Annotated in this window: 40 protein-coding genes (1 of these 40 running past the window's edge); 16 read left to right on the top strand and 24 right to left on the bottom strand. The window is 51.4% G+C overall.

Translation table 11 applies throughout. The features are described 5' to 3' along the window. Positions 1-2,953, bottom strand: the 5' portion of a protein-coding gene (locus NDI52_RS21235; RefSeq protein ID WP_190789385.1) for a PAS domain S-box protein. Its footprint begins 626 nt before the window's first position; only the first 2,953 of its 3,579 coding nucleotides appear in the window; its start codon is at positions 2,951-2,953; the stop codon falls past the left edge of the window. A 425-nt stretch (positions 2,954-3,378) separates the two neighbouring features. Between NDI52_RS21235 and NDI52_RS21230 the strand changes: the two genes are divergently transcribed. Beyond that, entirely contained in the window at positions 3,379-4,308 is a 930-nt protein-coding gene (locus NDI52_RS21230) for a retropepsin-like aspartic protease (RefSeq protein WP_190772075.1), read from the top strand. A 171-nt stretch (positions 4,309-4,479) separates the two neighbouring features. Continuing rightward, entirely contained in the window at positions 4,480-4,677 is a 198-nt protein-coding gene (locus tag NDI52_RS21225; RefSeq protein ID WP_190772074.1) for a hypothetical protein, read from the top strand. A 190-nt stretch (positions 4,678-4,867) separates the two neighbouring features. Here the strand turns inward: NDI52_RS21225 and NDI52_RS21220 are convergent, their stop codons facing one another. The 3 genes from NDI52_RS21220 to NDI52_RS21210 all read right to left on the bottom strand — a co-directional run bounded on the left by NDI52_RS21220 (position 4,868) and on the right by NDI52_RS21210 (position 6,869). Next, entirely contained in the window at positions 4,868-5,557 is a 690-nt protein-coding gene (locus tag NDI52_RS21220) for an SAM-dependent methyltransferase (RefSeq protein ID WP_190789386.1), read from the bottom strand. A gap of 246 nt (positions 5,558-5,803) precedes the next feature. Continuing rightward, on the bottom strand, positions 5,804-5,977 hold the full coding sequence (locus NDI52_RS21215; protein WP_348256515.1) for a hypothetical protein: 174 nt from the start codon (positions 5,975-5,977) through the stop codon (positions 5,804-5,806). A 499-nt stretch (positions 5,978-6,476) separates the two neighbouring features. After that, complete coding sequence (locus NDI52_RS21210; protein ID WP_190770065.1) at positions 6,477-6,869, bottom strand: nuclear transport factor 2 family protein; 393 nt, start codon at positions 6,867-6,869, stop codon at positions 6,477-6,479. A gap of 322 nt (positions 6,870-7,191) precedes the next feature. Here NDI52_RS21210 and NDI52_RS21205 point away from each other — a divergent pair, with 322 nt between their 5' ends. After that, the gene (locus NDI52_RS21205; protein WP_190770066.1) at positions 7,192-9,750 is read left to right on the top strand and encodes an HAD-IC family P-type ATPase; all 2,559 of its coding nucleotides are present in this window, start codon (positions 7,192-7,194) and stop codon (positions 9,748-9,750) included. Between the two features lie 195 nt (positions 9,751-9,945). Here NDI52_RS21205 and NDI52_RS21200 read toward each other — a convergent pair whose 3' ends face one another. After that, entirely contained in the window at positions 9,946-11,031 is a 1,086-nt protein-coding gene (locus NDI52_RS21200) for a hybrid sensor histidine kinase/response regulator (RefSeq protein WP_190770067.1), read from the bottom strand. Next, positions 11,028-16,775 carry a PAS domain S-box protein gene (locus tag NDI52_RS21195; protein ID WP_190770068.1) on the bottom strand — a complete coding sequence of 1,916 codons (5,748 nt, stop codon included), beginning with the start codon at positions 16,773-16,775 and terminating at the stop codon, positions 11,028-11,030. Before NDI52_RS21195 ends, NDI52_RS21200 begins: the two co-directional genes overlap by 4 nt. A 648-nt stretch (positions 16,776-17,423) precedes the next feature. Here NDI52_RS21195 and NDI52_RS21190 point away from each other — a divergent pair. Continuing rightward, entirely contained in the window at positions 17,424-18,323 is a 900-nt protein-coding gene (locus NDI52_RS21190) for an alpha/beta hydrolase (RefSeq protein WP_190770069.1), read from the top strand. A gap of 205 nt (positions 18,324-18,528) precedes the next feature. Here NDI52_RS21190 and NDI52_RS21185 read toward each other — a convergent pair whose 3' ends face one another. Continuing rightward, positions 18,529-20,733 (bottom strand): alkaline phosphatase PhoX, encoded by a 2,205-nt coding sequence (locus NDI52_RS21185; protein ID WP_190770070.1) that lies wholly within the window; start codon positions 20,731-20,733, stop codon positions 18,529-18,531. Between the two features lie 1,100 nt (positions 20,734-21,833). Here NDI52_RS21185 and NDI52_RS21180 point away from each other — a divergent pair. The 5 genes from NDI52_RS21180 (at position 21,834) to NDI52_RS21160 (ending at position 26,786) form a co-directional block, all read left to right on the top strand. Next, positions 21,834-23,537: an AarF/ABC1/UbiB kinase family protein gene (locus NDI52_RS21180; protein ID WP_347280035.1), complete on the top strand. Its 1,704-nt coding sequence runs from the start codon at positions 21,834-21,836 to the stop codon at positions 23,535-23,537. 427 nt (positions 23,538-23,964) lie between these two features. Then, entirely contained in the window at positions 23,965-24,807 is an 843-nt protein-coding gene (locus NDI52_RS21175; protein WP_190770071.1) for a YdcF family protein, read from the top strand. Between the two features lie 87 nt (positions 24,808-24,894). After that, entirely contained in the window at positions 24,895-25,251 is a 357-nt protein-coding gene (uraH, locus tag NDI52_RS21170; protein ID WP_190770072.1) for a hydroxyisourate hydrolase, read from the top strand. Between the two features lie 44 nt (positions 25,252-25,295). Further along, positions 25,296-25,976, top strand: a complete 681-nt coding sequence (locus tag NDI52_RS21165; protein WP_190770073.1) for a GntR family transcriptional regulator — start codon at positions 25,296-25,298, stop codon at positions 25,974-25,976. Between the two features lie 111 nt (positions 25,977-26,087). Further along, on the top strand, positions 26,088-26,786 hold the full coding sequence (locus NDI52_RS21160; RefSeq protein ID WP_190770074.1) for a TrkA family potassium uptake protein: 699 nt from the start codon (positions 26,088-26,090) through the stop codon (positions 26,784-26,786). A 253-nt stretch (positions 26,787-27,039) separates the two neighbouring features. Here NDI52_RS21160 and NDI52_RS21155 read toward each other — a convergent pair whose 3' ends face one another. The 4 genes from NDI52_RS21155 to NDI52_RS21140 all read right to left on the bottom strand — a co-directional run bounded on the left by NDI52_RS21155 (position 27,040) and on the right by NDI52_RS21140 (position 33,684). Beyond that, on the bottom strand, positions 27,040-28,686 hold the full coding sequence (locus NDI52_RS21155) for a sodium:proton antiporter (RefSeq protein WP_190770075.1): 1,647 nt from the start codon (positions 28,684-28,686) through the stop codon (positions 27,040-27,042). 278 nt (positions 28,687-28,964) lie between these two features. Continuing rightward, positions 28,965-30,302 carry a guanine deaminase gene (gene guaD, locus NDI52_RS21150; RefSeq protein WP_190770076.1) on the bottom strand — a complete coding sequence of 446 codons (1,338 nt, stop codon included), beginning with the start codon at positions 30,300-30,302 and terminating at the stop codon, positions 28,965-28,967. A 602-nt stretch (positions 30,303-30,904) separates the two neighbouring features. Continuing rightward, complete coding sequence (locus tag NDI52_RS21145; protein WP_190770077.1) at positions 30,905-32,326, bottom strand: NCS2 family permease; 1,422 nt, start codon at positions 32,324-32,326, stop codon at positions 30,905-30,907. Between the two features lie 275 nt (positions 32,327-32,601). Continuing rightward, positions 32,602-33,684, bottom strand: a complete 1,083-nt coding sequence (locus tag NDI52_RS21140) for an aromatic ring-hydroxylating dioxygenase subunit alpha (protein ID WP_190770078.1) — start codon at positions 33,682-33,684, stop codon at positions 32,602-32,604. Positions 33,685-33,942: 258 nt separating this feature from the next. Between NDI52_RS21140 and NDI52_RS21135 the strand changes: the two genes are divergently transcribed. Further along, complete coding sequence (locus tag NDI52_RS21135) at positions 33,943-34,152, top strand: hypothetical protein (RefSeq protein ID WP_190770086.1); 210 nt, start codon at positions 33,943-33,945, stop codon at positions 34,150-34,152. A gap of 40 nt (positions 34,153-34,192) precedes the next feature. Here NDI52_RS21135 and rpe read toward each other — a convergent pair whose 3' ends face one another. Further along, a complete protein-coding gene (gene rpe, locus NDI52_RS21130) occupies positions 34,193-34,894 on the bottom strand; it encodes a ribulose-phosphate 3-epimerase (RefSeq protein ID WP_190770079.1) in 702 nt (233 codons plus the stop codon). Positions 34,895-35,026: 132 nt separating this feature from the next. Between rpe and NDI52_RS21125 the strand changes: the two genes are divergently transcribed. Together NDI52_RS21125 and NDI52_RS21120 are read left to right on the top strand one after the other, a co-directional pair. Continuing rightward, complete coding sequence (locus tag NDI52_RS21125; RefSeq protein ID WP_190770080.1) at positions 35,027-36,637, top strand: S8 family serine peptidase; 1,611 nt, start codon at positions 35,027-35,029, stop codon at positions 36,635-36,637. A gap of 437 nt (positions 36,638-37,074) precedes the next feature. After that, a complete protein-coding gene (locus tag NDI52_RS21120) occupies positions 37,075-37,770 on the top strand; it encodes a PEP-CTERM sorting domain-containing protein (RefSeq protein WP_199307821.1) in 696 nt (231 codons plus the stop codon). Between the two features lie 331 nt (positions 37,771-38,101). Here the strand turns inward: NDI52_RS21120 and NDI52_RS21115 are convergent, their stop codons facing one another. Then, positions 38,102-39,682, bottom strand: coding sequence for a CPBP family glutamic-type intramembrane protease (locus NDI52_RS21115; protein WP_348256514.1), 1,581 nt, complete (start codon positions 39,680-39,682; stop codon positions 38,102-38,104). Between the two features lie 13 nt (positions 39,683-39,695). After that, positions 39,696-39,974: a hypothetical protein gene (locus NDI52_RS21110; RefSeq protein ID WP_190770081.1), complete on the bottom strand. Its 279-nt coding sequence runs from the start codon at positions 39,972-39,974 to the stop codon at positions 39,696-39,698. A gap of 30 nt (positions 39,975-40,004) precedes the next feature. Between NDI52_RS21110 and NDI52_RS21105 the strand changes: the two genes are divergently transcribed. Continuing rightward, positions 40,005-41,348, top strand: a complete 1,344-nt coding sequence (locus tag NDI52_RS21105; RefSeq protein WP_190770085.1) for a histidine phosphatase family protein — start codon at positions 40,005-40,007, stop codon at positions 41,346-41,348. A gap of 462 nt (positions 41,349-41,810) precedes the next feature. Here the strand turns inward: NDI52_RS21105 and NDI52_RS21100 are convergent, their stop codons facing one another. Beyond that, complete coding sequence (locus NDI52_RS21100) at positions 41,811-43,118, bottom strand: pitrilysin family protein (RefSeq protein WP_190773628.1); 1,308 nt, start codon at positions 43,116-43,118, stop codon at positions 41,811-41,813. Positions 43,119-43,376: 258 nt separating this feature from the next. On the opposite strand from NDI52_RS21100, the gene crtD reads away from it, so the two are divergent. Continuing rightward, complete coding sequence (crtD, locus tag NDI52_RS21095) at positions 43,377-44,885, top strand: C-3',4' desaturase CrtD (protein ID WP_190773675.1); 1,509 nt, start codon at positions 43,377-43,379, stop codon at positions 44,883-44,885. Positions 44,886-45,183: 298 nt separating this feature from the next. Here the strand turns inward: crtD and NDI52_RS21090 are convergent, their stop codons facing one another. The 3 genes from NDI52_RS21090 to NDI52_RS21080 all read right to left on the bottom strand — a co-directional run bounded on the left by NDI52_RS21090 (position 45,184) and on the right by NDI52_RS21080 (position 47,837). Then, on the bottom strand, positions 45,184-45,372 hold the full coding sequence (locus tag NDI52_RS21090) for a hypothetical protein (protein WP_190789428.1): 189 nt from the start codon (positions 45,370-45,372) through the stop codon (positions 45,184-45,186). Positions 45,373-46,034: 662 nt separating this feature from the next. Next, the gene (locus tag NDI52_RS21085) at positions 46,035-47,267 is read right to left on the bottom strand and encodes an MFS transporter (protein WP_190773629.1); all 1,233 of its coding nucleotides are present in this window, start codon (positions 47,265-47,267) and stop codon (positions 46,035-46,037) included. Between the two features lie 99 nt (positions 47,268-47,366). Further along, positions 47,367-47,837, bottom strand: coding sequence for a thioesterase family protein (locus NDI52_RS21080; RefSeq protein ID WP_190773630.1), 471 nt, complete (start codon positions 47,835-47,837; stop codon positions 47,367-47,369). A gap of 284 nt (positions 47,838-48,121) precedes the next feature. Here NDI52_RS21080 and NDI52_RS21075 point away from each other — a divergent pair, with 284 nt between their 5' ends. After that, positions 48,122-48,976, top strand: coding sequence for a universal stress protein (locus tag NDI52_RS21075; RefSeq protein WP_190773631.1), 855 nt, complete (start codon positions 48,122-48,124; stop codon positions 48,974-48,976). Positions 48,977-49,431: 455 nt separating this feature from the next. Then, on the top strand, positions 49,432-50,061 hold the full coding sequence (locus NDI52_RS21070) for a DedA family protein (protein WP_190773632.1): 630 nt from the start codon (positions 49,432-49,434) through the stop codon (positions 50,059-50,061). Positions 50,062-50,259: 198 nt separating this feature from the next. On the opposite strand, the gene NDI52_RS21065 is transcribed toward NDI52_RS21070, so the two are convergent. The 6 genes from NDI52_RS21065 to NDI52_RS21040 form a co-directional block, all read right to left on the bottom strand. Further along, a complete protein-coding gene (locus tag NDI52_RS21065) occupies positions 50,260-50,715 on the bottom strand; it encodes an SRPBCC family protein (protein WP_190773633.1) in 456 nt (151 codons plus the stop codon). Between the two features lie 125 nt (positions 50,716-50,840). Beyond that, positions 50,841-52,310 (bottom strand): 9,9'-di-cis-zeta-carotene desaturase, encoded by a 1,470-nt coding sequence (zds, locus tag NDI52_RS21060; protein ID WP_190773634.1) that lies wholly within the window; start codon positions 52,308-52,310, stop codon positions 50,841-50,843. Between the two features lie 260 nt (positions 52,311-52,570). Next, complete coding sequence (locus NDI52_RS21055; protein WP_190773635.1) at positions 52,571-53,869, bottom strand: adenylate/guanylate cyclase domain-containing protein; 1,299 nt, start codon at positions 53,867-53,869, stop codon at positions 52,571-52,573. Between the two features lie 193 nt (positions 53,870-54,062). Further along, positions 54,063-54,611, bottom strand: coding sequence for a cofactor assembly of complex C subunit B (locus tag NDI52_RS21050; protein ID WP_190773636.1), 549 nt, complete (start codon positions 54,609-54,611; stop codon positions 54,063-54,065). A 702-nt stretch (positions 54,612-55,313) separates the two neighbouring features. Next, positions 55,314-55,679, bottom strand: a complete 366-nt coding sequence (locus tag NDI52_RS21045; RefSeq protein ID WP_190773637.1) for a PadR family transcriptional regulator — start codon at positions 55,677-55,679, stop codon at positions 55,314-55,316. Between the two features lie 672 nt (positions 55,680-56,351). Then, complete coding sequence (locus NDI52_RS21040; RefSeq protein WP_190789429.1) at positions 56,352-57,008, bottom strand: response regulator transcription factor; 657 nt, start codon at positions 57,006-57,008, stop codon at positions 56,352-56,354. Between the last annotated feature and the right edge of the window lie 663 nt (positions 57,009-57,671).

The raw sequence follows: 57,671 nt of genomic DNA, 5'->3' as shown, positions 1-57,671 counted from the left end.
ACCGCACCAATCGCTCTGTGCTGGCAACCGCAATATCTAATAGGCGCTTGCTGGTGCTTGGATCGGTCGCCAGTAAACCGCTAGCCAACATTCCTAACGAACCGTGGATGGAGGTGAGCGGAGTGCGTAGTTCATGGCTCACCACTGAAATAAATTCATCCTTCATCCGTTCCACCACCTGGCGTTCGGTGATGTCCTTAAACGTGATGACACTACCCACAATTTCTTGCTCCTGGATGGGGGTGCTGACGTATTCCACTGGAACCGCCGTGCCATCTTTACACCAGAAAGTATCACGCTTGGCTTGTGCCGCTCCGTTGTACAAGAAGACATCAATGGTAGAGGGGCCATCCGAGTCTCTATTTGCGGATTCCTTGGCATTCTCCAGAATTACCTGGATGGATTGTCCAATCAGTTCATCGCGGGTGTAGCCCAACAGATTTGTCGCGGCTGGATTAATGAACGTGATGCGGCCTTCCAGGTCTAACCCACAAATTCCTTCTCCTACAGAATTGAGGATCAGCTCATTCTCATGGCTCAGGTTAGCGAGGGCTTCCTCCGCTTGTTTACGCAAGGTAATGTCCCGCAGGATGACTGTATAGACGACTTCCCCGCCCACCTCAAATTTGGAAATCGACGCCTCAGCCGGAAATTCTGTACCATCCTTGCGACGGCCATAAATTTCCCTCCGCTCACCCATGCGTCGCGCATTGTTATGGGCTTGGCCAAAATCCTTTACATGGCCCTGATGGACGGCGGCATAGCGCTGGGGCAACAACACAGATAGGGATTGATCGCGAACTTCCTGGGCTGTGTAGCCAAAGATCTTCTCGGCCCCCTGGTTAAACAGGGTAATCCGCTGGCACGCATCGACAGAAATAATGGCATCATCGGCGATGTCAAGAATCCCCGCAAACCGGGCCTGGGATACTCGCAGCGCTTCCTGTGCGCGCTTGCGTTCCTCCAGCTCCCGCCGCAGTCGCTCGTTGACCCCCACCAACTCGGCAGTACGCTCAGCCACCCGCACCTCCAGCTTGTCACGGGAGCGTTGTAAGGCCTCATCCATCTGCTTGCGGTCGGTCACATCCCGCGTGACCACGGCATACCCTCGGAGTGTTTGGTCAGGGTTCCACACGGATGTAATGACGACATCTCCCCAGAAACAGGTGCCATCCTGCCGTTGCCGCCATCCCAGGAATTCGCATCGCCCTTCGGTACGGGCGATCGCCAAATCCTGCTCCGGCTTCCCAGTGGCCACCTCTTCCGGCAAATACAGCCGCCCCAAAAATTGCCCCAGAATCACGGCTGGCGAATATCCTTTAATCCGTTCAGCTCCGCTATTCCAGCTAATGATATGCCCGGTCGCGTCGAGCATATAAATCCCATAGTCTTTGATCCCGTCTACCAGCTGATGAAACTCTTCCTCTGAGTGCCGTCCCTGAGTTTTGGGCTCCGCCACAGGAGCTTCGCTAAATCGCCGCAACAGCCGCACTCGTTCGAGGCGATGCAAGATGCGACTGACCAGTTCTGGGCCAACGATGGGCTTGCTGACAAAATCATCGGCTCCTGCTGCAAACACCTGATTCACGGTTTCGGCATCCTGGTGTGCCGTCAGAATCATAATGGGGAGTCCGCCCCAGCGATCGTGTTCGCGCACCTCCTGGCAAAGCTCAATGCCGTTGCGGTAGGGCATCTGAATATCCAAAATCAGGAGGCTGGGAGTAGCCGCTTCCAGCGTGTTCCAAAACTGGCGGGGATCTGGCAGGGTTGTGACATGGAGTCCCCAGGGTTCCAGGAGGGTTTTGACCGTCGCCAGCATAGCGGGGTCATCATCAACCACCATCAACCGTTCTTGGGGTGGGGTAGAAGGGGCCGGGTCGGGTGTAGGAGCGGGCTGGGATACTGGAGTGGCTGAGGCTTGAGGAGCGTCGATGTCGTTTTGAATCGAGCGCACCAGTTCTGCCATCTGTACGGCTTTTCTGGTGGATCCGGCGGTTTTGTCTTGTAGCCAATGCTCCAGGGTACGAGCGTGTTTGGATGCTTCCGGGAAGCCAAAGGTGCCAAGAGAGCCTGCGAGGGTATGGGCATCTTGAATGGCCTGTTGCCTGAGGGCCTCCTCCAGAGTGCCATTGAGGAGCGCAGTTACGGCCTGTTCGACGACGTGGACTTGGCCCTGTACCTGACCTTTGAACTTCTCCCAAAGTTGGGCGATCGCATTTAAGGTCTTCTGCTGCACCGCTTCTGAGGGCTTGTCCACCTCTGTGGAGGTTTCCGCTGTTTCCAACGGTTTTAAGCGATAACCAATGCCATAGACGGTCTCGACAAAGTCTGCTGGGGCTCCCTTTGCCTTAAGCTTTTGCCGCAGACCCTTAATATGGGTTCGAACGGCCTCCTCCCCTGGCATCTCCTCAAAGGACCAAATTTGCTCCAGAATGACTCCACAACTAAAGACCCGACGGCTGTTGCGCAGGAATAATTCTAATAGGGCATATTCTTTAGGGGTGAGGGTCAGCATCTGCGAACCAAAGCTCACCTCACAACTGCTGGGGTCGAGCCGTAGGGGGCCCCATTCCAGCACGGGTTGGCCCGCTACACTTCCCCGCCGCAGAAGTGCCCGAATTCGAGCCGATAATTCTTCTGGGTCAAAGGGTTTGACCACATAGTCGTCAGCCCCTGCATCCAACCCCTGAGCTTTATCGTGGCCCGTATCCCGTCCCGTTAGCATGAGGATCGGCATTTGGTGCCCATCGGCCCGGACTTTTCGACACAGCTCAATGCCATTTCCGTCAGGCATCACCACATCCAGCAATATCAGGTCAAACGGGAAGGCATCGAGCAGCTCTAATGCACTCACCCGATCGGGCGCAATCTCTACGGCGTAATTTTGACCCGTCAGTAAGGCTGCAATGGCTTGGGCGGTTGGGGTGTCGTCTTCTACGACCAGGATTCTCATTGTGATTTGGGGAGAAACACAGCTAGAGACAGATGAGCACTGACAGCATACAAGGGGTTCAGCCGAACCGACTGTTCTGTAAACAATGATTTCCGTTTAGGATTGCGCGATCGCAATCTTGGGAACTTGTCTCCATTCAGTGTAGGCATAGAGCGAGGGGTTTGGCAGGTTCAGTCCGGGGCAAGCGAATAGGAGGGGCAGGGGGCGGAAGGTAGAGGGAATGGCAAAAGATAGGCGGCGGCAGGCAAAAGAAGCGCCAAAAAAGGGAAAACTGTACTCAGGTCTCTGCGCGCTGCTCCTCTATCCTGTGCCCTTCTGCTCATGTTCCCGCTCGTGTTCAACGCCTCTATTTATTACGATAGAGAGAATGGTGCAATTCCCTGTTTGCTGTTTCGCTTTCATTCCCTTTATTCCCCAGCGTTTTCATGGATAGCAATGAGGATTTGCGTAAGGCACTTTTGCAGCGAGCTCAACAGGGTGATGCTCAGGCGATCGCCAGCCTGATGAACCAGTCCCTCCAAAAACGAGAGGTGACGGCGAAGGTTACGCGGATGGGCGATCGCCTTAAGATCCTGCTTGAAAGTGAGCAGGTCCCGGAAGCTGAGGCCCTAACCCAGTATTTGCAAACCAGCCTTACTAAATTGAGAGCGGTAGGTATCCGCTCTGTTCAGGTGATGGGTCGCCAGCGAGAGTCCGCTAAAATGGCCTGGAATCGTAGCTTTGAGCTGGAGGGGGCTGCTCCGTCTCCAACACCCACCGCAACACCGGGTGTCAGTTCGGCTGGGGTAATGTCAAGGGCAACCGCTTCCCATACGGTACCGATGCGCACGGTCGCAGCGAGGTCTCAGCCATCAGGTCAAATTCCCCAGTTTTTGTTAGGGGCGATCGTGGCCGTTATCCTCATTTTGATGGGAGCAAATATCCGCTCTATGGTCAGCCTGGTTACGGGTACCCCGAATTTTGTCGCCTCTTCCACCGGGTCGGATGGTCGTTATGAAGCGCCCATTGTCGATAGTCTCTACGGTATTCCTGTAATTAATGTCAACTTCAATGGTCAGACTTTCCCCATGATGGTTGATACCGGAGCCAGCGGTACTCTTGTGACTCAACCCATGGCGGCTGCCCTCCGAATCCGTCCTGTGGGCCAGGTAGAGTCTTCCACTGCCAATGGTACGGCTGTTTTCGATGTAGGCTATGTGCGTTCTATCGAAGTTGATGGGGCTACTGTCTACAATGTCCCTGTTGCCGTTGGCATGTCAGATCTAGAGATTGGGCTACTGGGTCATGATTTCTTTCAATACTTCGATGTAACTATTCGGCAGAATGTGGTGGAGTTTCACCCAAGAGCGAAGTAATATCGTGTCGTGCTAGGTGCTATTGCTGGTGCATCTTTGTTGAATGATGTGTTTCACAGCATACCCAACAAAGATGTACCAGCAAGACCAGACTTGTGTAGGGTCTGAATAGGTAACCCCTGATCCTTTGTCTTAAGCTGCCCTTACGTTTGCCCTCTGTCTGCTTTTTCTATGGAACTCCTTCTCCTTCTCGCGGCCCTGGTGATTGCTTTCCTGGTGTTTACCTGGTTGGTGAGAGTTGTCAAGGCGACACTTTCCCTGGTGGTTGCGATCGCCCTCTTAATCATCCTTCTCCGGGTCTTTGGTGTCAGCCCTGGTGAAATTTGGGAAACGCTCACCAACCTGTGGAGCAGAATCTTTGGCTCCTAATTTGAAGGAGCAGAAACGCTTGTGAAACCATCAGGCTGGGCAACTCGAGCAAGAACCTTCACGAATCTCCGAGCGCATCCGAGGCATAGGCGTAACTAGAATAGGTTGTCCTGCATGAATCATGGCGCACCGAAGCAGCGCAACGATTCATGCCCTCAAAACCCGATTCATGCAGGAGGTCCAATGAACACTACCCGGGATGCTTGGTAATTTTCAGCATTTCGTTGCCACCTCGTTGTAATTCATAGGCTACCTTTTGAACTTCACAGGAGTAGCCTTGTGTTTCTAGCTGCTCTATTACGAGCTTAAGATAGGGCGATGGTTCTCCCATTAACGTGAGGAGCGGAAAAATCCTCACGTCCTGGCAGACTCTTAGCATTTCGCAAACAGCATCTCGATGGAACGTTTCATCGAAATGATCGGAGTACAAAAACAGAAAGTGGGAACACAAGCCCAGTTCAAACTGGCTATCTTGATAATTTAACTGGGGCAGTTCGCCGACCGCGTAGCGGCCTTGCTGCTTCCCCTGTTCGTAGTCCTTGCAAAACAGCTCTGTAGTGGATTCTCGGCGTTGTCTTAATGCATCGGGAGAAGCATGGTAAGACCAGACCCAATCTTCTGGGGTTTGCTCAACTTGTCCAATAATATGATCGACAACTTCGTAAAACCGTTTCCTGATTTGTTCTGCCGTAAAGATATAGAGCGGATCAATAGATTGAATTTTGCATCCTAATGAAGTACCTTCCGCATTGAAACTTGCTGGTCCATCCGCAACACTGAGAATTGTTTTTTGTAGATCGATCGGAGTGAGATTAAACATTTTAATGTACTCATCCATCGATCTTCCAAAGGGAACAACCTGTTCTAGGTGCATGACCATCAACGTTACTCCTCAATATACTGTCCTATCTGATACCATGACTACTTCTTGTGGAGACAGTATTTGCGGGTGAGATGCCTCCATAGTGGGCATTTTATAAAAAAGATCTGAACCCATCTGGCATGACTATAGCAGTACCTATTGGCTTATATTATGTCGAGTTAAATGCCTATGATAAGAAGTGGCTCACCTGAGGATTACTGGGGGCGATCGCCAGGCTATGAAAATCCGTGCCCTCCATCGATACTAATTTCCAGGTTTGCCCTTTATCTTCGCTGATCCGGAAGCCCAGGTTTCTGCCTGTCGGGGGTGCCCGCTGGAGTAGAAGCGATCGCCCTCCGTTGGGTGTACCATAAGGCCCATCAGGTCATCGCGTCCTTCACCAACCCAGACCGACTGGCCCGTAAGCGAGCGGCACATTATCTCAGGATTTATGTTTAATGATGTCTGTTTATTCATCCATGAGGTTGTCTTTTAGATCTTCTTTGTTCTCTTTGAATGAAAAGGAATAGGTTTTATACCATGCCGGGTTAAATGCCGATGATAAAAGGTGGTGCGGCGCATTGCGCCGCACCACCTTTTATCATCGGCATTTAACCTTATTGTTATTAAATGTCATTGAAATATGCATTCTTGTGTTCCTATTAAATTTAGAATCATCTAGATCTGGAAGTTATTCTCTTGGAATTAATTGCAATTCATACATATTCCTAACGTTTCAATTTTAGGGTGGATACTTCTTCTGAAATCTTGAGTTTTGATGGTGCTTCGTGTCTTCAAAGCCGAAGGTTTCAGAAGAAACTGTTGGACGAATACAGTGGAGCACCTTTTATGAATTGATATTTTTTCGTGCGTTCTGCACACGAAAAACCATCCCTGAAAACAGATCCTAGGGATTTTGACATCATGGCTGCTACCATTATCGCTGGAACACGACGTTTAAGTATTCACGGTAAGAGCATACTTGGCCGTTCTTAATGTCGAAAGCGATCGCCGCCTGGTTCTCGTAAGGCTTGCCTAACATTAAGCCCTGGGAACGCACCTCAAATACAACAGTAGTGGCATTGCTGGTAATTTGTTGTACCGTCAAGGTCAAGCCTTCTGGGAAAACTTGAGAAACCATTTCGAAAAAAGCTTTGGCTTTATCCGCACCCACATTCAGCCCCTGAAATGGGCCAGCGGGAAACCAAAATGTAAAATCTTCACTCAGGCGGTTTAAAAAGGCTGACCATTCCCCTTGGGCTAACCCCTGACAAAAATCTTGAAAGGCATCCTGTGCAATTTGTAGGGTTTCTGCACTCGCTTCAGTCATTGTTATCGTTCCACCTATTCCCGTTAAGAAACACATACAAATTAAAACCCGAAATTCTGTTCAAAAGCCTGGCTCTGCTGTACTTCTTAAACCATTAGTTCGGACAGTTTTTCTGAAACCCTTGATTTCGCGTGCGCTTCGCGCACGCGAAATCAAGGGTTTCAGAAAAACTGCCCAGAGTATTGTTAAACAAAATTTGGGGTTTCAAGAAGTTTGTGCTCCTACAGGCTTTCTCAGACCCAACGAAAATGGGCAACGCTGTAAAGGGTGGGCGATCGCTATAGAATGCTGGAAACGCTTTGGCCGACTATACCGTACTGTAATGACCTCATCTGCATTCACTGCATCCACCGATCTTCGAGGCCTTTCTGAGCAGGAGGTAGCCACACGCCGCGCTGCCGGGCAGGGGAATGAACTACCCCTGCAAACGAGCCGCACCTATTCCAACATCTTGAAGGACAACCTGTTGACCTTCATCAACATGGTGTTGTTTGGAATTAGCGTGATCCTCATTTTATTGGGGCGAGCTGACGATGTCGGCGTGATTGCTTTTGTAATTTCGGCCAATGCGATCGCCAATATTGTTCAAGAAATCCGCGCTAAGCGCAAGCTGGATGCCCTCGCGCTGGTGAACCGCCCTAAAGTAACGGTGGTGCGGGATGGGACGGAGCAAACGGTGGATCCCAACGACCTGGTACTGGGAGATGTGCTGGTCGTCACACCTGGTACTCAGATCGTGGTGGATGGCACCGTTATCGGTGGCGGTGAAATCAATATGGATGAGTCTCTGTTGACTGGAGAATCCGATCTGATCGCCAAGCACCTGGGAGACGAGCTTTACTCAGGAAGCTTCTGCGTGAGTGGCTCCGCTCACTACCAGGCTGACAAGGTAGGCCTTGATAGCTATGCCAACCAGCTCACCGCTGGAGCCAAAAGTTTTCGCCGCGTCCTTACCCCTTTACAGCAGGAAATTAACCTGATTGTACGGGTGCTGCTGATCACCGCCATCTTTCTCTGGCTATTGGCTGGGATCTCGATGATGATGGGTTTGACGCCCTTCGCCCAGAGCGTGGAGAATGCTGCCGTTATTGCAGGCCTGGTGCCCAGTGGCCTGTTTTTGATGATTACCCTGGCCTATGCTATGGGATCCCTGCGCATGGCTGATCGTAATGCCTTAGTGCAGCAGGCCAATGCGGTAGAATCCCTCAGCCATATCAATATGATCTGTTTAGATAAAACCGGAACCTTGACGGCAAATCGGATTCAGTTACTCTCGGTGTTGCCTATTGGGATTTCTGAGGCTGAGTTGCGATCGCAACTGGGTCAGTACGCTGCCAGCGCCTCCTTTAGCAACGCGACGAATGAGGCGATCGCCCGTGCCTGCCCAGGCGAAAAACGCCCTGTGGATCAAGAGATTCCGTTTGCCTCCGCCTACAAATGGAGCGCCCAAACTTTCAAAAGCTTCTCAGATTCAGGTGTTTGTGTCCTGGGTGCCCCTGATATCCTCAAGACGGTCGTGCCCCTGGATGCAACAATAGAGCAAGCGATTCAGGATGGTGCTGCCCAGGGGCTACGGGTCCTGCTGTTTGCTAAAACCCACACTCTCATCTCTCTGCAAACCGCCCAGGTCGGCCTGCCGGCGCTACCATCCGATTTACGGCCCCTAGGACTCTTGTTTTTTGGGGATGAGTTGCGGCCCCGCGTCCATGAAACTTTAAGCCGCTTCCGTGAGGGAGGCATTCAGGTGAAAGTCATTTCAGGAGACAACCCCGCCACGGTCGCTGCCTTGGCGACGCAGGCCGGGCTTGGCACAGATCTCCCATCCATCTCTGGACCTGAATTAGCAGAGATGGACGAGGCCCAATTCACCCAGGCGGCGATGGAGTCCACCATTTTTGGCCGCATTACTCCCGACCAAAAAGCCCAGCTTGTGAAGGCATTTCAGGGTGAGGGGCAGTATGTTGCCATGATGGGGGATGGGGTCAACGATGTGCCCTCCCTGAAGCAGGCTAATCTGGGAATCGCTATGGAAAGCGGTAGCCAGATTACGCGGGGAGTCGCGGATATGGTGCTCCTGAACGATTCTTTTGAAGCCCTTCCCGATGCCTTTCTCGAAGGACAACGCATTCGCAATAGCATTCAGGACGTGACCAAAATCTCTCTTGTGCGAGTATCTGCGTTTGTCATTTTGATGCTGACCCTGGTTATGCCGGGGCTGATTTTTCCCCTGACCATCAAGCACAATGCCGTTCTGACCCTGCTAACGGAAGGTATTCCTACCCTGGGGGTAACGCTGTGGGCAAAACCCGGTAAAGAGTCGCATCGAGGGTTGGTGCGATCGCTCGCCACCTTTGTGCTGCCTGCTATGGCATTTCTGTCCCTGTTTAGTCTTCTGGTGTATATCGGCTACACGGTCAATCAAATTACGCCACTGCTGCGATTGCTCGATGGCAACACCCCTCTGCGCAACTTGGGCCAGGTCATTACCCAGGAACGCGTGATTGAAGCGCTGTTTGCGGCCCGCAGTGCTCTGGTCGCCTTTCTGGTGTTTTGCGGGCTGCTGCTGATTCTGCTGTTGAAGCCCCCTACGCGCTTTTGGGTGGGTGGTGCACCACTCAGTGGTGATTTGCGCTACCCCTTTATGGCGCTGGCGATGTTGATCATGTTTGGGGTGTTACTGGTGGTACCCGGTTTGCGATCTGCCTTTGATTTGACCGTGCTACAGCCTATCAACTATTTGACGTTATCGCTGCTGGCTTTCGTCTGGGCATTGCTTGTTCGCATGGCCTGGCGCAACTGCTGGCTAGAGCGCTTCCTCCAGATGAATCTGTCAGGTTCGCCAACCCCTCCGCGTCCCTTCTCCATGCGACGCCCGAATTAACTTGCATCGCTCCAGGGCTCACACATCTGAATGCTTTTCATACAGCGCTTTTCAATCGCTTAAAATCCGGTTGTTTTTGTGAGAGCCGCTCTGAGTTCGGCTCTCACAAAAACAACCGTGGCTGATTCAAGCGCAAAGCGCTGTAAGTGATGCAGGGGTGGTATGGCGCGTTTCACGCGCCATACCACCCCTGCATCATGCTGCTAATGCTGCCAGGGTAATTTCAAAAATGGCACCTTTAGGCTCATTATTGCGGACGCTAATTTTGCCTCCGTGGGCTTCTACTACCATTTTGCAGAAGGCCAGGCCCAAGCCAATTTGCGATACATCTGGCATCAGTGTGCCTACTTCATACTTCTCGAAAATCTTTTGCTGCAAGCCCTCAGGTACCCCCGGGCCAGCGTCGATGACTTGAATTTGACAATGCCCTGAAGATGGATAGTCTACCTTCACCATAATTTCGCCCTGGCGGGGAGAGAACTTGATGGCGTTGGAGATGAGATTATCCAAGGCCCGGTGCATAATGGCCGGATCCGCATACACCGTTTGTTGCGGCACGTTCGGCAGATGGCTGACAAGAGATTGTTTTTTCTGGGCTGCGATCGCCTCAAAATTTGAGACCGCTGACTGCACCAGCGCCACCATATCCACCTCTGTGCAGTTCAGGCAAATTTTTCCCGACTCCAGCAGCGCAATCTTGAGCAGGTCATCAATCAACCCCTGTAATGCTTGAGCTGAACCATGAATCTGTGAGAGCTTCGCTTGCTGCTTTTCGGGGGGATACCCGGCAGTTCTGAGAACATCCAGCCCAAAAAGAATACTGCTGAGCGGATTTCGCAAGTCGTGAACCACCATGTTGACCATGTCTTCCCGCAACTTCAAGAGGGTTTGCAGGTCGTCATACTGGTGTTTAATGCGTAGCATCGATTGAACCCGAGCCCGTAGTTCAATCGAGTTTACGGGCTTGCTGATAAAATCGTCTGCACCGGCCGCCAAACACCGCGCCAGGTCTGCCTTCGAGTTCAACGCCGTAACCATAATGATGGGGATGGCCTGCCATTTGGGTTTCGACTTAATGTGCTGGCACAGCTCAATGCCATTGATTCTAGGCATCATGACATCCAGCAAGATCAAGTCCGGGAGACAGGCATGGAGAGCGGCGATCGCCTCCTCTCCACCGGCTGCATAGTGTAATTCGTAATCCTGCTTGCTCAGGAGGGCCTCGATGACCATAAAGTTATCTGCTTCGTCATCGACCACTAAAATATAAGGCTGCTTCATAGGTCATCTCCATGAGGCACTAAAAGGTCAGCGATCGCCTCTACCAGTTGCTTTAGCTTGATGGGCTTGGTGATGTAGTCATTGGCCCCGGCCGCGAGATAGCGATCGCGATCGCCCTCCATTGCGAAAGCCGTCATTGTAATGATCGGCACACTGCTCAAACGAGGGGTCTGGCGAATTGCCGCTATGGCTTCCAGTCCGTCTAGCCCTGCCATTTGAATGTCCATCAGAATCAAATCGGGAGACTGGGCCTGAGCGAGGGCGATCGCCTCCTGACCACGTTTAGCCAGCAGAATCCGATAGCCCTTCGCTTGTAGATAACTTGAGATGGTACCAATATTGGCCTCATTATCTTCTGCTAATAGAATGAGTGGGCCTGCGTCTGGGACAAAGGTGGCTGCCATGGATTTCCGGCTTGTTGCGCTTTCGGACCCAGAAGCTGCCGATGGTACACAAGGCAGATCAATCGTGAAACAACTGCCCGCTCCGACCTCGCTGGTCAGGCGTACCTGCCCGCCATGGAGTTCAACAATCCGCTTGACCAGCGCCAACCCCAGCCCAGTTCCCTCGTACTTGCGGTTGAGTGCACTATCAATTTGTATGAACGGTCTAAAGAGCTTACCGATATTTTCTGGAGAAATTCCAATTCCGGTGTCAGTGACAGCTAACCGCAAAAATCTCTGAGATTGATCGCCCAAGGTTTTCCCCTCTTGCAGGCTCACCTCCAACGTAATCTGCCCTCCCTCAGGGGTAAATTTAACGGCATTGTTGAGCAAGTTGATCAAAACCTGCCGAATGCGGCGCTCATCAACCCATAGGTAAGGGAGGTCGGAGGGCAGATTGAGAAGCAAATCAATCTTCTTCTTTTCTGCCTGTTGCTTGAAGAATGCCATGCTGGCATTGCACAAAGGTGTGACGGCTGTTGGAATGCAGTCCAGCTCCATTTGCCCGGATTCAATTTTGGCAATATCTAAAATGTCGTTGATCAGCTCCAGCAGATGGTGACCACTGCGTTCGATGGTTTGAATTGCCCTGAGCTGTTGGGAATTGATTTCACCGAAAACGGCTTCAACCAATCCCTCGGTCATCCCTAAGATGGCGTTGAGTGGGGTGCGTAACTCATGGCTCATGGTGGCGAGAAATTCATCTTTTAAGCGCGTCGCTTGGGCCAGTTCCTCGTTAGTCCGTTGCAGTTCTGCCTCTGCTTGTTTGCGAGCCGTGATGTCTTGAAACATGCCCACAATGCCGACCACCTCGCCGGCCCAGTTTCGCAGTGGGGCTTTATGAGTTTCAAGCCACCGCTGTTCCCCATTGGGAAGGGTCAAGGTTTCTTCAATACCCAGTTTGGGCTCTTCCTCCTCCATGACCCAACGATCAGCTGCCTGGTAGGCTTCTGCTTCGAGCGGGGTTGGTGAAAAATCAAAATCTGTTTTGCCAATAATTTCGTCTGGAGACTGCAAGCCCAATGTTTTAGCGAGCTGTTGATTACAGCCTAAAAAGACAGACTGCTGATTCTTCCAAAGCAGGGGGAGCGGAACAGTATTGACGACTGTCTGAATGAACTGTTGAGACTCTTGCAATGCCTTCTCCGCTTGTTTGCGCGCGGTGATGTCTTGAATCAACGCCAGCACGTAGAGCTGTCCCTCGCTGCTGGAGAGGAGTGAGGTTGAAATGGCAATGGTGCGTCGCTGCCCGTCTTGCCGCTGAATGTCCCATTCCTCCGCGATCAGGAAGTCGTTTTCGTGCATGCGGGTCATGCGAGTCCTCGCCTGCTCTTGGGTTTCCATATCGGGGAACAGGATGTGCCATCCCAGGGTATTGATTTCCTCCTGGGTGTAGCCTGTGATCTGGAACATTTGCTGGTTCCAGACGGTAAAACGAAGATAGGGCAACTCCTCAAGAGCGTGGCAAACGCACAGCCCTTCTGCCATGTTTTCAACAATTTGCTGGCGGAAGGCGTTTTCCTGTTGAATGGTGACTTCGGCCAGTTTGCGATCGGTAATGTCGAAGCGAACGGCGAGGTATTGAAACGGCTGACCTTGGGCATCTAAAAATGGAACCAGAGTACTTTCCACCCAGTACAGGCTGCCATCCTTGGCACGATTGCAAATCTCGCCCTTCCAAATCTCGCCCTGGGCAATCGTACTCCATAGATCTCGGAAAAATTCTGGAGGATGGTAGCCCGAGTTGACCAGACTGTGGGTCTGGCCAATCAATTCCTCCTCGGAGTAGCCGGAGATGGCAGAGAAGCGATCGTTGACATAGGTAATCACTCCCTGGGCATCTGTGATGGCAACGATCGCCGCTTCATCCAGGGCCAATTTGAAATCAGATAACTCCTGAATCAACCGCTGCCGTTCCACTTCGGCTTGTTTGCGATCGCTAATGTTAATGTGGCAACCAATCATCCGGAGTGGGTTACCCTCAGCATCCCATTCAATGACTTGGCCCGAACAAATTACCCATACGGTTGAGCCATCCTTATGGCGGTAACGCACCTCGTTGTAATAGGGAATAACGCCTCGGCTTTGAACATGGTGCTTAAAACACTCCCGGGTTCCTGGCAAATCCTCGGGAAAAATTAGGGTCTCCCATATCCCAGGTAGGTTGGGTAGTTCCTCATCGGTATAGCCAAACATTCGCTTGAACCCGGGGCTGAGGTATTCTTGCTGGTTCACCAGATCAGAATCCCAATAGCCTGCTAGGACCACATCAAGAATTTGTTCAAGCAAATGGAGCTCTACGCGTGCCTTTTCGGCTTGCAATCGCTCTGCTTCTGCGCGTTTGCGATCGGTTATATCGCGAATAATAATCAGCACTTCCCGCTCATTGAGCGGGGCAACTCGAACTTCCTCGTGAATGGATTCACTACCCGTGTTGAATATCTGCTCGTAAACCTGTAAAGACCCGGTTTCAATAGCACGGTTAGCGTAGTAAAGCCGCTGCTCTGCTAGCTCCTGGGACAATACGTTGAAAATTTCAGGTTCTGTCGCTGACCAGTCCGGCTGTCTAACCCGCACCCCGCTGCCTCCTAGCATGCGGCTGTAACGCCCCTCGCAGTCCATCTGAATGAGGAGATCAGGGATGCTCTCAACAATAGTGCGATTGGTTTGTTCACTCTGCTGAAGGGCGGCTTCTGTGCGTTTGCGTTCGGTAATATCCCGAATCATAAATAGAGCTTCATCGTCGCCGCTTTTAATGACCCGCACCTCCTCGTGCTGGAGGTAATCGCCCAGTTGAATTTGCTGCTCATAAATTTGCAACTCACCGGTTTGTACAGCCTGATTCAAATAGTGCCACTGGCGTTCGGCCATCTCCGGAGGCAACAAATTCAGCATCGATTGGCCAATAGGGTTGACCCCCTTCTGAATAACATCCAATTGTTGGTATTGGGTCATGTATGCTCGATAGACGCCATCTATCCCCAACCGCATCATCAAGTCAGGAATTGCCTTTAAAATGGCGCTGCTCTGGGCTTCGCTTTGCTTCAAGGCCAGCTCGGCTTGTTTGCGATCGCTAATATCTCTAACCAACGCCAATACTTCGTTGTCGTTGTAAGGAACAATACGGACTTCTTCAACCTGGGTTCTCCCGTCAATGGAAAGGTCCTGTTCATATATCTGAACCGTCTTGGTTTTTAAGCCCCGCTGAACAGCCTCCATCCGTTTCTGGGCTGCTTCAGGTGGCAAGGTTTCAAAGACATGGGTGCCGACCATCTTGGGTAGATTACCCACAATATCGAAGTTAGGGGTGGCTACAAACTCCAGGTAAACTCCCGCCCCATTGATCCGCATAATCAAATCAGGCAATGCGTCGATCAACGCTCGGTGATGGGCCTCACTCTCCTGTAGAGCCTTTTCCCAACGCTTGCGTTCGGTGATATCGCGAATAATTTTTGAAATTCCTGTAATTCGACCTGCTTCATTTTTTAATGGTGAAACGGTAATGGAAACTTCCACCGGGTTCCCATCTTTGTGAATACGAACCGTTTCAAAATGCTCAATTCGCTCGCCCCGTTGGAGTCGTTCGCTGATGGATGGCTCCTCGTCTTGAGGCTTCAGCGGAAACAGCATAGAAATGGGTTGTCCCACGGCTTCCGCTCTGGTATACCCAAACAGACGTTCAGCTCCAGCGTTCCAGCTGGTAATTATGCCATCTAACGTCTTGGTGATAATGGCATCATCAGAAGATTCCACCACGGCTGCTAGCAAGCGCGCTGTCTCTTCATTTTGTTTGCGATCGCTAATATCCGTCAGGCTGCCCACGTACCCGGTGATATGCCCTGAGGTATCCTGTTCGGCTTCCATCTGCACCAGTACCCAACGCACGGTTCCATCAGGGTGCAGAAAGCGATACTCCATCAAGAATGAGCGGCTTTCCTGAAAGGCGCGAGCCGCTTCGGTGACTACCTTCTCGCGATCGTCTGGATGAATTCCTCGATGCCAGGAGAAATCGAGGGAACAGCCGGGAAGGAGGCCCGTAATCTCGCAGCAGCGTTGGTTGACATAGATGCAATTCCCTTCCGCATCGGTACGAAAAATACCCACCGGAACGCTGGCAGCCAGGGTCGCATAGCGCTGTTCGCTTTCTTGCAGGGAAAGGAGGGTCTTTTGTCTCTCCAGGGCAAGCTGCTCTAGGGCTGCTTCTGCCCGCCGCCGCTCCTCCAGTTCCTGGTTGACCCGCTGGTAAGCAGCGTGTAATTCTTGGGTGCGCTCCTCTACTTTTTGTTCCAGAGATGCGTTCAAGGTTTGCAGGGAGCGATCCAGTTCTGTTTGGTGGAGGGCGATCGCCAACTGCACAGATAGTTGTTGTAGAAAGCTGACATCACTTTCGTCCCAGCATCGTGGAGATGTGCACTGATGAACGATTAGCAACCCCCATAAGGGTTGATTAACTTTGGGTGGTCGCAGGATTGGCATCACCACAGCAGCCCGCACTTGCGCCTCTTGCAGCCGTTGAACATGCTCTCCCGATAGGTGGGTCAGATCAATATCTGCAACTGCGAAGAGACTGCCCTCCTGACAGGCTGCACTCAGGTCATCGGGAAAGGATAAATCAATGCGGGGCGTATCCAGGCATGAGGCCCAGGGAGTGGCAATCGCTTCTGCAACAATCTCCCCCTTGCCATCTGGGCTGAGCTCGTAAATGAGGATGCGATCGCTTTTCAAAAACTCGCGGGTGTCGTGGGCGATCGCGCTCAAAATCTCGGTGATGTCGTGATGTTGCCGAGTGCGGGAGGCGATATCAGCCAGCAATGCCTCCTGCCGTTGCGAGCGCAGCAGTTGCCGCATCAAAGTTGTATGCTCGCGTACCTGATTGATGCAGGTGTAGAGGGAAACGGATGTAATATCCCCTTTTACCAAATAATCAGCGGCTCCCAGCTTCATCGCTCTGACTGCCGTCCGCTCGTCGCCATGCCCCGTTAAGACAATAACGGGCGATCGCCGCTCTGATGGCTCCGCCCCAACCATCTCGAGAAACTGTAATCCATCCCCATCAGGCAACCGCACATCCAGTAACACTATGTCGGGATGGTGCGATCGCCATAGATCAAGCCCTACAGCCAGGGTGCCTGCTTGCAGAAAGTGGTAGGGAACGTCACTGGCAGCTTTTAGATACTGGATGTATGTCGCACGGGCGACCGCAGAATCATCCACCACAAGAATTGTAAACGGGGTCGCTGGCAAAGCCTGAAAAGCATTGACACTACCCTGAAAACTGTAACAAGGGCGTACGTTGGACATGATTGCGGGAGGAGAAGGTTAGCCAACCAGGAATCAGGGATGAGTTAGCCACTTATGTTTAATATGCCCACTGGCCTCATGAGATCACAAAGAGAGCAATACACTCTAGGAAACGGATGCATGGATGGCATCAGGGGTGGGTTTTAGCATGCCTTATCGTTGTTTTCCTCGTTGACGTAGCCCTGTCGTGTTAGTTAGGAAATCAAGAGCAGTGTTCCACGCGCTCCTGATTTCTCAACTAACACGGCACTGGCAATCAATCGGTAAACATCATTCAACTCAACTTCATAATGCTGTGCGAAGCTTCGCACAGCATTATGAAGTTGAGTTGAATTGAGTTAATTAGCCTCTGCTGGCAGTATTTTGTAAGGCTCTGCTGCGTTACAGAGGTGTGTTGTAGAACCTCCCATAAGGTTAATTTTTCTATGCATTTCGCATACGAAAAAATATCCTTTCAAACAGATCCTAACCCCTGGGGGGGCATCGCTATACTTGCGTCATATAACCCTTTCTGATCCGGTGAGGTACGAGAGATAGATGTGAGATGCCATCCCATATCTATCTCTCGTACCTCACCAAATTGATTAGAGATGCTGTATAAGCTTGCCAAGGTTCGCACGACCTGTTGATTCATGACACCCATAATTCATGCCTTTTAGGGAGCCAAACGTAATTTTGTTTTTGCAGCATGGTTGGGCCGATGACAACCGGGCCATGCTGAAATTAGGAGAACAACTCGCTATCCCCGGTACAGAAGTGGTGGCGTCCAGCCTCAACTACGTACAAACCTGGTTGCGGATTGACCCGCTCATTCAGGAAGTGGAAGCGATCGCCCAAACCACCATGGCCCGTCATCCTGGTATTCCTTTGCGGATTGTGGGGCACTCCATGGGCGGGCTGATATGGCTGGAAGTTTTGAACCGCAATCCCTCCTGGCGCGCCAATGTGCATTCTCTCGTGCTGGTGGGGTCGCCGGTGGGTGGTGCTGATTTAGGCCGTATCCTCGATCCATTACAAGTCGGGGTTGGTATTGCAGGCGATTTGGGCAAGAACCGGAAGGCGCTTGCTGCCCACATTGCTGCCATAGTGCCCACCCTGATTATTGCTGGCGACCTGGACGGAGGTAGCGATGGAGTCGTTCCTGTGGAATGTACCCGCTTTCCACATGCCCAGTTTGTGCGGCTCCCAGGGATTTCCCATCCCGCTCTCCGCAGCCACTCCAGTGTGGCTGCGACTATCCGCGAGTTCTGGGTCGGGCTCCAGGTGGGAGAGGCGGTCGTGTTAGATGACGTGATTCATCGGTTACATGCGGTCCCCGGCATGACCGATGGCCATATGCGGGATTTTGCGAAAAGCAAGGTTCTCTTCCATCTGAAGAATGGGGGGACGTTGCGCACCTGGACAAACGTATTTGGGGTGGCTCACGTCTTTGTTGCCGATGCCGAAGGGACATGCCGATACGCTGGGTTTGTAGGCTGGTTACATAATTCGGATTTGCAACGGGCGATCGCTAATATTCACCAGGATGAACATCTGAGTATTCAGTAACTTGAGTGCGAGTTAAGGGATTTTCACGTAGAGCAGAGACACAAATCCAATATGAGGATGCGCCTCACTGACAAAGACATGAATTGTTGTGTAGCAAAGCCACACAGCAATTCACGCAGAGAGTCTCTTTTTGAGTTTTGAGAAGCTTAGAGAAGCCAGGGACGACCCCCCAGCTTGAATTTGTCAATGATCGAACTCTAGATTATCAGACCAGGGCTTGCCCATTTGTACGCCTGATTGCAATTAGGGCAGGTTTAGGTGGATTATTGGGGCCTTTTCCGGGCCAATTCGACCCGACAGGCACCTCCCGCTCCTGCGCAAACTCTTCGCCTGCAGTGGTCTTCATGGCAAATTTACGAGTTGCGGTCGCCATATCCTGACGTCGACCATTAATTTCTCCCGGGTGTTGCACCGAGATGAACAGAGTGCGCTGATCGCGGCTAAAGAACGGCCCCGTCATTTCGCAATCCATAGGGCCAAAGCCGAACAGGTAGGCCTCGCCAGCGTTGGGGCCAGATGTGGGAATGTACCACACTGAGTTGTTGCCATAAAGGCCACGCAGATTGGATTGACTGATGGCCTTGCCTTCAGCATCCACACGGCTGGTGATCTCCTTGTTGTGGCGATCGCTCGACATATCCGTTACCATCCACAGGTTACCTTTGCTGTCGAACTCCAGGTTGTCGGGGTTGGCAAAACCTGCGCCTCCCTCGGCGGGTTCGCCCCCCAGGGCCATACTTTCCCACCGAAACGTCATGGAGGCGGGGTCAGCTTCTACCAGCTTGACAATCCAGCCATACTCCCATTCAGATTCGCCATTGGGCGCCTGGAATACCAGTTTGTTGGGGCTGCCGTCGCTGCCGCTGGGAGCACCCGAGGTGAAAGCAATATATAGAGTGCCATCAGGAGCCAGTTCGGTGTCTTCGGGCCGGGCTGTGCAGGTAGCCCCGGCGGCATTGGCGGCGAAGTGTGCGTCAATCAGGATGGCACCCTGCACCTCTTCAGGGGCACCTGTGTAGAGAGCACCTAGCGTAGGAAATTGGGATTTGTAGGTGGCGATCGCTCCATCATCCTCGACCTTCATCGTGCCGCCATCGGGACGATTAGGCAGGGTGATCATGCCACCGACATGGATGCTGGGCAGTTCGGGGTTAACAGGAGTATCTGCCTTTAAGGGAATCCAGCTGCCTGTGCCATCTGGGTTAAATTTGGCAGCGTAAAGCATGCCACTTTCCATCAGACGCGAGTTGGCCTTGCTGGTGGGGTCGCTGACGGTGCCTGTGCTAACGAACTTGTAGACATGGCCACCACGGCGATCGCACCCCCCATACACCGCCAGTTGCTTACCCGCTTCTGCCCGAATGCCAAACCCTTCATGGCGATAGCGCCCCAACCAGGAGTGCTTGGTGCCAAAGTCACGAGGGTTTGCCGGGTCAATCTCCACAGCCCAGCCATATTTGTTCCCTGCCAGGCCAAAGACATTACCCAGGCCGTCAATACCTTCTTTGCCAACCAAAAAGGCCTTCTTGGCGGGATCGAAGGAGGTCCCATCAGCATGGATTTGTTCCGGTACAAAGTCCTGGAAGTTCTCTTCTGCGCTCAGCACCGTTCCCCAGGGTGTCGTACCACCAGAGCAGTTGTTGAGTGTGCCCACAATCCGATCGCCCAGGCTATCGATATAACCGATACCGCTGGTCTTCCGAAATACCGCTGCTGCTGGCCCGGTCGCTTTCAAATAACGACTATCTTCCAGCCCAGACATACCGGTTATCCGGCGATCGGCATTGGAATTTGTGCGCACCCAACGACCCTCTGCATTCCGCTGCACAGAGATGACCGAGAGCCCAATATCAATCAACGCCTCTTTGCAATACTCGGCAATTTTCCCCTTCAAGGGATCGCTGTCAGCCAAACCAAAGGCGTTGATGCCATCCTCCCCCGCTGCCTCTGAGACCGCAACCATATCAGCAATAGGGATGGATTTGCCAACGACCTCTTCGTAGGTCTCGTTCCAGGGGGTAGCGCTGATGTACTCGTGGTTGTTGATCAGGTACCCTTCACCGGGAGCCGTCTCCAGAAAAGAGATGTAATCGCTGTTGTAGCCAAACCGTGAATCTCCAACGGGGTCACCCCAGGCTGCAACAATGTCATAGGTAAAGCCGTCCGGCAGTACGACATCATCCTGTACTGCAAACTTGCTATATTCCACGGCTTGTCGGAACGGTGCAACCCCATCGGTTGCTACAGGCATTGCCCCTTTGATCGGGGTAAACGGAAGCTCCGCAGAGATTGACTCAGCTGCAGCAGGAGCACCTCGCAAAAAAGCCCCATTTTGAACCAGGGGTTGTAGTGCAACGGAACCGGCACTGGCACCCAGGAACGCCAGGAAATGTCTACGTTTGAGGGTCATAAAATCTGGATGTGTTCTCAACTCAATGAATGCAGCTATTAGTCGGGGCTTTGGTGTAACAAACCATCATTTCAGGGAAACCCTGAAAAGGCCCCTTACCTGTCACGCGGGGGTATTCTGCTGTTCAAGCCGCAAGCCTTATCGAGTTCATCTTCTGAGGGCCACCAGAACGAGCAGGCATACCCACCCAGATCCAGACTCTACAGATGTAGGGTTAAGGGACGGTCGCTGCTGCATTAATGGCAAGTAATGGGGTGTTTAAGGTTTTGCAAAAGTTCGCCTCTCTGGCCCAATTCTCTAGACGTCCTGCGCGAATTGTTAAGCGGCGGGTGCATCCCACTTTTGCGGGTGAGGCGAAGCCTGCCTCACCCGCAAAAGTTGGGATGCACCCTTGAGCGGCTTCGTCATGCAACGATCTGTGCAGCACCTCTTTCATGGCAACCGCCCGAAAGCTTTCGCTAAGTCAACCCAGTCTGTGCGAAAAGATAGGTAATTTAGGGCACCTTACTGAAGGTAGCTTCGTGGGTGAATAAAGACGTGCCTGCCAAGTAGGCAGGGTTTCCCTTGAAGACGCTAGCAATAGCCGTTAAGTGGTCTCTTAAATAGAGATAGCTAAAGGCCAATATCTTAAGAACTGCCCAAATGGAGGAATCTAAAGGTGATGAGGTAAATCTATGGTAGGAACATGTCTGGTTGAGGTACATGTTCGAGAGCCTAACGCGGAACTCCACACGCGAGTATAAGCGCAAGTTTGCGAGGCCAGGGAGACGTGATCGTAAGGATTAGAGTTCTTAAGCTTCAGCTGGCTCAACCCCCAAAAAGGATAAATTTTGGGGCCGAGCTAATCCGTATTTCTATGGTTACAATAGTTAACTTTTGCGAAAGCTTTGGTTTAGTTAAGTGTAGTTTCTTATACGATGGTTAATAGATGCCATCAGCTGCCTGAGTAAGTCAGCTGTATCTCAAGCCCGCTCAAGCCTGCTCTGGTTGCGATCGTATTAAGAGACTGCGATAACTCGCTCTCTTCGTCCGGCAGGTAACAGCAGGTTTGACGTCTGTGAACACAGTTCAGGTTCATGGTTTGAGAGGATATTTCCAGCGTGAGTCTTTTCCCTCTAAGTCGGCTCAAGCGCTACGATTCCGAAGCGATCGCCCGCTATTACAGCCGCCGCCCTTGGCTCAGCCTGTGGCGTATGTTCCTGATCCTTTGGTATTTGGGGGGCTTTGTCGTTTCCCTCAAGTTGGATGACTGGTTCGGTCAAACTGAAGCAAATCGACCTCGCCGCACTGCGCAATTGCGCCAGTCGATCACCCGGTTAGGCCCCACCTTCATTAAGGTTGGGCAGGCACTTTCCACCCGCCCTGACCTGATTCGCAAAGACTATCTGGAGGAACTGGTCAAGTTGCAAGACCAGTTGCCGCCCTTTCCCAATGCGATCGCCTTCAACATCATCGAAACAGAGCTGGAGCGGCCCATCGCTGAAATTTACAGCGAAATCTCACCGCATCCAGTAGCGGCCGCCAGTTTAGGCCAGGTATACCGGGCCAAGCTGTTTTCTGGGGAAGAGGTTGCTGTCAAAGTGCAACGTCCCAATCTGTTACCAACGTTGACGCTAGACCTGTTCCTCATCCGCTGGATGGCCAGTTGGCTGTCGCCCTGGCTGCCCCTCAATCTGGGCCATGACCTGACCCTGATTGTGGATGAATTTGGTATCAAGCTCTTCGAGGAGATTGACTACGGCAACGAAGGTCGCAACGCCGAACTATTCGCTCGCAACTTTGCTAACGACCCCCAGGTTAAAGTCCCCTGTATTTACTGGGACTACAGCGCTACCCATGTGCTGACCCTGGAGTGGATTGATGGCTTCAAGCTCAATGATTTTGAGAAAATTCGGGCTGCTGGCCTCGACCCCGATCGGTTGATCGAAATTGGCGTTACATCTGGTTTGCGGCAATTGCTAGAGTTTGGCTTCTTTCACGCTGACCCTCACCCCGGCAACCTGTTCGCCATGCCGGATGGCCGCATGGCTTATATTGACTTCGGGATGATGGACCAATTGGGCCAGGATTCTAAGGAAACCTTGGTGGATGCTGTTGTCCATCTCATTAACAAGGACTACTCTGACCTTGCTGCTGATTTTGTCAAGTTGGGCTTTTTGACCCCCGACATTGACATTACTCCTATCATTCCTGCCCTGGAGCGAGTATTGGGAGATGCGATCGGCAGGAATGTAGGTGCCTTCAACTTCAAGACGATCACGGATCAGTTCTCGGAGTTGATGTATGATTATCCCTTCCGAGTGCCCGCCAAATTTGCCTTAATTATCCGCTCCCTTGTCACGCAGGAAGGGTTAGCACTTTCCCTCAATCCGTCCTTCAAGATTTTGGAGGTGGCTTATCCCTACGTGGCTCGCCGTCTGCTGACTGGGGAAACGCCTGAGCTACGCCGTCGTCTGTTTGAACTGTTGTTCAAAGATGGCAAGTTCCAATGGCATCGCCTGGAAAACTTAATTTCCATTGCTCGTACGGACTCCAGCTTTGATCTCATTCCTACGGCTCAGCTGGGGCTGCAATACTTGCTTTCTGAGGAGGGTTTGTATCTGCGTCGTCAGTTGTTGCTAGCGTTGATTGAGGACGATCGCCTGCACACTGATGAAGTGCAGCGGCTGTGGGAATTGGTGAAGGATGACCTACAACCCTCACGTCTGGTGAGTGCTGCTTTGGGAGCCTTGACAGGGCTTTCGGGCGATCGCCCCTCCGGCCTTTTCCCTGCCATGGCCTCTTTCCTTTCCCTTCAGAAATAGCTGGTTTATCAGCGAATTATCGCTCAACCATCTCAGACACCCGGTGTTTCTAAAAACACCGGGTGTCTTGCTTATTCCTTTATGGCTAGTACGCTGAGGCGTCAATGTATCACCTATTTTGGTGTGGGGTGCTTCGCACCCCACACCAAAATAGGTGACGAACTTAGGCCGTGGCCTACTAGTACGCTGAGGCGGAAATCCATCACCTATGTTTTTGTGTGGAGTGCGAAGCACCCCACACAAAAACATAGGTTGCAAACTTAGGCCGTGGCCTACTAGTGCCAGGTCGGCCTCTATCCTTATCTAATCTTTACAATATGGGAGGCCCTATCAAAAGTTCATAACTGGTAAGTGATGGGCATTCGCTCAGGAAAAGAGCCAGGTTAGATTGAAGGCGACGTGCTGGTATCATGTGACAACCGCTTGAATGATGGAAACCCTGCGACGGTCTATTGGTGGAAACTGGTCTAGCCTGAATTGGGGGATTTACGACCTGCTCATTAGTCCACGGTTTGTCAGCCTGGCTCTGCTGTTTGCTATGGCCTTGCTGGTGCTAGGGAGCTATCCAGCTCTCCGGAGGCAAATTTTGCGGGGGTTAATTATCACCCTGGCGGTTTACTGGATGGTGATTTCTCCACCCGTCGTTGCCCTCACCGAGGGGCTCCTGATGGCCCTGGTGCCACCCGATACGGGGGAGAGCGCTGACGCCATTGTGGTGCTCGGACGGGGAGCGTATGAGCGGGGCGATCGCTACCCTGTTGCCTTGCAATTGCTGCAAGACAAACGTGCCCCTAACCTGTTTATCACCGGGCGTGGTAACTTCCAATATGTTGCGGATGCTTTGGATGATTATGGCGTTTCCCTGGCTCAGGTAAATGGTACCTATTGCGGGCGCACCACCAAGGATGAAGCCTACGCGACCTCCGTCCTTCTAGGGCCTCACGGTATTCAAAAGATTATTTTGGTGAGCGATCGCCCTCACATGCTACGGGCCTATCTAACCTTTCGGGGGCGAGGCTTCACCGTTATTCCGCATCCGATTGACCTGTCGCGAAAGATCAGCAGTGCCCGTCGTTCTATCCTGACCCTGCGCGAATATTTTGGTTTAGCCAGCTACCTGTTTTTGGGACGGTTGCATCCCGGCTCCCCGGAAGAATTGCGTCAGCCCTCGGCAGAATTGGTGCAAGAGGTCAGGCGTCGCCGTTGTGAAATTAAACCCGAAGATAAACCCGCACTCTTTCAGGCTAGCCGTTCAAGGGATACACTTTAGTATTCAATCTTGAGTAACGGTGATTGAAGTAACGTGTTGCTCCAAATTACCGCTACTCAAGCCGATTCCGCCCCTTTCCCCTGAACCATGGTTGGAAAATTAACGACTCACGTTCTCGATACGGCTCGGGGCTGTCCCGCGGCGGGAATTGTTGTCGAGCTATGGGAGATTGATGAAGCCGGTTCTCGTACCCAGCTCACGACTGTGGTCACCAATGCTGATGGGCGTACCGATGCTCCTCTTCTCAGCGATGACGCCTTTCGAGTCGGCCGCTATGAGTTGGTTTTTGCTGTGGGAGACTACTTTGCTAGCCTAACTGAGTTGATGAACCCTGCTTTTTTAGATCGAATCCCGATTCAGTTTGGCATTGCCGATGCCACAGCCCATTATCACGTTCCCCTGCTTGTGTCTCCCTGGAGTTACAGCACCTATCGGGGAAGCTAAACTTTTGATATCCCTTAGTCCCCTGCACGCAAGGAGTTATTCTGTTGGGCCTGCAATCTGTCCGGCGCGGTAAATCGCTTCACAGCCAAACCTATGAAGCCTTGCGAGCCAGCATCCTATCGGGAGAGTTAATGCCGGGGGAACGGTTGGTAGAGACTCAATTGGCCGAGCGGCTGAAGGTCAGCCGCACTCCCCTGCGAGAGGCGATCCGCCAGATCCAGCAGGAGGGGCTGGTCACGGATGACCAGGGAGGTGGGTTACGGGTTGTCACTATCTCGGTGGAAGATGCGGAGCAACTCTATGACTGCCGCATTGCTCTGGAAGCCCTCTCGGTCATGGGAGCCTGTCAATATGCTACGGAGATCCAGTTAAAAGACATTTATGCCCTGGTTCTGGAGGCGGAGCAACAGGAACCCGGTAAAGAACTGTCTTCGTTGCAACAGTTAGATTTGGATTGCCAGTTCCATCGCCATATTGCCGAGGCATCAGGGAATCGCTGGCTGACCCATTTACTGGATCAGGTGTTCGATAAGATGACGCTGTTGCGGGTACAAACAACTCAGCACAACCCTTATGTGCTGGATATCCGCGAGGAGCATCGAAGGATTTATGAAGCGATCGCCCAACGTAACGCTGAAACAGCGACGATGGCTATCCGTAGTCATCTAACCGCCAGTAAGCAGCGGGTCGTGCAGGAAGTGAAAGGGTTATTACACAAAGTCTGAGGTCTGTCCTCACGCATACTGGAAGGGGCACCCATTGGCCTTTCCAGTATCTTCGATTGCCCTAAATCCTGTGGCAACCGCATACAGTAAAGAAAACAACTGGGGAGAGCTATGTACGTTTTGATTGGAGGGGCCGGGCTAATTGGCCTGACTTTGGCACAAAATCTGGTCAAATTAGGCCATACCGTTGCCATGATTGACATTGACCCAGCAGCTTGTCGCCGCGCTCGCGACCAACTGGGAGTCATGGCATTTGAAGGGAGTGCCGTCAGCACTGAAGCTCTGAATGAAGCAGGCATTCAAAAAGCGGATGTGGTCTGTGCCGCGCTGCGCCATGATGCGTTGAATTTGGCGATCGTGTCCCTGGCGCGGCATTACGATGTACCCCACATCATTTCTCGGATGCGCCACCGGGATTTTGAACAACCCTTACGCCATGCGGGAGCTCACCGCATTATCAGCACGGTAGATCTGGCTGTATCCACTATGGTGAATGCGGTGGAATACCCCCAGGTAGAATCTATGATGCATTTTGAACAGGGGCAAATCGAAGTGCTGAAACTGGCTATCCCCTCAGCGTGTCATGTCATCGGGCGCAGCATTGCTGAAATTGCCCAGGACAGCCGCTTCCCTTCCAACTCACTGATTATTGGCTATCAACCCCATCCCCACCTAAACTTGATGGTGCCTAACGGCGCAACCATTCTAGAGCCCGAGTCTACTGTTCTGGTGGCTACTAAACCTGAATCTTTGCACCCCGTGATTGATTTTCTGCAAGAATGTCTTCCGGCAACCCGCATTTTGAATTGAGGCGATCGCCAGATAGCTATAGAACCTTCGGTTGGATAACCACCTTGGTGATTATTTAACCGGATTCGATATCTTTAGGACTTGCGCGTTCTTGTGGTGTGCAAAGCACACCACAACGCACTCAAAAAAGATGCGACTCATGTTCTACGTCCCGCTTACCCAGTACGTGGAACATGAGTCGCATCTTTTGATTGAATTGCTAGAAACCCTCTCTCACAACAACTAACCACACGTCTAGAACAGCGCCTAGATTTTATTCGTCCTCCAGTCTAAACAACTGATCATCAATCGACCGCAAGCGCTGTGTAACCACTTCTTCAGAAATAATTCGTTTCCGTATAGCGTCGTTGAGTGCGCCGCGCTCAACCATCAAAAGTCGCCGTCGCACCGCATTAAGCTTGGAGGCACCACCCTGGCTACTAATGAGGGGATCGGTTCGACGGTTATGAAGGTCTCGCAGCTGTTTCTCAGCTTCTGCCACCTGAACCTGGTAGCTAGAACGCATTTCCTCATAGACAGACTTCGGAAGTACCCCTGTGTCGTGGAGCACGGCCAACTCGTTCTGCGCTGCTTTAGCTGCAATCAACTGCGATTGCAAGGCCTCAATTTGTTGACGGAATTCTGACACAGCTGCGATATTTAGCCGTTTGACCAACCAGGGAAGGCTGAGTGCCTGACCAATCAGGGAGACAAAAACAGCCCCATATACCAGAGCAATCAGATCACTGCGTCCGGGCAGCGAGGCCGGTAGGCTCAGGGCGAGAACCATTGAGAGTGACCCCTTGATGTTCCCCAAAAACAACACATGCTGCCATCGCAGGGGAATAGGCAAATCAAAGCGGTTTGAAATTGCAAGGAGTGGGTATACCGAGAGAACCCGCCCGACCTGATAGGCCAGAATTGTCAGCAGAATGGACGGAATAATATTCCACAATAGACGGGGCTCGACCTCCAGGCCAATCAGCAAAAAAATGAAGGTGTTAACGCAGAAGTCGGCATATTCCCAGAAATTTAGCAGGGTAATTTTGCTGGAAGCCGATACCGATTGGTTTAAGCCTCGATTGCCTACCGTCAGCCCCGCTACAACTACCGCGACCACCCCTGATACCTGAAGCCCATGGCCTGCCTGAAACGTCCCAAACGCCACCGCTACTGTCAATAAAATTCCACTTAGAGGGTCGTCAGAGAGGGACACAAATAGGACAGCACATAAAGAGCCGATCGCCAGTCCTACGAGTGCTCCCCCCACAATCACGACCACAAGCTGCTGAAGCCCGGCGAGCACCGTAACCGAGCCTCGGGTATAAACCTCCAGAATCAAACTAAAGAGAACGAGGGCGACTCCGTCATTAAAGAGGCTTTCCCCTTCCACAATGGTCGTCAGGCGGCTGGGAACGGATACTTCCTTAAACACGGCAATGACAGAAACCGTGTCTGTGATGGCCAAGATCGTTCCCAGCAGCAATGCTGGAATCCACTCCAGATTGAGAGCAAATTTGAGCACCGTTGCGGTAATGCCTGCCGCGAGTGCTACGCCGGGGCCAGCCAGCAGGCTAATAGGCTTAATGGTGCTCCGCAATCGGCTGACGTCGGTATTGATCGCGGCCTGGAATAGCAGAATGGGAAGCAGCAAGTTTAGAATCAGCGCGGAATCTAGATGTAAAGGGTTAGGGAGCAGTTGGGTTACCCCTAATCCCGCCAGCACAAGCCCCGTTACATAAGGGACTCGAAACCGGCGTGATAGCAGAGCTACTCCGGTCGCTACAAGCAGCAGAATGGTCAGGGTTGTGGCAACTTGTGCCAGAGATTCTTTGCTCCCCGATTCTGCAACCGGAAGGACGGCGATCGCCGCAGGAAGCCAATCTGAAAGAGGGTTAGGTACGACGTAATTCAAATTCATATCCATCAATATAGCGATAGCTCTGTTCGGTTTGGCTGCTTTGAATGAAGAGCCTAGAGCTTATTCCCAGGCACTTCATCCAAAACGTTTTGGAGTGCTATGTAACGCGCGGCACTCCAAATGGTTAGTGTTCTGGGGGTTGTGGTGTAAGGGGCACGAAGTGCCCCTTACACCACAACCCCCAGAACACCCTTAAAACATGGCTCCAAAATGGAAGGGTTGAGTATGAACAGTGTCGTGAGCAGGTTTAGCCGCGTTAAAGGAAATGACTGCCGGCTCTAGGCTTCTGCCCTCGCCCATGCTTTTTCACCGGCTACATAGGTCGCCTCAACCAGTCGATCGTCTCCTAACACGATTAAGGCAAAGAGTTGCTTGGCCAGAGCCTCCACGGTTTGCGGGAGGGGGCCTGCATTGCGAAGCGCCAGCAGCGGCGTTGCCTGCCGATCAAGCACGACAAAATCTGCTTCTTTGCCCACCTCAAAGTTGCCGATTTTGTCCTCTAGAGAAAGGCTGTGGGCGGCTCCTAAAGTTGCCAGGTAGAGGGACTTGAAGGGCGATAGGCTGTAGCCTTGAAGCTGCATCACTTTATAAGCTTCTGCCATGGTGGCAAACATGGAGAAACTGCTCCCGCCCCCCACATCCGTTGCTAAACCAACCCGGATGCCACTCGCGCGAGCATGATCCAGCTTGAACAGACCACTGCCCAAGAAGAGATTAGAGGTGGGGCAGAAGGCGATCGCCCCTCCTGCCTCTGCCATACGCTCAAATTCTGACTCGCTCAGGTGCAGACAGTGGGCAAAAATGGAGCGATCGCTGACCAACCCAAATTTTTCGTACACCTCTAGATAATCCTTCGTTTCGGGAAATAGCTCAGCCGTAAAGGCGATCTCGGCGTGATTTTCCGACAGGTGAGTGTGAACGTACACATCTGAAAATTCGGCTTTCAGTTCCCCAGCTAATTCCAACTCTTCTGGAGTAGAGGTAATGGCAAAGCGGGGGGTAATGGCATAGAGCTGCCGCCCTTTCCCATGCCAGGTTTGAATCTGTTCCCGTGTTTGGGCCTGAGCAACTTTTGCATCGTTTAGCAGGTACTGAGGGGCGTTTCGGCTCATCAGCACTTGCCCGGTAATCATGCGCATATTACGCTGGTGGGCCGCTTCAAAAAAGGCGGTGACTGATTTCGGAAAAATTGTCGTCAATACCAGTGCAGAGGTGGTGCCATAACGTAGCAATTCATCGAGGAAAAAGTTGGCAATCTTTTCGGCATAGGCGGCTTCCTGAAATTTTCTCTCAGCGGGAAACGTGTAGGTATTCAGCCAATCCAACAGTTGGGCACCGTAGGAAGCAATGATTTCTGTTTGGGAGTAGTGGACGTGGCTATCGATCAAGCCAGGAATGATGAGGCGATCTCCATAATCCACGACAGGCAAACGCCTGTAGTCCTGGCACAAACTTTCATAGGCTCCCAGTGCTTGAATACGGCCATTCTCTAGAACCAATAAACCATCCGGGATATAACGAATACACTCAGTTTCATCCACCAGGAAAGGATCTTGGATCAGATCTAGAAATGCACCACGAATGGCGAAAGGTGAAGGAGAACTGGAGGAAGTCATAGGATGAAACAACTAATGAGTGATCAAGCTGAAGGTGTGGAAGAAGCTGAAGTAACTGATGAAAATTAACCTTGAAGTATTAGTAAAAATATGAGGAAGGATAAGAAATACTTTTTGAAAACCTGAAACGTGAATCCAAATTTCTAAAGCTTAATACCCAATGTTGGCATGACCCGGATGAATGGATGATGCATCCGGGTCATGCCATGGGTCTACAGTATCAAACAAGAATTGTCCATTCTGTCAGGAAAATACCAGCAATTCTCAGTATGGGCATCAAAGCCAAGAGTTCACGCCCGTAGGGTGTGAACTCTTGGCTTTGATGCCCGAAAACCGCGCGCCTTTGGCGCGCGGTTTTCGGGCCTGATTTCAAAATGAGAATTGCTGGGAAAATACATCCAAGTGAATTGCTATCGGGTACGCTGGCCTGAATAGAAATATTGAAAACGTTAGCACTGACATCAGCGAAATTTGAGTACCTCAGATCCCCGGTTTTTAGGAGGCTAGAAGCCGACGTCCTCAAAGAACTCCGGCTTCTGAAGCATAGATCAGGCTACTTCAATCGGGCTCTCTTTTGAGCTGTGAAAATGCAGCATCACTTCCTACCCAAGCTCAAAAGTCTTGAAGACGAACCGAATGAAAAAGATGACCGCCAGTACCCATGTCGCAACTGGAACCTCTCTCCCTCTGCCCTGAAAAACTTTAATCAGCGGATAGGTAATGAACCCAGCGGATAGCCCTTCAGCAATAGAAAAACTGAACGGGATCAAGAAGATCGTCAGGAACGATGGAACGGCTTCCCCCAAGTCGTCCCAACGAATGCGAGTGACACAACTCATCATCAGAACACCTACTAAAAGGAGTGCAGGTGCTGTAGCAAACGCCGGGATTGCCTGAAAGATCGGAGAAAACAGGAGAGCGGCCAGAAATAGGAGTGACACCACGATAGACGTAAAGCCTGTGCGTCCACCTTCGGCAACCCCTGCACCCGACTCAATATAGGTGGTCACGGTAGAGGTACCGAGCACTGATCCAGCAACCGTACCGATCGCATCTGATAACAGGGCTTGATTTGCGCGGGGTAATTCTCCAGAAGGTGTAATATATCCGGCCTGGGTGCCAACTCCTGTCAAGGTGCCCACCGTGTCAAAAATATCCACAAATAGAAACACCAGGGTTACCACCACAAAATCCCAGAAGTTGCCAGCGTTGATTCCCCCCAGCCCCACAAAGGCTTGCCCAAAGAGGTCCGTTGGAAATACTGGAAGAGCCGCGATCGCCGTAGGAGGGGCTGCCACTCCCAATACCCAACCTAAAATCGCAATTCCTAAAATGCCCCACAGCAATGCTCCTCGTACCCGGCGTACCATCAGGAACACGGTAAATAAAATTCCCAATACGGCTAGCAAGGTTTGAGGTTGACGCAGGCTGCCAAAGGCGGTCTTCGTAGCCTCATTTGCGACAATAATTCCAGCCCCCCCGACATCGGGAAGACTGCCCAGGCCAATGTAGGCCAGAAATAAGCCAATGCCCACGGTGGTTGCCATCTTGATCGCATCAGGCACGGCCGTGATGATCTGCCGACGCACCCCGGTTACGCTCAACACGATAAAGATCAGCCCTTCCACAAGCACTGCTGCCAGGGCCATGCGCCAGTCAATACCCAGACCCAAAACAACCGAGTAGGCAAAGTAGGCGTTCATGCCCATCCCAGGGGCCATGGCAAAGGGATACTTAGCAATCAGCCCCATTAACGCTGTCCCGATAGCCGTAGCAACCGCTGTGGCAAAGACTATTTGGGCAAATAAATCGCCCGGTTGATTGAGAAAAATGGCATCCGACAGAATCAGCGGGTTCACCACCAGGATATAAGCCATGGTCATGAACGTTGTCAGACCTGCCAACGTTTCGGTGCGAAAGTTGGTTTGATACTGGTTAAAGTTGAAATAACGAGCGATCGCCCCCCAAAAGCCAGTCTGCGGTGCACCTGGCCCGGGCTGAATAACATCATCTTCGAGTTTCATGCTCCTTACCCGTGATAAGGATAAATATGTGGATGGTTAATACCATTACCGCTTCACAGATACCGCATATAACGGGTTTTGAAAAGAAGCCAGAAGGCAGGAGATAAAGAGTCGTAGGGCAGGTAAGGCAGTAGAGAAGCAGGGAAGTGAAGACCTGAAAGCTGAGGGGCAGTATCCAGAGAAGGGTCTTGTTGGGTCTTACCGGTTGCGGACTTACATCCTGTCCTTGCCCTTTCCTGTTGCCATAAGAGCCTTTAACACCTTCTCATAGCCTTCTATCCTCTTCCTGCAGAAACCGTTGCTTCTAGCGATAGCCTTTCGGCCTCTAAATCACCCATACGATGGATATGACGTGTTTGCTCAACTTCGCCATGGGCTTTGAGCAGCGCAGCAATTTTCTTGCGCATCACCAAACCAGGTTTGTCCGTCATCATATGCTGCTCAAGGGCTGCTCGCAGGGGCACATCGGGATCAGTAGATTCGAGAATAGTCTTGTCTTCCAAGGTAACGGCGCGATCGAAGGCGATCACATCGGCTGCTGGGGTGTCAGCCTCCGTGTCGTTGCGCAAAGCGAACTGCACCATTTGTGAGGTGCCATCGTCGATGGGGGTCATGGTGTTGACAACGATGTGAGAAAGGCCATTGGGATAATTGATTCGCAAGCGAATGGTGAAAGGCATATACCAGTCCATGTCCAGGGTCCGGACGGTATCACGATTTTCCATTTTGAGGTTTTGCTGTTGGAGTTCTGGGTTAACCACCCCTAGCACGCCAAAGACGTGCAATCCCCATTCTGTTTCGGTTAATTTCAGGTCATCGGGTATGGGATGATCGGCGCTACCAAAGGTCGTGGTATGGACAAAGGTGGGATGGGCTAAATCCAGTTCGTTTTCCATAACCCGTAAGCCCGCAACTTTCCAGGGTTCGTAAAACTCATGCACCTGCCGGAAGTCTGCTTCGCTCGCTTCGGGGATTTCGGGAATCGGAATCAGTGGCTCGTCCAGGCATACCCAGGCATACCCATACCGCTCAGCACAGTGGAAGGCTTTGACTTGATAGGTTTGAGGAATTGGCTCGTTTTCAGTTAACTGGGGGACGTGAACGCAGGTGCCGCAACCGTCAAACTGCCAACCGTGGTATGGGCAGGCAATATAGCCATCCACTACTTTTCCTAAAGACAACTGAGCCGTGCGATGGCAACACCGATCCTCCGCAGCAGCAGGTTTGCCCTCAGCATCTAGCCAAACTACAATCTTTTGCTGTAACAGGGTAAAGGATTTGGGGCCCTCCGCTAACTGGTTTATGGGTATAACGGGGTACCAGAAGCGGCGAAATACAGGTTGTTGGGTAATCAGCATGACAAACTCCTTGGCGGCAGCGTGTGGTAAATCACTCGCTGGGTCTCTGGGGGCGGGCAATCAATTTTTCTAGCAGCATTGGCCCAGGCAACAGAACCTTGAGCGAACCCAGCGATTAAGTACACTTGCGTGCGATCGCAGCATTACATCGATCGCCACTTCCCTTCTGTGCAACCTGTTACCGCGTGCGTTAAGTAAAGGCGCGGGTAAAAAGTATGGACAGAACGCTACAGTGCCAAGAGAGCTTGTAAATGGGCTATGGTAAATTCTGCCGCCGCTCCTGAAACACCGGATACACTCTTTCAAACCGTGTATGGTCCGGTGAAATCTTGGCGCTACGGCACTTCTTTAGGCATTGACCCGATTGGGCCTGTTTCTACGTGTTTGTTTGATTGCGTGTACGGCCAGCTGGGGGAAATTGAGCAATGGGTGGGCGCTCGCCTATCTAAAAGACGTGGGGACGAATAACCATTCGCCCCCACGTCAATCAGCTAATCAATGAATTGAATTAAGCGGTCACAAGCTCAGGCCGCTTGCTATTGCGGATGCCTGAGATCGCTTCAGCATAGTCTTTCGCACCGAACACGGCAGAACCTGCCACGATCGCATTCGCACCAGCTTCCAGCACTTGCCAGGTATTGTTGGCCTTAAGGCCTCCATCCACCTCGATCCAGGGGTCCAATCCACGCTCATCGCACATTTGGCGCAGCTTCCGGATCTTGGGCACAACCTCAGGAATAAAGCTCTGACCACCAAAGCCGGGGTTCACACTCATGATCAGCACGAGATCACAGAGTTCCAGCACATACTCAATCAGTTCCAGCGGAGTGGACGGATTGAGTACAACCCCAGCCTGCTTACCAAGCTCTCTAATTTGGCCCAGAGTCCGGTGCAAGTGAGGGGATGCGTTGTGCTCAGCGTGAACCGAAATAATATCGGCACCCGCTTTAGCGAAATCTTCAACATATTTTTCGGGCTCGACAATCATCAGATGCACGTCAAGAGGCTTCTGAGTGTAAGGGCGAATCGCGCTTACAATCAGGGGACCGATGGTAATGTTAGGGACGAAGCGACCGTCCATCACATCAACGTGAATCCAATCAGCACCAGCCTGATCCACCGCCTGAATCTCTTCCCCCAGACGACTAAAGTCAGCTGATAGGATGGAGGGTGAAATTACTGTTGACTTACTCGATGGGGTGTGGACCATGGCGGGTGGGTTCTCCTGGCTCTATATCTTGGTATTCAGTTTAACAAAATGTGAAGTCTTCTCGGCTCATTGATCTTAAGGAAATTGTCAGTATTTACTCAAACTTTAAGCAGAGATTAAGGGATGTCATGTATGGTTCAGCGGAAAAAGCTGATTTTTCTAAGGAGATCAGCCTGGGGCGTAGCTCTAGCACTGATTGGGGTGCCGGCGATCGCTCTACAAAGCTCTACGGGAGAGGGCGGTATTGAGGCTCTACGACTTCATGACGAGCCCTACAACCTGACAGGACGTAAAATCAGCATCGGTCAAGTTGAAGTCGGGCGTCCGGCCCGTTTTGGTTTGGATAAGCCCGCTGCTGAAAACTTTACAGTACGTCCCACTCAACTCTTCATTCAAAATCGGAGCGCTATAGCCAATCAGTTTGTAGATGACCATGCGGCCAGTGTAGCCAGCGTCATGATCAGCCAGGATAAGCGGCTACCTGGGGTGGCACCTAATGCTCGGTTGTATTCTGCCGCAGCCGGGTTCGATCGGGGGGGCGGGCAGCAGCAAGAATGCCTTGCCTCCCAAACCGTAGCTCTTCAAAACAATGATGATGTGCGGGCCATCAATTTCAGCTTTGGCGAACCGCTATCTCAAGATTCGCGGCCTGACGCAACCCTCGACGGCAACGCCTTGTTAACCCTTTGCGTGGATTGGTCAGCCCAGACCCACAACGTCCTCTATGTGATTGCGGGGAATCAGGGCTTTGGCGGCATTCCCATCCCCACTGACCTCTATAACGGCATGACCGTGGCTAATTCCATTGCCATAGACGGGGTTTACCGCAAGGTCAGCTTTTCTGATTTGGGAAGTGAACCCCCCTCCTTCCAGGGCCGTCCTCCCGAAAGTAACGAGGGTTCCCGCCGTTCGATTTCCATTGTGGCTCCTGGCAGTGCTGTCCAAACCATTCAACCGGATGGCAATCCATCCCCTCCCATCAGCGGCACTAGCTTTGCAGCTCCCCATGTAACGGCGACGGTGGCCCTGTTGCAGGAGTATGGCGATCGCCAACTCCGGGAGCAAGCCGATGGTTGGAGTCTGGATGCTCGTCGTCATGAGGTCATGCGGGCAGTCATGATGAACTCGGCTGACAAACTGCAAGATGCCGGAGATGGCTTGTTACTGGGTATGACTCGAACCGCAGCTAACCAGCGCAATGCCAACTGGCTCGAGTCTGATGCCTACCAACGGGAAGACGTTCCTCTGGATGCCAACATGGGAACTGGGCACTTAAATGCTTACCGGGCCTACCAGCAATTCTCGGCAGGTCAACAGAGCGCCGATGCACCCGTGTCGGCTATTGGTTGGGACTATCGCACTGTGGGGCTGGATGACAGTGCTCCTGCCTATCGGGATTACGTCATTGACGAGCCTTTGCAGGCGGGCAGTTTTATCTCGGCTACCCTCGCTTGGGATCGCCAAGTCAACCTGCAAGATGCCAATAATAATGGCCTTTATGACCCTGGTGAAACCTTCGACAACCAGGGGCTGAACAATCTCGACATTTATCTGCTGCGGGCTGAAGATGATGGCATTGAAAGCCGGCTCTGGGCGTCTAACAGTCCAGAAGATAGCGTTGAGCACATCTTCCACCAGATTCCGCAGACGGGCCGCTATAAGATTCGCGTGGTGTACCGGGATCAGGCTAACGATCCAGTACAGAACTACGCGATCGCCTGGTGGGCTGTTCCAGCGAAATAGCGTGACATCATAGCCAACGAAAGAGCCTAGGGCTCTGGTTTATGGCCAGGTTGCTGGCATCTAACAACAGGACTGTTGCCGGTGGTTGAGTGTTGTGTATTTCACACACGGCACTTAACCACCGGCAATCGCTTTAAATTTGAGGAAAAAACTGTTTTGGCATCTCTGTACCATTACGCAAAGCCCTTTCGGAGCAAACCTCGTTTATTCCTAAACGCTCGAACTGGCTCCGGGCAATGGTTTTGGATTTTCTATTAAAAAATCTGATGATTTTCATTGAGGAGATTTATAGTGCCTTTAAATAGTGTTCTCCTATACAAAGCGATCGCGAAATCTGTGTGTTCCAGGATTACATTCCATGGGTGGCCCGCCTAAGATGCAGATACCAACCGGAATTCACCGCCCTGAATTCTTCCCACTCAAGGAGAACCGTCACGATGGCCCACTTCAAATCCCTTGTCTCCGCACTCTCTGGCTCCGCCATCGTCCTGGCGGGATTAATGTTGGCTCCTAGCGAAGCATTTGCTGCTCAGAAGCAACAGAGCCAAACTCAAACATCTACGTCATTAACTCAAACTGCTTGCAGTGTAACCAACGTCTCGGGAAGCACCGCAGCCGGTACTGTTTTTGCCAGTGCTTGCCAGGGGCCTATCAGCGGCAATGATACTGGAGCCCAAGGTACGGCTGAAGGGTCGTTGGATGCCGGCCTGTTCCAATCCCTTGTTGGTAGTGGGGATTGGAGCCTGGGTGGCAAGTCCGATGGTGGCTCCAATACTTATGGCTTCTTTGCGAACAACAACAACTCTCAGGGTTCCTGGGGATTCAGCTCTCCTTTCAGTGGCAGTTTCGCCCTCAGCCTGAAAGCAGGGACTTCCTACAGCCTCTACCTGTTTAACAATGTGAGCAACTTCACCACCGGTTCGTTCAACACCATCGGCGTAGCATTAGATGGTTCGGGCCGTGCGGGTCGAGGATTGTCTCATGCGTCGCTGTTTGTCTTCAAGCCTAGCCAAACCAGTGGCGGTGGCGGTGGTCAGCCTGTTCCCGAACCTTTGACGGTTTTGGGCACAGTCATGGCTGCTGGTATGGGCTATGGGATTAAGCGCAAAAAAATCCAAGCAAAGCGCGGTTAGAGTGATGGTTATGGCGCAGGTTGTTATGGGATGGAATGCAGCTATTCTGCCGGTATTCCATAGCCATAACAGCTTGAATAAACCCTGTCGAGAAACGGGCTAACGGAGTTGATGGAGATGGAGGTGGCTTTTGGTCACCTCCATCTGTTTCTATACTCCTAGCCATCCTGCGTGATACCAATTAGAACAGAACCCAGTGCAGATGTTTGGTTTTCAAATTGGTATGAATCGTTGCGCGGCCGCGCAACGATTCACGCAGGAGGTCTATTAGAAGGAGAGAGGCGGCGCAACGTACCGCCTCTCTCCTTTTGGTACAGGCTCTATAACGTTATTAATTGGAAGCTGTGCCGCTACCCAAGATGAAAAGACCGATCATCGTAATGCTATTCCACAGGCAGTGCAGCAGGATGGGGGCTAGTAGATTGCGCGATCGCACATACACAAATCCCAAAATTGCCCCTAACGCCGTCAACGGCAAAACCTCCGAAAGACTCAGGTGAGCGATCGCAAAAATCAGGCTGCTGAGGGCGATCGCCCCACTTGCTGGCAAGTAGCGGGTCAGCGAGGGCAGCAAAAATCCTCGGAATAGCGTTTCCTCGAAGATGGGAGCGGCGATCGCCGCTGTGAAGAGGAATAATCCCAGAGCCAGGGGATCGTTTTCTTCAAGAACAATTTGAAGGAGTGGATTGCTTCCGCCCTGCCCCTGCCAAAATTGCTGATTCACTAACGAAACACCCAACATGAGTGGTAGCGCTACCAAATAGCCTCCAACCCCCCATAACGGCCAGTTGCTCTGGAAACGATAACGGAACCAGGCGTCGGGTAACGGACGGTGAGAGCGAATGGAGAAAAAGAGCACAAGCAAGGCTGAACTGGCCATGGTGAGGTAGTAGACCAGCGTGTAAACTGCCCGAACACGGCTACTTCCAACCCCTGTAAAGGTCAGATGCAGCAAACTCAACAGCAGCGGCACCACAATCTGGCCCATAAAGAAGAAGCCAACAATGAGCACCTGCCATACGGTTTCCCAGGTCCACGGGGTTTCCCACGGCGTTGCCTGAAAGGAGAGGATAGCTTCTTTGCCCCGCGTTATCCGCTGAATGACGAGAAAAATAAAGAGGCCAATACCCGTAACGGCAGCAATTCCTGGAAGTACACCAATGACCGCGAGCTTCAGTAATGTCTGTTGGGCGATCGCTTCTTGTTCCCCTTCCAGCGCCGTCAAGGCTGCTGAATTCTGCTGCACCTCGTAGAGCCGCTCCAAACTGACCGCCCGAAACCAGCCTTCTAATGTGGTTTCTATCTGGCTACTGGCATCCTCCTCAATATTGGGTGGTTGGTTCCAAAGCCCCTGAACTGTTTTCGTGGTGCGGGCGATCGCCGCATCTCGTTCTGTGCGAGGGGAGCGAAGGCGATCGCTTAAGGCTTCCCAGGTTTGCTGAGCAGCGTTCACCTCCCCCTGCTCCGCCTGAAGTAAACCAATCTGCAAATCCAACTGAGCCAATAACCGTCGCTGCTGATCAACTAGGGTCAGGATTTCGGACGTTGGCGCTCCTTCTGTTGTGACCTCACTGGCGGGATTTTCCTTCAGCCGGGTTTGTAAACCGTTCAGCTCGGTTTGTACCGACTCTCGCACTTCTTGATAATCTTCCTGAGCTGTTTTGAGGGGCTCTTTTCCTAACACGGCCTCTCGCAGTTGGGCCTGGACTTCCGTTTCCGGGGCTGCATCTGACATGCCCGTCGCTGACAATATCAGGTTGGTTTGATACAGTTCCAGGCGATTGGTGATCTGGGGTTTCTCTAAACTGCCAAGCAAAGAACTGCCAACTAGAGCTACCACCATCACGGTCAGGGCAGCCAAAATTAATCGTTTCGGTGTCACCAATTTCATTCGCTTTTCCGTTGCAACCACGTAAACGGCTTTCCTACACGTTGCTCTGGCGTAACCATGCTCTGGCATTATCGCACTCGAATCCAGGATGAGGCAGCGATCGCCCGGATGATAAAAGCAGCATAATTTGCTGGAAACCTACGCTGTGCGAAAGCTCTTGAGCAGCCCATCCTATTGGCATAGAGGGACTGTGTGGCCACTCGGCCAAATCAATGATCCCAGACCATAATGGTAGAGATTCAATGCCCGACAAGGGGGTTTCGCCGATCCCATTGTGTAAGTCCTGGGGGTAAAATGCTTCTGATATTGGCATGATTTTTTACCAACTCAGGAGGGTACGGCTCTGGCTACTCGCGTCATTCTGGTACGGCACGGTGTGAGCTCCTACAACCTACAGCAACGGGTACAAGGGCACTGCGACGATTCCACCCTGTCGGAGGAGGGGCGCCAAGGAGCCCACCTGACGGGGCAGGCACTGCAAGGGTTAACCTTCAAAGCCGCTTATAGCAGTCCCCTGCGTCGGGCTAAGGAAACCGCCGAGCTGATTCTGGCTCAGCAGGATTCTGCTCCCGAACTGCACCTAACAGATCTACTCAAAGAAATTAATCTGGTCGAATGGGAAGGCATGACCTTCACCGAAGTGGAAGAAAAGTACCCTGATAGCGTCAAGGTATGGCGCGATCGCCCCCACGACCTGAAGATGACTCGCTCTACCCCCAACGGCCCTGAGGAATTTTACCCAGTGCTGGAACTGCGAGAGCAGGCCAAACAGTTCTGGAATGAGGTGCTATCCCGCCACCAAGGCGAAACCATTCTGGTCGTGGCTCACAGTGGCATTAATCGTTGCCTGCTGAGCGCTGCCGCCGGCCTCGCACCGGAGTACTACAACATCATTCATCAGAGTAATGCCGGGATCAGTGTCCTTAATTTCTCAGGTGAATTGGGCGACCAGGTGCAGTTTGAATCGGTCAACCTGACGGCTCACCTGGGAGATCCGCTACCCCCCATACGTAAGGGACACCGCGGCCCCCGCTTCTTGCTGGTGCGCCATGGCGAAACGGACTGGAACCGGGATAAGCGCTTCCAGGGACAAATTGATGTGCCTCTTAATGACCAGGGGCGCGTTCAGGCTGATAAAGCGGCCTTCTTCTTACAAGATGTGCCCATCGATCGGGCTGTTACCAGTCCTATGCTGCGCCCCAAGGAAACCGCTGAAATTATTCTCAAGCCGCATCCATCGGTAACGCTGGAGCTGGAACCCGAGCTTCAGGAAATCAGCCACGGCCTCTGGGAGGGCAAGCTGGAATCTGAGATTGCAGTGGATTACGCCTACGAACTGGATCAGTGGAAGGTCGCGCCCGAAACGGTACAGATGCCCGAAGGGGAGAACTTGCAACAGGTTTGGGATCGGGCGATCGCCGCCTGGGAAGTAATTGTGGCGTCTTGCCCAAGCGATCGTCCAACCACCACCCTGGTCGTAGCCCACGACGCGATCAATAAGGCCATCCTCTGCCACCTGGTCGGCCTTGGCCCTGAAGGTTTCTGGGTCTTCAAGCAAGGTAACGGTGCCGTGAGTGTCATCGACTATCCCAAGGGAGCCGGAACCCGCCCCCTCCTCCATGCGATGAATATCACTACCCACTTGGGTTCTGGAGTACTCGATCGCACCGCTGCTGGAGCGCTCTAGGCACCCTTTGAACTCGTAGTTTCTGTTAGGAAGAGGCTGAACATTTAAAGTTCAGCCTCTTTTTTATCAAAGAACTACAACCGTTTTATAACCTCAATTCGGGATAAGCCCAAGAGCTCATTTTGTCGTGCGCTATGCGCACGACAAAATGAGCTCTTTCGAGGGACGCGCCTTGCGCGCCCCTCGAAAGAGCCCTTAACCCAAACTGAGGTTTTTATACTCTCAGCTATTTTCGCTAAGAAGGAGTGAGGCAGCGCGTTGCACTGCCTCACTCCTTCTTAGCGAAAATAGCTATATCAATGACATCCCAAATCAAAACTGTTGAAGTCATCAAATAGGTGGATGGGTGTGGTGAAAGAGGCACGAAGTGCCTCTTTCACCACACCCATCCACCTATTTGAAACATGAAAGACAGAAATAGACGTAATGCATTGCACTACGCCTATTTTTTGGGCAATCGTCCTATTCAGGACGCAGGGTGACAATGCCGTAGGCACCGGGCGTCAGGTATTGCTGGGCTGCTACCTGAAGATCTTCTAGTTCGATGGACTGAATCAGGTCAGGGTAGGTAATTGCAGCTTTCAAATCCCCCACAACTGACTGATAGTAGCCATACAAACCAGCGCGATCGCTCGGTGTCTCATTGGCAAAGACAAAGCGATTTGCCACCAGCGTCCGAATCCGCTGAAGTTCAGCTTCCGTTGCTGGAGAGGAGTGAAGTTGCTCGATATGTTGAGTGATCGCCTCCTCCACAATCTCCAAATTCTCCGCAGGCAGTGTTGCCGACAGGTAGAACAACCCCTGGTGGCGATAGGTCACATTGCTGACCGAAATGCTGTTGACCAGCTGCCGATTTTCCCTTAAATCCCGCACCAGGCGAGATGTCCGTCCACGGCCCAATACCGAAGCCAGCACATCTAAAGAATGGGTTTGCTCTAACTGCAACAGACCAGGCACCCGCCACAGCATCACCAAGCGAGCCTGCTGAAGGGTAGGGTCGACGTAGCTGCGACGCTCAATCCCAGAGAACTGAGCTTCTGGTTGATAAGACAGGGGTTGAAGGGGCAGGGAATCCACTTCAAATTCAAAGCAGCGACGGGCGATCGCCTGATCAAATCCCTCAGTGACGACCTGAATCAATTGCTCCACAGGTAGATTCCCCACTACTACAGCTGTAATAGATTGGGGGTTGTACCAGGTGCGATGAAACTGCCGCATCTGATGGGGAGTGAAGTTTTGAATATTTTCGATTGGTCCTAAGACAGCTCGCCGATAGGGCAGCTCATCAAAGGCCAGTTCCATAGAGCGGTAGAATGTGCGGCGTTGGGGGCTATCCTGCGATCGCCGGATCTCCTCCATAACCACGAGCCGTTCCCGTTCAAAAGCTTCATCAGGAATGGCTGCATTCAATACCACTTCAATCTGATGAGGAGCTAGTGCCGCAAAATCTTGCGGGGCTGTGGTGATGTAGTACTGGGTGTAATCTTGACTGGTTGCTGCATTGGTTACAGCTCCCCTTTGTTCCACATACCGTTCAAATTCACCGCTTTGAAGGTGCTCGGTGCCTTTGAAAATCATGTGTTCTAAGAAATGAGCCATACCATTGATGGAGTTGGCCTCGGCAGCAGACCCAACCCCTAACCAGAGGCTCAGGTTTACCGCATCAATGGGCAGCTGCTCTGCAATGATGGTCAGTCCGTTGGGGAGGCGATGGACGTGAGGAGCGTTAAGGCGACGGGGGAGGGTCGGTTCTAGAAGAGTTTGGGCCATGAAAACAGACACGCGCTTTTAAACTATCTTAATGGTCAATCCAGGAAGCTGGCCGGATCTATCTCCGTATCTTCATGATCCAGCCGCAATATCAGGGAAACCTGACGTTCTTTTACAGAACCCTGGGGAGCAGTTTTTTCTAGCATTCTAGGCTCAGAGTGCCCAACCATCATTCTATTCATACATATCATTGTGATTTCGTAATGACTCCGCTTAAGATAGAAGTATTAAGCTTTATTAAGTAGTGTGAGTAAACCCATGGTCCATGGGGCTGACCCTTGCAGGGTTGTCGTAGTTGGTGCGGGTATCGGTGGTTTAACGGCGGCAGCTTTGCTGGCTCACCGGGGCTATCGTGTGCAGTTGTTTGATCAGGCGCTGGTGCCGGGGGGATGTGCTTCAACCTTCCGGCGGCGGGGCTTTACCTTTGATGTAGGGGCAACTCAGGTAGCAGGGTTAGAGCCTGGAGGTATTCACCATCGCATCTTTTCGGAGCTGGGTATAGACCTGCCGCCAGCGGTACCCTGTGACCCCGCCTGTGCCGTCTATCTCCCAGATGAGTCAGAACCTATTCGGGTTTGGCGCGACCCTGTAAAATGGCAGGCCGAGCGGCAACGGCAGTTTCCAGGCAGCGAACCCTTCTGGCAACTCATGGCCGATCTGTTTCAGGCGAGCTGGGCTTTTCAATCGCGCGATCCGGTGCTACCACCTCGCAACCTGTGGGATCTAGGGCAACTGGTGCAAGCGCTACGGCCAGGAACATTGGTAACGGTGCCCCATACGTTTTCCACGGTTGGGCAAGTCCTACGCTGGTATGGCTTAGGGAGCGATCGCCGTCTTCGCACGTTCCTCGATCTACAACTCAAGCTGTATTCGCAGGTCGATGCTGAGGAAACAGCGCTCCTCTACGCGGCGACGGCTCTAGCCGTTTCGCAGGAGCCTCACGGCCTGTTTCATTTACAGGGCAGCATGCAGGTATTGAGCGATCGCCTCGTGACCTCTTTGGAACGGGACGGAGGGCAACTCCATCTCCGCCATACCGTTGAACAAATCCACGTTGAGAACGGCCGCCCTACAGGGGTTACTGTCAGGAATCAAAAAACAGGAAACACCTGGGTTGAATCCGCTGATCACGTAGTCGCCAATGTTACGGCACAGGATTTGGTGCGGTTGCTCGGAGATGCAGCCCCTCAGGGCTACGGGCAGCGGGTAGAAAAGCTACCCCCGTCTTCCGGGGCGTTTGTCGTATACCTGGGGGTCACACAGGATGCAATCCCAGAAGACTGCCCGCCTCATCTGCAATTTCTCTATGACTACGACGGCCCCATCGGCGAAAATAACTCCCTCTTTGTATCCGTTAGCCATCCGGGAGACGGGCGCGCACCCCAGGGCTGTGCTACGGTCATTGCTTCCTCCTTTACGGACCCAGATGCCTGGGGGAAAACGTCAGACTACGAGGGCTTAAAGCAGGAATATACGGAGGTGGCGATCGCCCGTCTTTCCCGGTATTTTCGCCTCACGCCCGAAACAATCTGCTATCAAGAGGCCGCTACCCCACGTACGTTTGCTCGCTTTACGGCGCGCGATCGCGGCATTGTTGGAGGGATTGGACAACGGGTTTCTACCTTTGGTCCTTTTGGTTTTGCCAATCGAACACCGGTTCCAGGAGTATGGTTGGTGGGTGACTCGACTCACCCTGGGGAAGGAACCGCTGGGGTAAGTTATTCAGCTCTTACCGTTGTTCGGCAGATTGAGCAGCAGACGAGATAGCTTATCCAGGACTGACGCATTCTTGTTGGTGGTGTGCTTCGAATGCCATATACAGTGAAGCACGCGAAATATAACGGGCTTGCTTAAGTTCTACGATCTACAGCCAAAGTTAGGGCAGTACAATGCACTGCCCTAACTTTGGCTGAAAAACGAGAAAGGGTGAAGGTATAGCCTTCACCCTTCTTTTAAACTGGCAATCGCATAGCGAGGAAAAACAAAGAAGCTGTTTGAAATTGTTTAGAGCGAGTTGAATTTTTTGATTGGATACAAAAATCGTGTTTTCTAAAGGCCTTAGGACTTAAGAACGGCTCATGGAGCAGCTTTTGTTTTTCTGTATCTTAGTAGCCATACTATGGGCGTCATTCCACCCCTTCATATAAGCGTCATCGTATGCTAGCCGGGGAGCCGGCATGAAGTCATAGTCTGTAAATCCGACAGCTTCCCGTCCTGCTGGATGCAGGGCAATTAGCCAGCTTAAATCATCCATCTAAGTAGGTATTTTGAAAGAGCGTGAAATGATCATAATTGTCTCAGACGAAATTGCAAACCCGAAATTTCCCACAATTTTTCTAAAAGAATGTTTAGAAAACGTTATTTTACGGAAATAGCTTATAGCGATCATCAGTCATACGATTGTCTCTATTGTTCAGATATCCGGTCAGTAAGCGGACGAGGGATCCATAACACGGGTGAACTCTGAAGCCGAAATTCATATAAGAAGAAACAACTTCCAAAATAAAAAATACGGAATTTACGTGCTGAAGAGGTGATGTTTTTTGCCGAAAGTCTTATGCAACAGCAATATCACTGAAGAAAATAAGGAAATATCAGGCCCCGAAGACGGTACTGCTGTGGGCCAACCCGCATGAGCATTTTTGTTGTGCGTGCTGTACGAAGCCCATTACACACAACAAAAATGCGTAAGTTCTATTCAGAATAATTGTTTAAGGAAAAATGAAATGAGTGTAAGCAAGAGGCATTGCCTACACTCATTTCATTCCCTATTTAACCTCAGTTTGGGTTAAGGGCTTTTTCGAGTGCCGCGCAACGCGCGGCACTCGAAAAAGCTCATTGTTGCGTGCGCGAAGCGCACGCAACAATGAGCTTTTGGGCTTATCCCGAACTGAGGTTATTTAGCAACACCAAAATTTAGTATCGAAGCATTCGGGATAATACAAGCATGATGGCAGCTGCTAGCCACGCGCCCACCACAATGCTCAAGATACCCGCATCGAAGCTGCCCGTTACAGCCACAATCGAGCCTGGGATGAGCGATCCGCCTACTCCACCCAACAGTACGGATAACCCGTTATAAAAGCCTGTTCCTGCTCCCACCCGCTCCACAGGAAGAAGGTGTTGTACGATGGCATATTCTTGGGCCCCGTAGGCACTTTGGCAGAAGACGGCGATCGCAAAACACAGCACGACCAGCCCTATCTGGGTTGTGGTGGATGCTAAATAAACCATGGCTCCTGCCATCAAGAACCCAACTCCAGCCACCTGAGTGCGCCGTTGTAACAGGTCACCGAGATAAGCCATCAATGCCATACCCATGATTCCTGCCGCAAATACCAGAGCTAAAGGCCATCCCAACTGTTCAAAATCAATTCCTCTAGCCCGGTTGAAATACGTTGGCAACCAGTTCAGGAGCCCGAATGCGCAAAAAGCATTCAGGCTGCCCCCGGCAACGGTTAGCCAAAAACGAAAATCGCGACGATATCTAGGGGAAGCTGTGACTTTCGGCTCAAGGGTGGTGATGGTCTCTGAGGAATCCGTCTCTTCAGCTACATCATTGGGAATGAGGAAGTAAACCAGGGGAATGGAGAGGAGCATTCCTCCAAAACCCAGAACCGTAAAGGTGGATCGCCATCCCCAAAATTGAATGAGGGGAACCACAAGTAGCGGGGCGATCGCCGTAGACACCAGAATGCCGCTTCCCCAAATAGCATTGGCGCGTGATCGCTCTTCCGGCATGAACCAGCGGCTGGTAATCGCACTCGACATGGGGATATGTACGCCTTCTCCTAACCCTAAAAGCAATCGCAGGAGTACCAATGCGCCGAAGGAGTATCCCAACGGCCCACTCAAAAGTGTGACGAGAGAGAAGGCTGCGATCGCCCCCATCACACTTCGTTTAGGCCCGAATCGCTCTGCTAACGGGCTGAGCAGCATATTTGAGACGGCGTAGGAGAGAAAAAAAGCGGCTAATAAGAGTTCGCCCTTGGAGCCAATTTCGCGATCGCTCCATCCAAAATCCTGAGCTATACGCGGAATAGCTAGCGCTAAATTATTACGATCTAAATAGTTGACAAAAATCGTGATGGCAAGAACACCCGGAATTTGCCAGCGGGTTCTGGGGGTAGGACGGCTGAGCGTTGGCATTCAATATCCTCAATAACCCCTGTCGGGGGCAGGCCATTGTTTGGACATACAACCTGTAGCCCTCGAAAATGACCTTACCCGAACTCAAGGTCAAGCGGATCAGGTTGCTAACCGCATTAGCGCATTTTTGACGCTTGGGGGCAACTGACGCATAATCTTGCCCTTCTCACGATCAACAGCTACGAGTGTTACCTGGGCACTGACATAGAGATCCTGAGCATCCAGGGAAAGAACTTGATAATCCCACACCAGACGTACCCCTTCTACACCACTGGTTCGCGCTTTCAAAACAGCGGAGTCACCCATGCGTAGAGAGCGATGATAGCGAATAGACAAATCGACAACGGGTAACTCGCAACCTAGAGCCACTAGATCGGCATATTGAATACCCAGGGTTTGTAGATAGGCAACCCGAGCCTCTTCCATCCAGGCAACATAGGCTCCGTGCCAGGCAATGCCTCCGTAGTCTGTGTGGTGGGGGTAGACGTGGATGGGATATTCGAACCAACCGTCGTCTGTGACCTGAAACGCCCGTTGGATGGCCGCAGTGGAGTTGAGTGTCGGCTCCATAAAATGACCTGAAATATTACTAAACGTTGCAAGGGGTGGATTTTCCACATCAATTTTTACATCATTTGTGCGTCACCTCAGGGTCTTCGCGTAAGCTGGAAATCGTGCCTATGAAGGCTTTCATGCGTGTTGAGTAATGTTTTGGTGCGGGCTCTGCCGTTTAACGGTGGCTCAGAGTGCCAGAATCATCTCCTTTACTCCCACGCGGTTCCTTTGCGATTAGCAAAACGTTTTAGACCTTACGGCTTAAGGCTTTTCCAAGATACTTATTTGCGAGAGGAATTATGCTAGAGCGGATTGAAAAGATCTTGTTGGCCGATTCAGGGACGGGCCAGACGGAAGAAGTGCTCAAGATGCTAATGGAAATCCCCAGTGTGCAGGCGGCATCCGTAACCGTTTTGCATGTGGTTCCTCCTCAGGTAACCACCGAGGGAATGACCAATCGGCTTGAGGAAGGAGGCAAGATCCTCTCCAGCGCTGTTCAGAATTTGGGTTTAGATCCTCAGCGTGTGGATCCCGTTCTTCGCCAGGGTGACCCTAAAGATATTGTGGTGCGGGTTGCTGATGAAATTGGAGCTGATCTGATCATTATGGGATCTCGAGGTCTCAAGCGGATTCAGTCCATTCTGGAAAACTCTGTGAGCCAGTATGTATTCCAGTTGGCCTCTCGCCCCATGCTGCTGGTGAAGGACGACATTTATGTTAAAAAGATCAACCGGATCATGGTCGCCCTGGATAAATCTGACTCCTCTAAGGACACCTTCAAAGTCGCACTCAATCTAATTAAAGACACCAAAGGCGGACAGTTGGTGCTGGTTCACACGAACCCAGAAATGAAGAAGACAGGCGATATCCTCCCCAACCCCGAACAGGACCCGGTATTGCTTCCGGCGATCGCCGAAGCCAAACGTTTGGGCGTGAGCTATAAAGCGGTTGCTCCCGAAGGCAAGCCTGGTGAGCGTATTTGTCAGATTGCCGAAGAATTGAATGTAGACCTGCTGGTGCTGGGTTCTCCTGATCGCCGCCCTTCTATTGCTAAAGGTCTACCTGACCTGGATCGGCTCTTGGGCCAATCCCTCTCAGACTATGTGCGGGTCTATGCCAACTGCCCGGTGCTGCTAGTTCGTGACCCCTCCTAACCCAAAATTTTTCGTGGGTTTGCCCCACGAAAAATTACTCCAATATGTGGGGGGAGAGATGGATCGAATTCGTCTCTCCCCCCACATGTTCTCCATTAGGTAACCTGAGTTTGGGTTAAGGGCGTTTTCGAGTGCCGCGCAACGCGCGGCACTCGAAAACGCTTATTTTGGCGTGCGCTTTGCGCACGCCAAAATAAGCACTGCAGCTTATCCCGAACTGAGGTTAGGTACAGGCTTTCTCTAGCACCATCATTGCCATCCGGGCTCAACCTTCTATCCAGTGGCTCATCAATAGATCTGGCGATCGCTGTAGGATAGTAATAGGAAACTTCTTTCTACGTGTCAGATCCTTGGGGATCATCTTTATGGGACGCTCATAGCAATCCGTTGACACAATTCTTAGAATAGAGGGATGATCGGGTTACGTTCCTTAACTTTTGTGGTCACGGCACCCCATGGCATTTGAGCTTATTTCCCTGGAGACCGTCCAGGAGTTGGTCCACGAATACGGTTACTGGACAGTTTTTGTCGGAATTCTGCTAGAAAATACAGGGCTTCCAATCCCTGGTGAAACTATTACCGTCGTAGGCGGTTTTTTAGCAGGCAATGGGGATTTAACCTACCGGGGTGTACTGCTCTGTGCGATCGCCGGAGCCGTTTTGGGAGATAACTTTGGCTATTGGCTGGGGGTAGCAGGTGGCTGGCCCCTGGTAATGCGCATCGGTCACCTATTTCGTATCAGTGACGAAAAGTTATTAGAAGCCAAGACAAAATTTAGCGAAAATGCTGCAAAAGCAGTTTTTCTTGGGCGGTTCATTGCTTTGCTGCGGATTTTCGCGGGTCCTCTAGCAGGCATCACGGGTATGCCCTATGTTGAGTTCTTCTTCTGCAATTTAGCGGGAGCCATGATCTGGGGGTTTGTTACTATCTCCGTGTCTTACTTCGTTGGGCAAATGGTGCCTCTGCAGAGGTTGCTCGCATTAATGACCCAATTTGGGCTTGTAGCAGCCGTTGTGCTGGTGGCGGCGATCGCGCTTCCCATTTGGCTAGAAAGCCGTACCCAGCAGCAACCTAGCGAAGACTAATCAACTGTTTATATAAAAAGAAGGTGGATGCTTTGCATCCACCTTCTTTTTTGTCAGCAATTCTCAGCTTTGAAACCCGAAAATAGCCCGCCGAAGGCAGGCTATTTTCGGGTTGGATTCCAAAATGAGAATTGCTGCTTTTTTGTAAGAGAACTTCAAAACCCAGCTTTTGTGATGTATTGAGATATGCGGGATAACCTAAGGTTGCGCATTTTCATAAGCGCTCTGTGCGTAAGTGCGGAAGCGCTCCAGGTCTGCATGGATGGTGGATTCGACTACCCGTCCTAAAAACAGGTTATCCATCAGCTTGCCCAGGATGCCGGGAATACCATACGAAATGGTGAGCTTAACGATGCTGCGATCGCTTCCCCGGTCATAGAAGCGAATGGCTCCTCGATTAGGCAAGCCATCTACGGATTCCCATTGAATGATTTGATACTTTGTCAGTTTAGTAATGCGAGAGAGCCAACTAAACTCAAATCCGCCCGAGGCCAGCTTCCACCGGGAAAGGCTGGGGTCCTCTTCTAACACTTTGACCGAGTCAATCCACTTCATCCAACGGGGCATCTGCTCCAGATCTGACCACAACTCCCAGACTTGCTGCACAGGAGTTTCCACTTCGATCTGTACGGTGTGTTCGAGCCAGTCAGTCATGGGAAACAGCGGGTAGAGGTGGATGAATGAAGGTAATGTCTGGAAAAAACACCTGAAAAATTAACCTCTAAAGTAAAGGGAGGTTGCCACTTCCTGCATGGAGCGCTGAAATGGCAACTTAAATCCTAATATCGGAACAGCCCTTCTCCCTGAACCTGGTAACCAGTCGGCTCCAAAATAGCCGCTGCTGCCTGCTTACCGGAGATTGTGGCCCCCTCCATACTATCGATGTAGTCCTGAGCTGTGTAACTTCCCGCCAGGAAAAAGTTGGGGATCGGTGTTTTTTGAGATGGGCGGTAAGGCTCCATCCCGGGTTGTTCCCGGTAAAGGGATTGGGCCAGCTTCACCACATTGAACCAGGTCATGGTGAGCTCACGGGATGAGGGGAATAGATCATGAATCTGCTTGAGCGCATGCTGAGCAATGTCCTCATTACTCATTTTGATGAAGGGATCGCCGGGGGTTAGCACGACCTGCATCAGTGAACCCTGTCCCTCGCGGTAATAGTTCTTCGGGCTAGAGAGCGCCAAATCGGAGAAACAGGAGAAATCTGCATCAGCACTATAGAGCAGGTTATCAATCCCTGCCGCATGGTTCACTTGCTTGCGCTGCTCATCGTCCTCCATTTCAGTCACCCAGCCATCAAAGCGTAGCTGAACAGTTACCACAGGAACGGCTTCTAACTTATAAATGTTGTCAAATTGAGGCCACTGTCGCCACTCCGAAGGGAGGAGCCGATGAATGCCCGGTACGTCACAGGCTGCCAGGTAAGCGTCAGCGGTGACAATTTCTTCAGAGTCACCGTTGGCGATCGCCAACCCTGTCACCCGCGTCTCACCGTTCTGCTCCTCAAACAGGATGCGTCGGGTTTGGCGGCGGGTATGAACTTTCGCGCCCCGTTCTTGAATGTAGTTCAGGATGGGCTTGTGCAAATACTCATCCGGGGAACCTGCCAGCATATTCAGCCGGGATGCTTCTGTTTTGGCAGCAAACATCATAAAAATGGTGAGCATACACCGGGCAGAAATGTTCTCGGTATCAATAAATCCGAGAGCAAGGGCAATGGGATCCCACATGCGCTTGAGGCTGTGCTGAGATCCTCCATGCTGCCGGAACCAGTCAGCAAAGCTAATATCGTCCAGCGCCCGGATCAGTTTCATGGCCAGGTCATAGTTGAGCAGGCCTGGAACGATGGGACTGGTCCCGAGGGCGATCGCATTCTGAATCTTGTCTTGAAGAGTTAACTGGCCTGTGGTGAAGAAGGCTTTCAGGCCGTGGAAAGGAGCCCCAATCAGGAAGCGAAAATCGAGGGTGCCAATATCACCGCCACGATTAATAAAGGTGTGGACATGCTCCTTGGGCAGCAGGTTTTCAAAAGCACCGACCCGCTGCATCAGAGCAAACAGGTTGTAGTAGTTGTTGAAAAAGACATGCAGCCCCATTTCAATATGGTTGCCGTCTCCATCAACCCAACTGCCCACCTTACCGCCAATGAAGGTGCGAGCCTCAAAAATCTCGACCTCATGGCCTGCATCGGATAGTTCTACCGCTGCGGCCAACCCCGCCAACCCCGCGCCTACGATTGCAACACGCATCGAATCAATTGTCCCTTTCAGATTCTTTACGTATTGTAATGGAGCGATCGCCCCTTTTATTCCCATGCCATTGACTATTGCTATGACCGGGTTAGTTAGGACGTTAGAGGCTATTGAATGCATTGCCTACCATAGCTTCTAACGTCCTAACTAACTATAGAGCGCGCTTTAAAGCTTGCTGGAAGGGCCTTTTCTTCGTACGCGAGGCCCACGAAAAAACTTTTCAGGGATAGGCCATCAATTTCCCGTTCTGCGATCGCTCAATTACGCCGAAAGATCGCGGAGTTGCGATTTTGGGTCTTCCCTTTCAGCAGATAGACTCGCATGCTGCCCTTTCCCTTAACGCTGATTTCTCCCCGTTCTTCCAGGTCATAGCGCTTCTTAAGCCGCTGATAGACAGACTCTGTGACCTGGATACCGCCGGGCACACTGTAGGCTTCCATGCGGCTGGCGGTGTTCACAGTATCACCCCACAGGTCATAGATAAACTTTTTGACCCCAATAACTCCAGCAACCACAGGCCCCGAGTTGATCCCAATCCGCATCTGAAAAGGACGGTCCGTGATCTCGCTGAAACGAACGATCGCCTGCTGCATATCCAGAGCCATATCGGCGATCGCCTCTAAGTGATCTGCCCGCTCAATGGGTAACCCTCCTACGACCATGTAGGAGTCTCCAATGGTTTTGATTTTTTCTAAGCCATGGGTCTCTGCCAGAAAGTCAAACTCCGAAAAAATCTGATTGAGTAGATTGACAATCTCGACAGGCGGACGACCCGCTGACATTTCTGTGAACCCTACAATGTCTGCAAACAGTACGGAGACTTCGGAAAATTGCTCTGCGATGGTGCGTTGGTCCTGCTTCAGTTGTTGCGCGACGGCTTCAGGCAGGATGTTGAGCAGCAACCGCTCAGACTTTTCCCGCTCAGCTTCCAGCTCTTTGAGAGCACGAAACTCAGCACGTTGTAGTCGTTCATAGAGAAAAACCGAAATATTGCAGATACTACAGAACCAAAACAGATATAACCAGAGTGAAATATTCCAGTCAGAACCGCTTATCTGCTTGAAATTCAGTACTCCATTGACTACCACATAGTAAGTCAGCACCCCTAGCTGAGCGAGTAGATGCAGCGGCCAGCGCACTGGCATCAACGTCGCCTGCGTAAGAAATACTAACGTCCACGAAAAAATCCCTGGAAAGGCTACTCCTTGCAAGGTGGCCCACAGCTGCTCAGTCAGGGTGATTGACCAGGAAGCTCCCAGAAAGGTGACAGCCGGATAACTCCACCCCAAGCGACTGTTATGGAAAGCCAGCAACCCTGATAGGCACCCAAGAGATGCCGTTGCCATGATCAACCAGGCCAGCCCCTCGTCTGGACGAAAGTTGCTGGGGACTAACCGCAGCATAATAAAGGTAAGGTAGGCTGTGATGGCAATTTTTAACGTTAACCCCAGCCGCCGTCGAAGAAACTGCTGTCGCCAAATTACGTAGTCCTTCTGTTCCACAGGAAACAGCATTTTCATGGCCTGTTCCCAGAGCACCCGAATTCGTTGAATCAACGGTTTTACCTTCACGAGTACCCTTCCGCAGTTTTAGAAGAACAGGGATGAACCTGTCTTTACAATAGCGATAGCTGATCCAGAATCAATAGAAAAAAATAACTATCCCTGCTTCCGTCATTTTCATTAGCCTTGGGGTGGTTCTCGACGTTTAAAGGGGTAGGGTTTCAACCCCCGCCCTCCTTGAGCTTCATTAGGCCTGGGGTGGTTCTGGATAAGGTGATAGGTTGAGCGATCGCTGAAGTTGTATCAACTCATCTCGGTGCGCTTTAACGGTCAAAACATTCACCAGAGAGGAGGCATCTGTCTGAACTGCTTCTACCTGAAGGGCTACCCGTTCCCGCCGCCCGGCCTGTTTCCAGTAAAATACTCCTGCTACTGGCGCTAATAACGTGAGCCCTGGCAACACTAACCGTGCTGACGGAAATAGAATGGCCAGAACAAGCGTCAGACAAAGCAACCCCACTCCTGCTAAGGCACTCAGGAAAATCGCTAGAAACCAACTGGGGCGTACGGTTCCTTCGTAAATCACTTGATTCGTAGCTGCATCTACTGTGGCAATCTGATAGGCCCGCTCCGTGAAATACTGCTGTAAGGTTTCTAGAAAAGAAGTTTGCTCCCCTTCGGCTATGAGCTTGACCACTTCTGTTCGGTCTTTGACTGAAGCCCGAATGAAAAAGAATAGCCCTACGGCAAGCAGCAGGGTTAGCAGTACTGTTGAGGCAAGGACAGGAATATCCATTGGTAGGAAGCCGAGGCACTAAAGGTATTTGGTAATAATCTGGCCTAACTTGAGGCTAGTTCTCTTTACCGCACATCCCTACTTTACGAGATTTTGCCAACTTCCTCATGTCCTCAGCCTTTTATTTTATGCCAATAAAGTAAAAGGCAGCTCGATGATAAAGCTAAGATATTTCTCCTTTAAATCCAGAAGTCATTCTACATTCTAGGCGCTTGCATCTCTCTTAAGGGAGATTTCTGTCTCAAGTTGTATACTTTTGTTTATGGAGTATGGTAATTTTGCATATATTGCTGTTGTTTAACTTCTATTTCTGAAATGGAAGTTAAGCATTCCTGGGATTGTCTGGTTCGAATGCTTCGATATGAATCAGTACATTCGTCTTTGAGAACAACCTTGATTAAATGCATGCGTAAAATGCATGCTTTTTGAATTCAAATTGGCAATAGTAAGGGGGTAGAGACTATGTTCGCCTCTCTACCCCCGGAATAAGTCACACATTGCTACAAGTGTGCCGTTCAGTTTTTTGAAGTCAGCATTAAGAGCGGCGATTTTTATCTATCTTTCGGTAGACTTTCGCCATCCTGTTGGTTTAAGAACGGCATGACTTTAATAGACAATGAGCCCGTGGTCATAAAGATATCCACGAAGAGCTGTTTTATCTTTTGCCTTGATTCTCAAGAAAAGTTGAGTTACTCCGACGGTTTATGAGCTGACGAGTTGGTTATCTTTTTTTTTGGCGTAATCACTCCATAGTGACGCCAACTCTTGAGCTTTTTGTCTCCAACTGGATGTGATTTGGTACATCCGCCGAGGTCGTCCTCGACCTTCAACCTTTTTCCAGTAACCCGTGATGGCGTCAGCGTCTTCAAGGAACTTTAATGCGCTGTAGAGAACAGTATCCGAAAGACGGTAACTAGGATACTCTGTCTCCAGTAACTGAATCAGTTCTGTCCCATAAGAGTCATGCTCCAGCAATACAGCGAGAACATAACACACAGCAAGTTCTTTATTGAGGTAGAACGGCGGTGGGTTTTGGAAGAATCGATAGATTTGATCCAATGTAGTCATAACCAATGTGTCCAGGATGGCTCACTCAGAATTGACAGTCCCAAGGGGGCATTTTGAAAATGGGATTTTGCCGTTGAAGATCAACGACGAAGGGAGATACTAAGGAGAAAGACCTTAGGTAGCGCTTACAGGGTGGGGGCTTCCTGAAGCCTTAGGCTCAAACAGATGTCATTGTAGTAACTTAAAGCCTACAACTGCGTACCGTGTGAAATTCACAAACCAGTGGTTTTCACAGGGTGGCCGTATTGATTACTGGCTCTACGAGGCGATTACATCCCCTCATCAGGTGAATTAGAACACTCGACTAGGAAAACACGTTTAAGTCGTTTTCCGGGATGACGCCGACTAGCATTCATTTCGATTCTAATCCCTGGACAAATTTTCGTCTGTCAAACCCAAGGCATATTTTCTGGCTTCTGTCAGATTTTCGAACTGGGAAACGGCTGGTAACACGCGAACCCTCATATTAAAGTAAATCTTTGACAAAAGGATTTATAGTGTGACAATTTCTTCAGTGTCGCTTAAGTGAACGAACTGCTCTGTCCTTGACATAACTGATGCAGGCCTAATAGCAAAGATAAGGGTGAGCATTTGCTCATGAAATACTACGAATGAGAGTCCTAAAACGTGACGTGCTCATCGCTATTTCTTAAAACATTCAGTAGAAGGGCTTTAAACCAACCCGGCGCGTAATGCAACAACAGCTGCCTGAACGCGATCGTCTACGGCTAATTTATTCATGATGCCACGCACATGGGTTTTTACAGTGTTAGGGCTGAGATAAAGTTCGGCAGCGATTTCAGGGTTGCTACGCCCTTCAACCATCAGCTTGAGCACTTCCACTTCCCGTTGAGAAAGTTGGGCGATCGCCGCTGAATCCACTTCCTGGCTCGGAGTTTTCAGGTGCTCAACCACCAAACGGGCAACGGCCGGGTCGAGATAACTGGCACCATCTCGAGCGGCATCAATGGCTGTTAGCAGACGTTCTACCGTTGTGCCTTTGACGCAATAAGCGTCAGCTCCACTGGAGAGAGCTGCAATTACTTCATTCTCTGTTGTATGAGACGTCAGCATAACTACTCGGGTGTTGGGCAGTTCAGCTTTAATCCGCTCAGTGGCGGCGATGCCATCCAAACGGGGTAAGCCGATGTCCATTACCACAATGTCAGGCTTCAGTTTTTTGGCTTCTTCTACGGCCAGGTAGCCATCATCAGCACGACCAACGACCTCTAAATGGGGCTGGCTTGTGAGGGATTGCTCCAGGCCCAATTGCATCATTGGGTCATCTTCAACAATTAAAACTCGGAGAACCTGGGCCGAATCGCTCATTATGTACTCCCCTAAAGAGCAGACAGAAACCAGTTTTGATTGTAGAGTCAGAACGCAGAACAGGATAGGGGGCGTCTAGGGTAGAAGGAATAGGGGGAGGGGGCTTCTGGGTAGAACGCTTGTGCTGAAGGACTTGTCAGTCTATCCCAATGATTTTTCCTCACAACTATTTTTATGAAGCCAACGTTAGGCAGTACGACCCAAAGTGTTCACCTGTGTTTGCATGTCATACATATGAACAGGACTTACGCATTTGTGTTGTGGGTGGGGTGCTTTGCACCCCACCCACAACACAAATGCGTAAGTCCTGATGAATAAGAACATAGCCGAAGATGCGTATTACACGTCTGACGTCAACTCATACAAACTGCGTTTGTGATGGATCGGTGAGCATGATTAAACACAAGACCCAAGATGTTTTGCCGTTAGCCTCGCGAGCAATACAATATCTTAGGTTTGATGTCTAATGCTTGCTTTAAAGCACGCGTGAGTATCTTGGGTTGTAAGTTGAGATAGGGTTGAGCAGGCTAAGTGCTCAGCCTGCTCAACCCAGCCCTCTAAAGGTCATTTGAGAGCTTCTTAATATTTTCTATCATCCCTGTTATCACTGGCTTTCAGGCTTCTATTCTAAAAGCTGAACGTTTAACACCCACGTTTGAGCCA

Source organism: Leptolyngbya sp. PL-A3, assembly GCF_039962325.1.
Classification (GTDB): domain Bacteria; phylum Cyanobacteriota; class Cyanobacteriia; order Elainellales; family Elainellaceae; genus Vacuolonema.
This window is presented reverse-complemented; position numbering and strand designations above follow the sequence as displayed.

What these genes read in the sequence shown, in the direction of transcription:
- zds (WP_190773634.1), bottom strand. Translation starts at nt 52,310, where the DNA reads ATGCGTGTTGCAATCGTAGGCGCGGGGTTGGCGGGGTTGGCCGCAGCG.
- NDI52_RS21045 (WP_190773637.1), bottom strand. Translation starts at nt 55,679, where the DNA reads ATGACTACATTGGATCAAATCTATCGATTCTTCCAAAACCCACCGCCG.
- NDI52_RS21195 (WP_190770068.1), bottom strand. Translation starts at nt 16,775, where the DNA reads ATGTCCAACGTACGCCCTTGTTACAGTTTTCAGGGTAGTGTCAATGCT.
- NDI52_RS21200 (WP_190770067.1), bottom strand. Translation starts at nt 11,031, where the DNA reads ATGAAGCAGCCTTATATTTTAGTGGTCGATGACGAAGCAGATAACTTT.
- NDI52_RS21085 (WP_190773629.1), bottom strand. Translation starts at nt 47,267, where the DNA reads ATGCCAACGCTCAGCCGTCCTACCCCCAGAACCCGCTGGCAAATTCCG.
- NDI52_RS21135 (WP_190770086.1), top strand. Translation starts at nt 33,943, where the DNA reads ATGGTAAATTCTGCCGCCGCTCCTGAAACACCGGATACACTCTTTCAA.
- rpe (WP_190770079.1), bottom strand. Translation starts at nt 34,894, where the DNA reads ATGGTCCACACCCCATCGAGTAAGTCAACAGTAATTTCACCCTCCATC.
- NDI52_RS21050 (WP_190773636.1), bottom strand. Translation starts at nt 54,611, where the DNA reads ATGGATATTCCTGTCCTTGCCTCAACAGTACTGCTAACCCTGCTGCTT.
- NDI52_RS21065 (WP_190773633.1), bottom strand. Translation starts at nt 50,715, where the DNA reads ATGACTGACTGGCTCGAACACACCGTACAGATCGAAGTGGAAACTCCT.
- uraH (WP_190770072.1), top strand. Translation starts at nt 24,895, where the DNA reads ATGGTTGGAAAATTAACGACTCACGTTCTCGATACGGCTCGGGGCTGT.
- NDI52_RS21090 (WP_190789428.1), bottom strand. Translation starts at nt 45,372, where the DNA reads ATGGATGATTTAAGCTGGCTAATTGCCCTGCATCCAGCAGGACGGGAA.
- NDI52_RS21040 (WP_190789429.1), bottom strand. Translation starts at nt 57,008, where the DNA reads ATGAGCGATTCGGCCCAGGTTCTCCGAGTTTTAATTGTTGAAGATGAC.
- NDI52_RS21210 (WP_190770065.1), bottom strand. Translation starts at nt 6,869, where the DNA reads ATGACTGAAGCGAGTGCAGAAACCCTACAAATTGCACAGGATGCCTTT.
- guaD (WP_190770076.1), bottom strand. Translation starts at nt 30,302, where the DNA reads ATGACTTCCTCCAGTTCTCCTTCACCTTTCGCCATTCGTGGTGCATTT.
- NDI52_RS21225 (WP_190772074.1), top strand. Translation starts at nt 4,480, where the DNA reads ATGGAACTCCTTCTCCTTCTCGCGGCCCTGGTGATTGCTTTCCTGGTG.
- NDI52_RS21140 (WP_190770078.1), bottom strand. Translation starts at nt 33,684, where the DNA reads ATGCTGATTACCCAACAACCTGTATTTCGCCGCTTCTGGTACCCCGTT.
- NDI52_RS21075 (WP_190773631.1), top strand. Translation starts at nt 48,122, where the DNA reads ATGCTAGAGCGGATTGAAAAGATCTTGTTGGCCGATTCAGGGACGGGC.
- NDI52_RS21205 (WP_190770066.1), top strand. Translation starts at nt 7,192, where the DNA reads ATGACCTCATCTGCATTCACTGCATCCACCGATCTTCGAGGCCTTTCT.
- NDI52_RS21080 (WP_190773630.1), bottom strand. Translation starts at nt 47,837, where the DNA reads ATGGAGCCGACACTCAACTCCACTGCGGCCATCCAACGGGCGTTTCAG.
- crtD (WP_190773675.1), top strand. Translation starts at nt 43,377, where the DNA reads ATGGTCCATGGGGCTGACCCTTGCAGGGTTGTCGTAGTTGGTGCGGGT.
- NDI52_RS21215 (WP_348256515.1), bottom strand. Translation starts at nt 5,977, where the DNA reads ATGTGCCGCTCGCTTACGGGCCAGTCGGTCTGGGTTGGTGAAGGACGC.
- NDI52_RS21110 (WP_190770081.1), bottom strand. Translation starts at nt 39,974, where the DNA reads ATGCCAATATCAGAAGCATTTTACCCCCAGGACTTACACAATGGGATC.
- NDI52_RS21160 (WP_190770074.1), top strand. Translation starts at nt 26,088, where the DNA reads ATGTACGTTTTGATTGGAGGGGCCGGGCTAATTGGCCTGACTTTGGCA.
- NDI52_RS21120 (WP_199307821.1), top strand. Translation starts at nt 37,075, where the DNA reads ATGGCCCACTTCAAATCCCTTGTCTCCGCACTCTCTGGCTCCGCCATC.
- NDI52_RS21185 (WP_190770070.1), bottom strand. Translation starts at nt 20,733, where the DNA reads ATGACCCTCAAACGTAGACATTTCCTGGCGTTCCTGGGTGCCAGTGCC.
- NDI52_RS21155 (WP_190770075.1), bottom strand. Translation starts at nt 28,686, where the DNA reads ATGAATTTGAATTACGTCGTACCTAACCCTCTTTCAGATTGGCTTCCT.
- NDI52_RS21100 (WP_190773628.1), bottom strand. Translation starts at nt 43,118, where the DNA reads ATGGCCCAAACTCTTCTAGAACCGACCCTCCCCCGTCGCCTTAACGCT.
- NDI52_RS21125 (WP_190770080.1), top strand. Translation starts at nt 35,027, where the DNA reads ATGGTTCAGCGGAAAAAGCTGATTTTTCTAAGGAGATCAGCCTGGGGC.
- NDI52_RS21175 (WP_190770071.1), top strand. Translation starts at nt 23,965, where the DNA reads ATGATGGAAACCCTGCGACGGTCTATTGGTGGAAACTGGTCTAGCCTG.
- NDI52_RS21230 (WP_190772075.1), top strand. Translation starts at nt 3,379, where the DNA reads ATGGATAGCAATGAGGATTTGCGTAAGGCACTTTTGCAGCGAGCTCAA.
- NDI52_RS21190 (WP_190770069.1), top strand. Translation starts at nt 17,424, where the DNA reads ATGCCTTTTAGGGAGCCAAACGTAATTTTGTTTTTGCAGCATGGTTGG.
- NDI52_RS21070 (WP_190773632.1), top strand. Translation starts at nt 49,432, where the DNA reads ATGGCATTTGAGCTTATTTCCCTGGAGACCGTCCAGGAGTTGGTCCAC.
- NDI52_RS21220 (WP_190789386.1), bottom strand. Translation starts at nt 5,557, where the DNA reads ATGGTCATGCACCTAGAACAGGTTGTTCCCTTTGGAAGATCGATGGAT.
- NDI52_RS21145 (WP_190770077.1), bottom strand. Translation starts at nt 32,326, where the DNA reads ATGAAACTCGAAGATGATGTTATTCAGCCCGGGCCAGGTGCACCGCAG.